Origin of the sequence: Amycolatopsis sp. ATCC 39116 (assembly GCF_000231075.2) — a bacterium.
Classification (GTDB): domain Bacteria; phylum Actinomycetota; class Actinomycetes; order Mycobacteriales; family Pseudonocardiaceae; genus Amycolatopsis_E; species Amycolatopsis_E tucumanensis.
Map to the genome: position 1 here is coordinate 1 of NZ_AFWY03000022.1, position 56,682 is coordinate 56,682.

General features: G+C 73.2%; 50 protein-coding genes and 1 pseudogene (1 of these 51 only partly in view). 29 read left to right on the plus strand and 22 right to left on the minus strand.

Features of this window, described 5'->3' with window-relative positions; genetic code table 11:
- Positions 1-42 precede the first annotated feature (42 nt).
- Positions 43-1,254, minus strand: coding sequence for an acetyl-CoA C-acetyltransferase (locus AMY39116_RS0322020; RefSeq protein WP_020419792.1), 1,212 nt, complete (start codon positions 1,252-1,254; stop codon positions 43-45).
- 101 nt (positions 1,255-1,355) lie between these two features.
- Entirely contained in the window at positions 1,356-1,949 is a 594-nt protein-coding gene (locus AMY39116_RS0322025; protein WP_020419793.1) for a TetR/AcrR family transcriptional regulator, read from the minus strand.
- Positions 1,950-2,032: 83 nt separating this feature from the next.
- Between AMY39116_RS0322025 and AMY39116_RS0322030 the strand changes: the two genes are divergently transcribed.
- Together AMY39116_RS0322030 and AMY39116_RS0322035 are read left to right on the plus strand one after the other, a co-directional pair.
- Positions 2,033-3,355, plus strand: coding sequence for an NAD(P)/FAD-dependent oxidoreductase (locus AMY39116_RS0322030; protein ID WP_020419794.1), 1,323 nt, complete (start codon positions 2,033-2,035; stop codon positions 3,353-3,355).
- The gene (locus AMY39116_RS0322035; RefSeq protein ID WP_020419795.1) at positions 3,352-4,440 is read left to right on the plus strand and encodes an EstA family serine hydrolase; all 1,089 of its coding nucleotides are present in this window, start codon (positions 3,352-3,354) and stop codon (positions 4,438-4,440) included. Before AMY39116_RS0322030 ends, AMY39116_RS0322035 begins: the two co-directional genes overlap by 4 nt.
- Here AMY39116_RS0322035 and AMY39116_RS0322040 read toward each other — a convergent pair.
- The 3 genes from AMY39116_RS0322040 to AMY39116_RS0322050 are packed head-to-tail and all read right to left on the minus strand — an operon-like array spanning position 4,437 to position 7,780.
- Complete coding sequence (locus AMY39116_RS0322040; protein ID WP_020419796.1) at positions 4,437-5,570, minus strand: GDSL-type esterase/lipase family protein; 1,134 nt, start codon at positions 5,568-5,570, stop codon at positions 4,437-4,439. The genes AMY39116_RS0322035 and AMY39116_RS0322040 overlap by 4 nt on opposite strands.
- Entirely contained in the window at positions 5,567-6,145 is a 579-nt protein-coding gene (locus AMY39116_RS0322045; protein WP_020419797.1) for a TetR/AcrR family transcriptional regulator, read from the minus strand. Before AMY39116_RS0322045 ends, AMY39116_RS0322040 begins: the two co-directional genes overlap by 4 nt.
- 12 nt (positions 6,146-6,157) lie before the next feature.
- On the minus strand, positions 6,158-7,780 hold the full coding sequence (locus tag AMY39116_RS0322050; RefSeq protein WP_020419798.1) for an AMP-binding protein: 1,623 nt from the start codon (positions 7,778-7,780) through the stop codon (positions 6,158-6,160).
- Between the two features lie 177 nt (positions 7,781-7,957).
- Between AMY39116_RS0322050 and AMY39116_RS0322055 the strand changes: the two genes are divergently transcribed.
- The 4 genes and pseudogenes from AMY39116_RS0322055 to AMY39116_RS47880 all read left to right on the plus strand — a co-directional run bounded on the left by AMY39116_RS0322055 (position 7,958) and on the right by AMY39116_RS47880 (position 11,044).
- Positions 7,958-8,851, plus strand: coding sequence for an SDR family NAD(P)-dependent oxidoreductase (locus AMY39116_RS0322055; protein ID WP_020419799.1), 894 nt, complete (start codon positions 7,958-7,960; stop codon positions 8,849-8,851).
- Between the two features lies 1 nt (position 8,852).
- Positions 8,853-9,310 (plus strand): annotated as a pseudogene (locus AMY39116_RS43380) (MaoC family dehydratase).
- A 151-nt stretch (positions 9,311-9,461) separates the two neighbouring features.
- Complete coding sequence (locus AMY39116_RS0322065) at positions 9,462-10,904, plus strand: DHA2 family efflux MFS transporter permease subunit (protein WP_020419801.1); 1,443 nt, start codon at positions 9,462-9,464, stop codon at positions 10,902-10,904.
- A gap of 17 nt (positions 10,905-10,921) precedes the next feature.
- A complete protein-coding gene (locus AMY39116_RS47880; RefSeq protein ID WP_020419802.1) occupies positions 10,922-11,044 on the plus strand; it encodes a hypothetical protein in 123 nt (40 codons plus the stop codon).
- Between the two features lie 111 nt (positions 11,045-11,155).
- On the opposite strand, the gene AMY39116_RS0322075 is transcribed toward AMY39116_RS47880, so the two are convergent.
- Both AMY39116_RS0322075 and AMY39116_RS0322080 read right to left on the minus strand, forming a co-directional pair.
- On the minus strand, positions 11,156-11,782 hold the full coding sequence (locus AMY39116_RS0322075; RefSeq protein WP_020419803.1) for an MBL fold metallo-hydrolase: 627 nt from the start codon (positions 11,780-11,782) through the stop codon (positions 11,156-11,158).
- The gene (locus AMY39116_RS0322080) at positions 11,779-12,864 is read right to left on the minus strand and encodes an S-(hydroxymethyl)mycothiol dehydrogenase (RefSeq protein ID WP_020419804.1); all 1,086 of its coding nucleotides are present in this window, start codon (positions 12,862-12,864) and stop codon (positions 11,779-11,781) included. The genes AMY39116_RS0322075 and AMY39116_RS0322080 overlap by 4 nt, the downstream gene beginning before the upstream one ends.
- Positions 12,865-12,991: 127 nt before the next feature.
- Between AMY39116_RS0322080 and AMY39116_RS0322085 the strand changes: the two genes are divergently transcribed.
- Positions 12,992-14,239: a LuxR C-terminal-related transcriptional regulator gene (locus tag AMY39116_RS0322085; RefSeq protein WP_020419805.1), complete on the plus strand. Its 1,248-nt coding sequence runs from the start codon at positions 12,992-12,994 to the stop codon at positions 14,237-14,239.
- Between the two features lie 230 nt (positions 14,240-14,469).
- On the opposite strand, the gene AMY39116_RS0322090 is transcribed toward AMY39116_RS0322085, so the two are convergent.
- Entirely contained in the window at positions 14,470-15,195 is a 726-nt protein-coding gene (locus AMY39116_RS0322090; protein WP_235716189.1) for a ferritin-like domain-containing protein, read from the minus strand.
- A 103-nt stretch (positions 15,196-15,298) separates the two neighbouring features.
- Between AMY39116_RS0322090 and AMY39116_RS0322095 the strand changes: the two genes are divergently transcribed.
- The 9 genes from AMY39116_RS0322095 (at position 15,299) to argG (ending at position 27,627) form a co-directional block, all read left to right on the plus strand.
- Positions 15,299-15,745, plus strand: a complete 447-nt coding sequence (locus tag AMY39116_RS0322095) for an SRPBCC family protein (RefSeq protein ID WP_020419807.1) — start codon at positions 15,299-15,301, stop codon at positions 15,743-15,745.
- A gap of 258 nt (positions 15,746-16,003) precedes the next feature.
- The gene (locus AMY39116_RS47605) at positions 16,004-17,686 is read left to right on the plus strand and encodes a hypothetical protein (protein ID WP_235716190.1); all 1,683 of its coding nucleotides are present in this window, start codon (positions 16,004-16,006) and stop codon (positions 17,684-17,686) included.
- Positions 17,687-17,790: 104 nt separating this feature from the next.
- Positions 17,791-18,408: an antibiotic biosynthesis monooxygenase gene (locus tag AMY39116_RS0322105; RefSeq protein WP_027936132.1), complete on the plus strand. Its 618-nt coding sequence runs from the start codon at positions 17,791-17,793 to the stop codon at positions 18,406-18,408.
- Positions 18,409-18,775: 367 nt separating this feature from the next.
- Positions 18,776-20,047 carry an SWIM zinc finger family protein gene (locus tag AMY39116_RS0322110; RefSeq protein ID WP_235716191.1) on the plus strand — a complete coding sequence of 424 codons (1,272 nt, stop codon included), beginning with the start codon at positions 18,776-18,778 and terminating at the stop codon, positions 20,045-20,047.
- On the plus strand, positions 20,044-21,453 hold the full coding sequence (locus tag AMY39116_RS0322115; RefSeq protein ID WP_020419810.1) for a DUF5691 domain-containing protein: 1,410 nt from the start codon (positions 20,044-20,046) through the stop codon (positions 21,451-21,453). The genes AMY39116_RS0322110 and AMY39116_RS0322115 overlap by 4 nt, the downstream gene beginning before the upstream one ends.
- The gene (locus tag AMY39116_RS0322120) at positions 21,450-22,529 is read left to right on the plus strand and encodes an AAA family ATPase (RefSeq protein WP_020419811.1); all 1,080 of its coding nucleotides are present in this window, start codon (positions 21,450-21,452) and stop codon (positions 22,527-22,529) included. The genes AMY39116_RS0322115 and AMY39116_RS0322120 overlap by 4 nt, the downstream gene beginning before the upstream one ends.
- Positions 22,526-24,712 (plus strand): DUF5682 family protein, encoded by a 2,187-nt coding sequence (locus tag AMY39116_RS0322125; RefSeq protein ID WP_020419812.1) that lies wholly within the window; start codon positions 22,526-22,528, stop codon positions 24,710-24,712. Before AMY39116_RS0322120 ends, AMY39116_RS0322125 begins: the two co-directional genes overlap by 4 nt.
- Entirely contained in the window at positions 24,709-25,860 is a 1,152-nt protein-coding gene (locus AMY39116_RS43395) for a VWA domain-containing protein (protein ID WP_020419813.1), read from the plus strand. The genes AMY39116_RS0322125 and AMY39116_RS43395 overlap by 4 nt, the downstream gene beginning before the upstream one ends.
- Positions 25,861-26,169: 309 nt before the next feature.
- Complete coding sequence (argG, locus tag AMY39116_RS0322135; RefSeq protein WP_020419814.1) at positions 26,170-27,627, plus strand: argininosuccinate synthase; 1,458 nt, start codon at positions 26,170-26,172, stop codon at positions 27,625-27,627.
- Positions 27,628-27,684: 57 nt separating this feature from the next.
- Here argG and AMY39116_RS0322140 read toward each other — a convergent pair whose 3' ends face one another.
- Positions 27,685-28,386 (minus strand): alpha/beta fold hydrolase, encoded by a 702-nt coding sequence (locus AMY39116_RS0322140; protein ID WP_020419815.1) that lies wholly within the window; start codon positions 28,384-28,386, stop codon positions 27,685-27,687.
- A 123-nt stretch (positions 28,387-28,509) separates the two neighbouring features.
- Between AMY39116_RS0322140 and AMY39116_RS0322145 the strand changes: the two genes are divergently transcribed.
- Both AMY39116_RS0322145 and AMY39116_RS0322150 read left to right on the plus strand, forming a co-directional pair.
- Positions 28,510-29,085 carry a TetR/AcrR family transcriptional regulator gene (locus AMY39116_RS0322145; protein WP_020419816.1) on the plus strand — a complete coding sequence of 192 codons (576 nt, stop codon included), beginning with the start codon at positions 28,510-28,512 and terminating at the stop codon, positions 29,083-29,085.
- Positions 29,082-30,677, plus strand: coding sequence for an MDR family MFS transporter (locus AMY39116_RS0322150; protein WP_020419817.1), 1,596 nt, complete (start codon positions 29,082-29,084; stop codon positions 30,675-30,677). Before AMY39116_RS0322145 ends, AMY39116_RS0322150 begins: the two co-directional genes overlap by 4 nt.
- A gap of 339 nt (positions 30,678-31,016) precedes the next feature.
- On the opposite strand, the gene AMY39116_RS0322155 is transcribed toward AMY39116_RS0322150, so the two are convergent.
- Positions 31,017-31,355: a hypothetical protein gene (locus AMY39116_RS0322155; protein WP_157358652.1), complete on the minus strand. Its 339-nt coding sequence runs from the start codon at positions 31,353-31,355 to the stop codon at positions 31,017-31,019.
- A gap of 7 nt (positions 31,356-31,362) precedes the next feature.
- On the opposite strand from AMY39116_RS0322155, the gene AMY39116_RS0322160 reads away from it, so the two are divergent.
- The 6 genes from AMY39116_RS0322160 to AMY39116_RS0322185 all read left to right on the plus strand — a co-directional run bounded on the left by AMY39116_RS0322160 (position 31,363) and on the right by AMY39116_RS0322185 (position 36,705).
- A complete protein-coding gene (locus AMY39116_RS0322160) occupies positions 31,363-31,995 on the plus strand; it encodes a hypothetical protein (RefSeq protein WP_020419819.1) in 633 nt (210 codons plus the stop codon).
- 40 nt (positions 31,996-32,035) lie between these two features.
- Complete coding sequence (locus tag AMY39116_RS0322165) at positions 32,036-33,631, plus strand: helix-turn-helix transcriptional regulator (RefSeq protein ID WP_020419820.1); 1,596 nt, start codon at positions 32,036-32,038, stop codon at positions 33,629-33,631.
- Positions 33,632-33,712: 81 nt separating this feature from the next.
- The gene (locus AMY39116_RS0322170) at positions 33,713-35,089 is read left to right on the plus strand and encodes an FAD-binding oxidoreductase (protein WP_020419821.1); all 1,377 of its coding nucleotides are present in this window, start codon (positions 33,713-33,715) and stop codon (positions 35,087-35,089) included.
- On the plus strand, positions 35,086-35,598 hold the full coding sequence (locus AMY39116_RS43400; RefSeq protein ID WP_020419822.1) for a GNAT family N-acetyltransferase: 513 nt from the start codon (positions 35,086-35,088) through the stop codon (positions 35,596-35,598). The genes AMY39116_RS0322170 and AMY39116_RS43400 overlap by 4 nt, the downstream gene beginning before the upstream one ends.
- On the plus strand, positions 35,595-36,410 hold the full coding sequence (locus AMY39116_RS0322180; protein ID WP_020419823.1) for a class I SAM-dependent methyltransferase: 816 nt from the start codon (positions 35,595-35,597) through the stop codon (positions 36,408-36,410). Before AMY39116_RS43400 ends, AMY39116_RS0322180 begins: the two co-directional genes overlap by 4 nt.
- Positions 36,411-36,447: 37 nt before the next feature.
- Positions 36,448-36,705 (plus strand): hypothetical protein, encoded by a 258-nt coding sequence (locus AMY39116_RS0322185; protein ID WP_020419824.1) that lies wholly within the window; start codon positions 36,448-36,450, stop codon positions 36,703-36,705.
- 1 nt (position 36,706) lies between these two features.
- Here AMY39116_RS0322185 and AMY39116_RS0322190 read toward each other — a convergent pair whose 3' ends face one another.
- On the minus strand, positions 36,707-37,813 hold the full coding sequence (locus tag AMY39116_RS0322190) for an epoxide hydrolase family protein (RefSeq protein WP_020419825.1): 1,107 nt from the start codon (positions 37,811-37,813) through the stop codon (positions 36,707-36,709).
- Positions 37,814-37,875: 62 nt separating this feature from the next.
- On the opposite strand from AMY39116_RS0322190, the gene AMY39116_RS0322195 reads away from it, so the two are divergent.
- Complete coding sequence (locus AMY39116_RS0322195; RefSeq protein WP_020419826.1) at positions 37,876-38,886, plus strand: YafY family protein; 1,011 nt, start codon at positions 37,876-37,878, stop codon at positions 38,884-38,886.
- On the opposite strand, the gene AMY39116_RS0322200 is transcribed toward AMY39116_RS0322195, so the two are convergent.
- The 3 genes from AMY39116_RS0322200 to AMY39116_RS43405 form a co-directional block, all read right to left on the minus strand.
- A complete protein-coding gene (locus AMY39116_RS0322200; RefSeq protein WP_020419827.1) occupies positions 38,825-43,198 on the minus strand; it encodes an AAA family ATPase in 4,374 nt (1,457 codons plus the stop codon). The genes AMY39116_RS0322195 and AMY39116_RS0322200 overlap by 62 nt on opposite strands.
- The gene (locus tag AMY39116_RS0322205; protein WP_235716192.1) at positions 43,195-43,566 is read right to left on the minus strand and encodes a hypothetical protein; all 372 of its coding nucleotides are present in this window, start codon (positions 43,564-43,566) and stop codon (positions 43,195-43,197) included. The genes AMY39116_RS0322200 and AMY39116_RS0322205 overlap by 4 nt, the downstream gene beginning before the upstream one ends.
- A gap of 79 nt (positions 43,567-43,645) precedes the next feature.
- The gene (locus AMY39116_RS43405) at positions 43,646-45,868 is read right to left on the minus strand and encodes a protein kinase (RefSeq protein ID WP_051123581.1); all 2,223 of its coding nucleotides are present in this window, start codon (positions 45,866-45,868) and stop codon (positions 43,646-43,648) included.
- Between the two features lie 174 nt (positions 45,869-46,042).
- Here AMY39116_RS43405 and AMY39116_RS43410 point away from each other — a divergent pair, with 174 nt between their 5' ends.
- Both AMY39116_RS43410 and AMY39116_RS0322220 read left to right on the plus strand, forming a co-directional pair.
- Positions 46,043-47,164 carry a PHB depolymerase family esterase gene (locus tag AMY39116_RS43410; protein WP_039791697.1) on the plus strand — a complete coding sequence of 374 codons (1,122 nt, stop codon included), beginning with the start codon at positions 46,043-46,045 and terminating at the stop codon, positions 47,162-47,164.
- A 23-nt stretch (positions 47,165-47,187) separates the two neighbouring features.
- Positions 47,188-47,982: an IclR family transcriptional regulator gene (locus AMY39116_RS0322220; protein WP_020419829.1), complete on the plus strand. Its 795-nt coding sequence runs from the start codon at positions 47,188-47,190 to the stop codon at positions 47,980-47,982.
- Here the strand turns inward: AMY39116_RS0322220 and AMY39116_RS0322225 are convergent.
- The 5 genes from AMY39116_RS0322225 to AMY39116_RS0322245 are packed head-to-tail and all read right to left on the minus strand — an operon-like array spanning position 47,948 to position 53,362.
- A complete protein-coding gene (locus tag AMY39116_RS0322225) occupies positions 47,948-48,934 on the minus strand; it encodes a glycerate kinase (RefSeq protein ID WP_020419830.1) in 987 nt (328 codons plus the stop codon). The genes AMY39116_RS0322220 and AMY39116_RS0322225 overlap by 35 nt on opposite strands.
- Positions 48,931-49,869: a D-glycerate dehydrogenase gene (locus tag AMY39116_RS0322230; RefSeq protein ID WP_020419831.1), complete on the minus strand. Its 939-nt coding sequence runs from the start codon at positions 49,867-49,869 to the stop codon at positions 48,931-48,933. The genes AMY39116_RS0322225 and AMY39116_RS0322230 overlap by 4 nt, the downstream gene beginning before the upstream one ends.
- Positions 49,866-50,786, minus strand: coding sequence for a hydroxymethylglutaryl-CoA lyase (locus AMY39116_RS0322235; RefSeq protein ID WP_020419832.1), 921 nt, complete (start codon positions 50,784-50,786; stop codon positions 49,866-49,868). Before AMY39116_RS0322235 ends, AMY39116_RS0322230 begins: the two co-directional genes overlap by 4 nt.
- Positions 50,779-51,984 (minus strand): CaiB/BaiF CoA-transferase family protein, encoded by a 1,206-nt coding sequence (locus tag AMY39116_RS0322240; RefSeq protein WP_020419833.1) that lies wholly within the window; start codon positions 51,982-51,984, stop codon positions 50,779-50,781. The genes AMY39116_RS0322235 and AMY39116_RS0322240 overlap by 8 nt, the downstream gene beginning before the upstream one ends.
- A gap of 16 nt (positions 51,985-52,000) precedes the next feature.
- Positions 52,001-53,362 (minus strand): GntP family permease, encoded by a 1,362-nt coding sequence (locus AMY39116_RS0322245; RefSeq protein ID WP_020419834.1) that lies wholly within the window; start codon positions 53,360-53,362, stop codon positions 52,001-52,003.
- A 154-nt stretch (positions 53,363-53,516) separates the two neighbouring features.
- On the opposite strand from AMY39116_RS0322245, the gene AMY39116_RS0322250 reads away from it, so the two are divergent.
- Together AMY39116_RS0322250 and AMY39116_RS0322255 are read left to right on the plus strand one after the other, a co-directional pair.
- The gene (locus tag AMY39116_RS0322250) at positions 53,517-53,996 is read left to right on the plus strand and encodes a DUF2975 domain-containing protein (protein WP_020419835.1); all 480 of its coding nucleotides are present in this window, start codon (positions 53,517-53,519) and stop codon (positions 53,994-53,996) included.
- Positions 53,997-54,242, plus strand: a complete 246-nt coding sequence (locus AMY39116_RS0322255) for a helix-turn-helix transcriptional regulator (protein WP_020419836.1) — start codon at positions 53,997-53,999, stop codon at positions 54,240-54,242.
- Here AMY39116_RS0322255 and AMY39116_RS0322260 read toward each other — a convergent pair.
- The 3 genes in view from AMY39116_RS0322260 to AMY39116_RS0322270 are tightly spaced (at most 4 nt apart) and all read right to left on the minus strand, a layout consistent with a single transcriptional unit that may run on beyond the window.
- Positions 54,204-55,133: a PDR/VanB family oxidoreductase gene (locus AMY39116_RS0322260; RefSeq protein ID WP_020419837.1), complete on the minus strand. Its 930-nt coding sequence runs from the start codon at positions 55,131-55,133 to the stop codon at positions 54,204-54,206. The genes AMY39116_RS0322255 and AMY39116_RS0322260 overlap by 39 nt on opposite strands.
- Entirely contained in the window at positions 55,126-55,923 is a 798-nt protein-coding gene (locus AMY39116_RS0322265; RefSeq protein ID WP_020419838.1) for an ABC transporter permease, read from the minus strand. Before AMY39116_RS0322265 ends, AMY39116_RS0322260 begins: the two co-directional genes overlap by 8 nt.
- Positions 55,924-55,927: 4 nt before the next feature.
- Positions 55,928-56,682 carry the 3' portion of an ABC transporter ATP-binding protein gene (locus AMY39116_RS0322270; RefSeq protein WP_020419839.1) on the minus strand. The gene runs 76 nt beyond the window's last position, so the window shows 755 of its 831 coding nt (coding positions 77-831); its start codon lies beyond the right edge, outside the window; it ends in the stop codon at positions 55,928-55,930.

Here is a 56,682-nt window from a genome sequence, read left to right on the forward strand (position 1 = left end):
ACGCGAGCTGCCTGCGCCTCAGGTCAGCCGACCGAGCCGGTGTCAGCCGATCCGCTCGAACACCGCCGCCAGGCCCTGGCCGCCGCCGATGCACATCGTCTCCAGGCCGTACCGCGCCTCGCGGCGGACCATCTCCCGCGCGAGCGTCGCCAGGATCCGCGCGCCCGTCGCCCCCACCGGATGGCCCAGCGACACCCCGGATCCGTTGACGTTGAACCGCTCGTCGGTGTCGCTCAGCCCGAGCGTGCGGGTGCAGGCCAGCACCTGCGCGGCGAAGGCCTCGTTCAGCTCGATCAGGTCCAGGTCGTCCAGCGACAGCCCGGCCTTCGCCAGCGCCGCGCGGGTCGCGGGCACCGGGCCGATGCCCATCGTCTCGGCGGGCACCCCGGCGCGCGCGAACGACACCAGCCGCACCAGCGGGCGCAGGCCGAGCTTCTCCGCGGTCTCCCGGCTGGTGACCAGGCAGGCCGCGGCCGCGTCGTTCTGCCCGCTCGCGTTGCCCGCGGTGACCGTGGCCTCCGGGTCGGTGCGGATCATCACCGGCTTCAGCTTCGCCAGGCCCTCCGCGGTGGTGTCCGGGCGCGGGTGCTCGTCGGCGTCGACCACCGTCTCGCCCTTCCGCGACTTCACGGTGACCGGGACGATCTCGTCCTTGAACAGCCCGCCCTCGATCGCCCGCGCCGCCCGCTGCTGGGACCGCAGGGCGAGCGCGTCCTGGTCCTCGCGGGAGATTCCGTGCTCGCGGCGCAGGTTCTCGGCGGTCTCGATCATCCCGCCGGGGATCGGGTGGTGCACGCCGCCCGCGGTGGCGCGGCCGCGCGCCAGCGAGTCGTGCAGCTGCAGGCCGGCGCCCTTGATGCCCCAGCGGCCCTCGTGCGTGTAGTACGGCGCGGCGCTCATCACCTCGGCGCCACCCGCCAGCACGACGTCGCTGAACCCGGCGCGGATCTGCATGGCGGCGTCGAGCACGGCCTGCAGGCCGGAACCGCAGCGGCGGTCGATCTGGATGCCGGTCACCGTGTCCGGCAGGCCGGCGTCGAGCGCGGCCACCCGCCCGAGCGCGGGCGCCTCGGACGTCGGGTAGGCGTGCCCCAGGATGACCTCGTCGACGCGCTCCGGGTCCACGCCGGTGCGCTCCACGACGGCGGACAACACGTGCGCGGCGAGCGCGGCGGGCGTCTGGCCGGCCAGCGCGCCGCCGAACCGGCCGATCGGCGTCCGCAGCGGCTCGCAGATGACGACATCGACGGACATCCGTTGTCCTTTCACGGCTGGGCAGGGCTACGTCCGACGATCGCACCCCGGGACCATGAAGTCCAATATCCGATTCCGGCTCCGCTGAGACGACGAGCGTCTCACCGGGGCGGCCGCAGCGCCGGGAACCAGATGTCGCTGAGCACCTCGGCCGCCTCGTCCGCCGTGGAGGTGATCGTGCCCTGCACCGCCCACCGGGTGAAGAACCGCTCCAGCTGGCTGACCAGCAGCTCGATCCGAAGGTGCGCCTCGGCCCGCCGCTGTGGGCCCCACCGTTCCAGGTACCGCGGCATCGCGGCGGGCAGCTCGTCGACCGCGCGCTTGGCGATCGCCCGGAACTCCGGTTCGAGCGCGACCGCCTCGTCCCACGCGGGCAGGATCGCCTGGTTCTCCTCGAACCACGCGACCGCGCGCCGCATCCAGCCGGTGAACCCCTCGCGCGAACCGGTGGCGAGCACCTCGTCCAGCTCCGCGTACACCGCGACCGCCCGCTGCGCCATCGTCTCCGCGCCGATCTTCTGCAGCACCTCGGGCTTGCCGGAGAAGTGCAGGTAGAACGTCGCGCGGCTGCAGCCGACCGCGGAGACGATGTCGTCGATCGTCACCGCCGCGTAGCCGCGCTCCACGAACAGCGCCTTGGCGTGCTCCAGCAGGTCGCGCCGGGTCTGCTGCTTCTGCCGCTCCCGCAGGGTCATGACGGTCAGCCTACTCACTGGACACACCGTCAGCGAACGTGCCAGAGTGGTCAGCGGCATCGTGGCCAGCGGAGGAGGCATCCGTGAGTTCACTCCCCACCGTCTGCATCATCGGCGCCGGCTGCTCCGGCTTCACCACGGCGAAGCGGTTGCGCGACCACGGCATCCCCTACGACTGCTTCGAAATGTCCGACGACGTCGGCGGCAACTGGTACTTCGGCAACCCCAACGGGCGCTCCGCCTGCTACGAATCGCTGCACATCGACACCTCGACCACGCGCCTGCAGTTCGAGGACTTCCCGGCCGGCGCGGACTGGCCGCACTTCCCGCACCACTCGCTGATCCACCAGTACTTCCGCGACTACGTCGACCACTTCGGGCTGCGCGAGACGATCACCTTCGACACCGCGGTCGAGCACGCGGCGCGGCGGGCCGACGGCACCTGGCGGATCACCCTGTCCACCGGAGGGACCCGCGACTACGACGCGCTCGTGGTCGCCAACGGCCACCACTGGAACCCCTACCTGCCGGACTACCCCGGCAAGTTCGACGGCCCGGTCCTGCACAGCCACGCCTACCGCAGCCCGTTCGACCCGGTCGACATGCGGGACAAGCGGATCGTGGTGGTGGGCATGGGGAACTCGGCGCTGGACATCGCCTCCGAGCTGTCCCACCGTTCCATCGCCCGGCACGTCTGGGTGTCCGCACGCCGCGGGGTGTGGGTGCTGTCCAAGTACCGCGGCGGGAAACCCGCGGACAAGATGATGATGCCGCCGTGGATGCCGAAGAAGCTCGGCCTGGCCCTGTCCCGGCGGGCCATCAAGAAGACGCTGGGCAACATGGAGGACTACGGGCTGCCCAAGCCCGACCACGAGCCGCTCTCGGCGCATCCGTCGGTGAGCGTGGACTTCCTCGCCAAGGCCGGCTCCGGCGATCTGACGTGCGTGCCCGCCATCGAGCGGCTGGACGGCGACGCCGTGGTGTGCGTGGACGGCACCCGTATCGAGGCGGACGTGATCGTGTGCGCGACCGGGTACCGGATGTCGTTCCCGTTCTTCGACGATCCGGCGCTGCTGCCGGACGCCGAGCACCGGCTGCCGCTGTTCAAGCGGATCGTCAAGCCCGGCATCGGCAACCTCTACTTCGCCGGGCTGGCGCAGGCGTCGCCGACGATCGTCAACCTCGCCGAGCAGCAGAGCAAGCTCATCGCGCGGCACCTGACCGGGGAGTACGAGCTGCCGGACGTCGCGGAGATGGAGGCCGCCATCGCACGGGACGAGGCCAAGCACCTCGGGCAGTACTACTCCGCGCCGCGGCACACCATCCAGCTCGACTTCGCCCGCTACGTGCGGGACCTGCACCGCGAGATCGAGGCGGGCCGGAAGCGGGCGGCGGCCGTCCGGTGAACGGCCACTGCGACGCGCGGTTCGCCGCACTCGGCGACCTGCTGGCGCGTCGGCTGCGCGACGGCGCCGAGGCGGGGGCCTCGGTCTGCGTGATCGCCGACGGCGAGGTGGCGGTGGACCTGTGGGGCGGCTCGGCCGCGCCGGGCGTGCCGTGGACGCGGGACACGCTGGTCACCACGTACTCGCTGACCAAGACGATGGTGGCGCTGGTGGCGCTCGCGCTGGTGGACCGGGGGCAGCTGGACCCGGACGCGCCGGTGGCGCGGTACTGGCCGGAGTTCGCCGCCGCGGGCAAGGACGGCGTGCTGGTGCGGCACGTCCTGGGCCACACCTCGGGCGTGTGCGGATGGGACTCGCCGGTCACTCTCGACGACATCTGCGACGTGGCACGAGCGGCGGCGTTGCTGGCGGCGCAGGAGCCGTGGTTCCCGCCGGGCGAGGGCTCCGGGTACCAGGCGGTCAGCCACGGCCACCTGGTCGGCGAGATCGTGCGGCGGGTGACCGGCCGGTCGCTGGGCACGGTGCTGCGGTCGGAGTTCGCGGAGCCGCTGGGGGCGGACTACTGGCTGGGCGCGCCGGCGGACGTGGACGCCCGGCTCGCCACGCTGGTGCCGCCCGAGTCGTCCGGAGTGGACTACGCGGCCCTCGACCCGATCGCGGTGCGCACGCTGACCAACCCGCTGATCCCGCCGTCGGTGACGACCACGCGTCCGTTCCTGGCGGCCGAGCTGGGTGGGCTGAACGGCCAGGGCAACGCCCGCTCGGTGGCGCGCCTGCAGTCGGTCGTCTCCCACGGCGGGACGATCGACGGCAGGCGGTTCCTTTCGGAGTCCACTGTGGAGCGCATCTTCGAGGTGCAGGCCGACGGGGTGGACCGGGTGCTCGGCGCGCCCGTCCGGTTCGGGCTCGGCTACGCGGTCGACGGCCGCACCTGCTGGTGGAGCGGTTTCGGCGGCGCGGTGGTGGTGAACGACCTCGACCGGCGGCTGACGTTCGCCTACGTGATGAACCGGATGGCGCCGGGGCTGCTGAACGCGCCGAACACCACCGCCTACCTCGCCGCGCTCCGCTCCTGCCTGGACTAGCGAGCCGCGAACGGGCCGCCGAACGCCAGCTTGGCGAACCGCTCCCCCATCAGCCGGTGGGTCGCCGCGTCGGGGTGGAGGTTGTCGGGCAGCGGACGGTCGTTCTCGCCGTGGAGGTCGCGGCCGTCGAGGTAGTGCAGGTTCTCGTCGGCGCGCTCCGCGACGATCCGCGCCAGCTCCTCCCGGATCACGCGCAGCGTCAGCTTCCCGGCAGCGCGCTCGGCCGGATCCCCCGTGGCCCGGAAGCGCACGACGCCCGACTGCAGCGCCTCGACGTCGAACGCGCCGGGGCCGGGCGTGTCCTCGTGGATCGGGCACCAGATCGGCGAGACCACCAGCAGCGGGGCGTCCGGGTGCCCGTCCCGGATCGTGTCGAGGAAACCGTGCACCGCGGGCGTGAACGCACGCAGCCGCATCACGTCGCCGTTCACCAGGTTGATCCCGATCTTGACGCTGATCAGGTCGGCCGGGGTGTCCCGCATGACCCGCGCGGTGAACGAGTCCAGCATCGCGCTGCCGCCGAAGCCCAGGTTCACCAGCTCGGCCCCGCCCAGCCCGGCGGCCACCGCGGGCCACGTGGTGACCGGGCTCGCCGCGTCCGAGCCGTGGCTGATCGAGCTGCCGTGGTGCAGCCAGACCCGCCCGCGCACGGGCGACGGCGAGACCGGCGCGTCCGTGCGCAGCGCGATCAGCTCGGTGATCTCGTTGTGCGGCAACCAGATCTCCACGTCCTTGTCGTGGCCGGGCAGCCCGTCGAACCGCACCATGCCGGGCGGCCCGGGCTCCATCCGGGCCGCGCCGGTGGACAGGTCGATGTGGACGGTGTTGCCGCCGCCGACCCCGCCCTGCGCGGTCAGCCGCCCATCGACCAGCAGGTCGTACACGCCGTCCGGGCGCGGCGGGGTGCCCACGTAGGACCGGGTGGTGCGCAGCGCGTCCAGCTCGATCACGGTCGCGCGGGTGCGGAAGACCAGCCGCACGCCGGACGGCTGCGACTCCGCCATGCGAAGCGGCGCGTCGGCACGGGCGCGCGCCCACCCAGGCAGCCGGTGCGGCACCAGGCCGTGCGCACCGGACTCGACGTCCAGGGCTCCGCGCAGCAGGTCCGCGGTCAGGGGTGTGGTGATCACGATCCGGTCCTCCCGGGCCAGTTCCGCAGGGTGACGTCGAGGACCTCGAGGATCCGCGACCAGGACTCGCCGGGCTCGGGCGCGCTGTGGCCGAACGCGCCGCCCGATTCGAGTTCGACGAAGCCGTGGACGACGCTGCCCAGCAGCCGGACGGCGTGCGGGTGGTCGGCCTCCGGCACGTCGTAGCCACGCAGGATCGCCTGCATCATCCGGGTGTGCCGCGGCCCGGCGCTCGCGGCCGCGTGCACCGGGTCGAGCCGGAACCGCGCCGCCGCCCAGCGGCCCGGGTGCTCGCGGGCGTAGTCGCGGTAGACGCCGGCGAAGGCGACCAGCGCGTCCCGGCCGGCTCGCCCGGCGAGCGCGTCGGCGGCCCGGTCGGCGAGTTCGCCCAGCGCCAGCAGCGCGACGCGGACCTTGAGGTCGTGGGCGCCCCGCACGTGCGAGTACAGGCTCGCGACCTGGACGCCGAACCGGCGGGCCACCGCCGACGGGGTGACCTCGTCGAACCCGGCCTCGTCGGCCAGCTCCGCCCCCGCCTGGACCACACGCTCGGTGGTCAGTCCCGCTCGCACCATGCCTAAACCATATCAGGAACTTCCTAAACGCTTTAGGAGGAGGTCGCGGGCCCAGGCCAGCTCGAGCTTCCCGGTGGGCGTGCGGCGCAGCTCGGGCAGCAGCGCGATCGTGCGCGGCACCTTGTACCCGGCCAGGCCACGGCGCACCCACTCCCGCAGCTCCCCGGCCGACAACGTCGCCGAAGCCGTCGCGACCACCGCCGCGACGCGCTCGCCCCACGTCTCGTCCGGCAGGCCCACCACGACCGCGTCGGTGACCTCCGGGTGGGTCAGCAACGCGTCCTCGACCTCCTGCGGGTGCACCTTCTCGCCGCCGGTGTTGATGACGCCGGACCTGCGGCCGAGGAACCGGATCGCGCCGTCGGCCTCGACAGCGGCCAGGTCGCCGGGGACGGCGTAGCGGACGCCGCCGATCGTGCGGAACGTCGTGGCCGTCTTCGCCGAGTCCTTGTAGTAGCCGAGCGGGATCGGGCCGCGGTAGGCGAGCACGCCGGTCTCGCCGCTGCCGGGCGTCACTTCGGCGTCGCCGGGGCCGAACACCTTCGTCGCGGGCACCGGGAAGAACCGCGACGGCAGATCGTCCACAGTGGAGGTGACCGCGAACGCGAACGGCCCGCCCTCGCTGGAGGCGATCGCGTCGAAGATCGTGACGCTCGCCCGCTCGTGCAGCGCGTGCTTGAGCCGGTCGGACAGCGCCGTGCCGGAACTGATCACCGACCGCAGCGAGCCGAGGTCGTGCGGGCTCCCCCGCCGCTCCGCCGCGACCAGCTCGTCGACGAGCGGACGGCAGACGGCGTTGCCGGCGACGATGATCGTGCGGGCCCGCTGCGCGGCGACCGTCGTCCAGACGTGGTGCGGGTCGAGCGCGCCGGGCCTGGTGGTGATCACCCGGCCGCCGGTGAGCAGGGCGCCCATCGAGTTGAACAGGCCGGTGCCGTGCATCAGCGGCACGACCGGCATCGTCGCGTGCGAGCGGCCCTCGGCGTGCGCGTCGATCGCGAGGTGGACGGCCTCGGTGAGGGTGGCGGGCAGTTCCCGCGCGCCCAGCGGGCGGAAGACCGGCACGAACAGCGAGTGCAGCAGGTCGGACTGCCGCCAGATGACGCCCTTCGGCTTGCCGGTGGTGCCGCCGGTGTACATGAAGATCTCGTCCGAGCCGAACCGGTGCTCCGGCGGGCGCGGCGGGGTGACGGCGAGCAGGTCCTCCAGTTCCGGCGCCGACGGCCCGGGCTCCACGGCGGGGCCGGCGCGGACCAGCAGCCGCAGGGTCGGCACGTGCTCCGCGGCGTGGCGCAGGTTCGGCGCGAGCACCCCGCTGAACACCACCGCGGCCGCGTCGGCGTCGGTGAGCAGCGCGGTCAGCTCGTCCGCGGTGTACCGGTAGTTCGCGTTGACCGGCACGGCGCCGATCTTGAATGCGGCGAACACGGTCTCCAGGTAGGCCGCGCCGTTGTGCAGGTAGCAGGCCACCTTGTCGCCGGCCCGCACCCCGGCCTCCTCGAGCGCGGTGGCCAGCCGGGCGGCGCGGTCGTCGAACTGGGCGTAGGTCAGATCGCGCCCGGGTTCGGAGATCGCGACCGCGTCCGGCAGGCCACGGGCCACGGCCTCCCAGACGGTGCCGAAGGAGACGTCCATCCGGTCCGCACCTCCTCGGCTCGGCGTCCAGCGTAGGAAGGCGCGGGGGCGGAGCGACACGGCCGGGAACCGCAGGACGGGCGGGACAAACGTCGCGCCACGGTGGCGACGCAAGGCCAGCGTGCCGGGCAGCCGCGGCTCATACCGTCGAGGAGATCCGCGATCGAAGGAGGGCACATGCTCGACGGCAGAGTCGCCGTGGTCACCGGGGCCGGCCGCGGCCTGGGCCGGTCCTACGCACGGGCGCTGGCCGCCGCGGGCGCCGCCGTGGTCGTCAACGACCTCGACGCCGACGTCGCCAAGGCGACGGTCGCGGAGATCACCGCCGCGGGCGGCCGGGCGGTCGCCGTGGTCGGTTCCGTCGGCGGCAGCTACCTGGCCGACGCGCTGGTGCGGCGGGCGGTCGGCGAGTTCGGCCGCCTCGACGTGATGGTCACCAACGCCGGCGCGCTGCGCGACCGGACGCTGCGCAACACCAGCGACGACGACTTCGACCTCGTGGTCACCAGCCACCTGCGCGGCACCTTCACCTGCGGCCGCGCGGCGGTGCGACGGTTCCGGGAGCAGGGCGAGGGCGGGCGGCTGATCCTCGTCGGCTCCCCCGCCGGGCAGCGCGCCAGCTTCGGGCAGACCGCGTACTCCGCGTCGAAGGGCGCCATCGTCGCGATGATGCGCACCTGGGCGGTGGAGCACGCGAAGATCGGCGTGACGGTCAACGCGATCGTGCCCACCGCGCTCACCCGGATGGTCGCGACGATGCCGGGACTGGGCGAGCTGGTGTCCAGGGTGGACGCAGGCGAGCCGGTGCCGGAGCCGCTGCGGCGCCAGGGCCTCGGCACCCCGGACGACGTGGCGCCGCTGGTGGTCTACCTCGCGTCGGCGGAGTCCGCGCACGTCACCGGCCAGGCCATCGCCGCCGGTGGCGACCGCATCGCGCTGTGGACGCACCCGGGCGAGGTGGCCGAGGAGCTGCGGCCCGGCGGCTGGACCGTGCCGGAGGTCGTGCGGCTGTTCGCCGGAGCGCCGCTGCAGGAGTTCGAACCCGCGCCGCTGATGTTCGAGGAGGTCTGACGTGGCGATCGTGGTGCACGGTGTCGACGGGGTGCGCGCCCTGCCGGTCGGGGAACCGCTCGGCAGCAGCGGGCTGGTCGAGGTCACCCAGGAGGCGGTGAACCGGTTCGCCGAGGCGACCGGGGACCACCAGTGGATCCACGTCGACGTCGAGAGGGCGAAGGCGGGGCCGTTCGGCGGTCCCATCGCGCACGGTTACCGACGCTGTCGCTGGTGCCGCGGCTGCTGCCGGAGATCGTGGAGTTCACCGGGTTCGGGCTGACCGTCAACTACGGCTGCGAGAAGGTCCGCTTCCCCTCCCCGGTGCCGGTGGGCAGCAAGGTGTGCGCGACCGCCACGCTCGAGGAAGTGACCGAGGTGCGGGGCGGGCTGCAGCTGGCGATCACGATGACGATCGCCGTCGAGGACGCGCCGAAACCGGCCTGCGTGGCGACGATCCTCATCCGCCAGATGACCTAGCGCCGCAGCGGGAATTCGATGGACGGGCGGTGCGTTCGCACCGTATAAGTGGTTCGGCTGTTTTCGCCTGCCCTGCTGGGGGATGGGTGCGGCCGTTCCGGCGGCGCCGAGGCCGCGATCCCGACCACTGAATTCCCTGTGAGGTGCTTCCATGGCCGCCCCCGCGACCACTCCCCCCGACGCCGCGCACGAGGCGCCGCCGCGGTCCGGGCTGCTCATCGGCGTGCTGGTCGTCTCCGCGTTCGTGATGATCCTGAACGAGACGATCCTGAGCGTCGCGCTGCGCGACCTCACCGCCGACCTGGCCGTCTCCACCACCACGGTGCAGTGGCTGACCAGCGGGTTCCTGCTGACGATGGCGGTGGTCATCCCGACCACCGGGTTCCTGCTCGAACGGTTCACCCCGCGCCAGGTGTTCCTCGCGTCGCTGACCCTGTTCAGCGCGGGCACCGCGATCAGCGGGCTCGCGCCCGGTTTCGGCATGCTGATGGCCGGGCGCGTGGTCCAGGCCTGCGGCACCGCCGTGATGCTGCCGCTGCTGATGACGTCGGTGATGCGCCTGGTGCCGGAGAACAAGCGCGGCGCGACGATGGGCACCATCACCATCGTGATCGCCGTGGCCCCCGCGGTGGGGCCGACGATCGGCGGCGCGGTGCTCGCGTCGCTGGGCTGGCGCTGGATGTTCTGGATCGTGCTCCCGCTGGCGCTGGCCGCGCTGGCGATCGGCGCGGCGTGGTTCCGGCTGGACAGCTCGACCCGCAAGGTGCCGCTGGACGTGCCGTCGGTGCTGCTGTCCGCGCTCGGTTTCGGCGGCGTGCTCTACGGCCTGGCCGGCATCGGCGAAGGCGGCGGGCACGCGCCGGTGCCGCCGTGGGCCACGATCGTCGGCGGGCTCGCCCTGCTGGCCGTGTTCACCTGGCGGCAGACGCGGCTGCAGCGCGAGGACAGGGCGCTGCTGGACCTGCGGCCGTTCACCCACCGCAGTTTCGTCGTCGCGCTGGTGCTGGCCGCGCTGCTGTTCGTGTGCCTGCTCGGGGTCGCCTCGATCATGCTGCCGCTGTACCTGCAGACCGTGCTGCACACCAGCACGTTCGTCAGCGGGCTGGCGGTGCTGCCCGGCGGCCTGACGCTCGGGTTGCTGGGCCGCCCGGTCGGGGCGCTGTTCGACCGGTTCGGCGCGCGGCCGCTGGTGATCCCCGGCGCGGTGGCGCTGGCGGTGTCGATGTGGCTGTTCGCGCTGCTCGGGCCGGGCTCGCCGCTGGCCGCGGTGATCGCCATCCACGTGCTGCTGATGGCCGGGCTCGGCTTCATGATGACGCCGCTGATGACGGAGTCGCTCGGCGTGCTGCCGGACCACCTGTACTCGCACGGCAGCGCGATCCTGGCGACGCTGCAGCAGGTCGCGGGCGCGTTCGGCACCGCGGTGTTCGTCAGCGTGGCCACGCTGGCCAGCAACGACCCGGCGGGCATCCCGGACGCCACGGGCCTGCGCACGGCGTTCGTGGTGGCCGGCGTCGTCGGGGTGCTCGCGCTGGTGACCGCGCTGTTCGTGCGCAAGCCCGCCGCCGCGACGCCCGCGCCTGCGGCGCACTGAGCGGGGGCACCCGGCGGGTGGCCGCGCTGCGGGACATCACCTGCCTGCACGTCGCCGACGCCTGCCGCGCACTGAGCGCGGACGCTGCCCCGCCGACGCACCACCTCGCCGTCATCGCTGCTGGGCAGCCCGCGCGCTGAGCGCGGGCTGCCCAGTTCTCGCTCACCGCGGCGGTGGCAGCATCGTGGCCGGGCAGCCCGCGCGGTAGCCAGGCGCGCTACGACGGCCACGGCGTGGGCGACCACGCCGGCTCAGTAGCCGCGCGCGATCCACTCCGCCAGGTGCGGCGCCTCGGTCCCGATGGTGGTCCCGTCGCCGTGACCCGTGTGCACCCGGGTGTCCTCCGGGAGCTTGAACAGCCGGTCCCGGATCGAGTCGATGATCGTCGGGAAGTCCGAGAACGACCGGCCCGTCGCGCCCGGCCCGCCGGCGAACAGCGTGTCGCCGGTGAAGAGCGCCTTCGCCTCGGGCAGGTGCAGGCACACCGAACCGGGCGAGTGGCCCGGGGTGTGGATCAGCTCGATCTCGGTGCCCGCGACGGCGATGCGCTGACCGTCGTCGGCCTTCCAGAACGCCTGCCCGGCGTGGGTCATGTCCCACAGCTCCTGGTCGCCCGGGTGCAGGAGCACCGGCGCGTAGAGCTGCTCGCCGAGCTGCGGCGCGTGGGTGACGTGGTCGTTGTGGCCGTGCGTGCAGACCACCGCGACGACCTTGCGCCCCGCGACGGCCTCGACGATCGGCTTGTCGTCGTGCGCGGCGTCGACCACCACCACCTCGTGGTCGTCGCCGATGAGCCAGACGTTGTTGTCGACCTCCCAGCTGCCGCCGTCGAGTTCGAACACGCCGGAGGTGACGACCCGGTCGATCCGGAAGCTCACCAGACCACCACCGAACGCAGCACCTCGCCGGCGTGCATGGTGTGGAAGGCCTTCTCGACGTCGTCCAGCCCGATGCGCTCGGTGACGAACTTGTCCAGCGGCAGCCTGCCCTGCAGGTACAGGTCGACCAGCACCGGGAAGTCCCGTTCCGGCAGGCAGTCGCCGTACCAGGACGACTTCAGCGCGCCGCCGCGGGAGAAGAAGTCGAGCAGCGGCATCTCCAGCCGCATGTCCGGGGTCGGGACGCCGACCAGCACGACCGTGCCGGCGAGGTCGCGGGCGTAGAACGCCTGCTTCCAGGTCTCCGGCCTGCCCACCGCGTCGATCACCACGTCCGCGCCGAACCCGCCGGTCAGGGCCTGGACGGCCTCGACGACGTCGGTCTCGGTCGCGTTGACCGTGTGGGTGGCGCCCAGTTCGGTAGCCCACTCGAGCTTCTTCGCGTCGCGGTCGACGGCGATGATCTTGTTCGCACCGGCCAGGCGGGCCCCGGCGATGGCCGCGTCGCCGACCCCACCGCAGCCGATCACCGCGACGGAATCGCCGCGGCTCACCGCGCCGGTGTTGACCGCCGCGCCCAGACCGGCCATCACGCCGCAGCCGAGCAGGCCGGCGACGGCGGGGTCGGCGGCCGGGTCGACCTTGGTGCACTGCCCGGCGTGCACGAGCGTCTTGTCCGCGAACGCGCCGATGCCCAGCGCCGGGGTCAGCTCGGTGCCGTCGGTCAGGGTCATCTTCTGGGTGGCGTTGAACGTGCTGAAGCAGTACTGCGGGCGGCCGCGCTTGCAGGCCCGGCACTGGCCGCACACCGCGCGCCAGTTGAGGACGACGTAGTCACCCGGCTGGACCGAGTCGACGCCTTCGCCGACGCTTTCGACGGTGCCGGCGGCTTCGTGCCCGAGCAGGAACGGGAACTCGTCGTTGATGCCGCCCTCGCGGTAGGTCAGGTCGGTGTGGCACACCCCGCACGCGGCGATCGCGACCACGACCTCACCGGGACCGGGGTCGGGGATCACGATGTCGGTGAGCTCGACCGGAGCTCCCTTCGTGCGGGCGATCACGCCGCGGACCGTCTGTGGCATCGGCTGTTCCTTTCGGTGGAGAAGCATGCGCGGTGACGCATACCGTTGGCGACGGTAGCCCTGAGTGGCGTTTCCGCGACCTGGTCGTCGGACCAGTAAAACCTCGACCTCCGGTTAGAGTGGCCGCATGGATCCGGTGTCCGATCTGGTGGCTCTGCGCGAGGTCGTGGACGGGCCGCTGCACGAAATCGCCCGCCGCCTCTCGCGGTTCCTCGGCGAGCGGTGGCCGCACACCGCGCTCGTCGTGTTCACCCGGGAGTGCACCGGGCGGCCGCGCAAGGTCGCCGGCGCCACCGAGATGATCAACAAGGTCACGATCGGCGAGCTGGAGGAGCTGAAGGCCGCGGTCGAGCCCGGCCGTCCGGTCAGCACGACCGCGTCGATCGCGGGCGCGGAGCGGACCGTGTGGGTGGTGCTCGATCCGACCGGCACGCTGCTCGTCCTGGTCCCCCGCGCGGCGCGGCGGCGGCTGCCCGAGCCGGAGCTGCTGGCCGCGATCTTCGGCCTGGTGGTGACCTCGATCAGCCAGCAGGTCGCCCAGGCCAGCCCCGACTACCTCGCCGAGTCGCGAGCCGCCTCCAGCGAGCGGGAGCGCACGATCGCCGAGCTGGCGGCCGCGCACGAGGCGGCGCTGGTGGCGATCCTGACCACATTGCGGTCCGCCGGTCTGGACGACCGCCGGGCGCGGCTGTCGGCGGCGGACTCGGCGTCGGCGGCGTTGCTGGCGCTGCGATCGGCGCGGAAGTCGGACCAGGCGCTGTCCGAGGAGGCCGCGCCGGAGGCGTTCGCCCGGCTGCGCGAGGACATCCGGCAGATGCTGCGCCACCACGAGGCGCCGATCGAGTTCGTCGCCCCGTCCGGCGGTTCCGTGCCCGGCGAAATCGCGCACGCCGCGCGGGCGATGACGCGGACGGCTGTGCTGGCGTTCACCGCCCAGCCGGGCCTGGCGCGCCTGCGGATCGCGTGGTCGAGCGACGGCGCGAGCCTGGTGGTCGACGTGCGGGACCAGGGGTCCGGCGAGCTGGACGTGGACGCGCTGCGCCGTGGCCTCCAGGGCCGGGCGCGCACGCTGGGCGCCGCGCTGGACATCGACGCCGCGCCGGGCTGGGGCAGCCGGGTGACGATCTCGCTGCCGCTGGACGCGCCCGAGCCCTCCGGCGAAACGCGGCTGACGAACCTCAACCGCCGCGAGCGGGAGGTGCTGGCGCTGCTCGCGCAGGGCAAGCGCAACAAGGCGATCGCGGCGGAGCTGGGCGTCACCGAGAGCACCGTGAAGTTCCACGTCACCGGCGTGCTGCAGAAGCTGGAAGTGAGCTCCCGCGGCGAGGCCGCGGCGCTGGCACTGGGCGCGGGGCTCGGCGTGGCGCACGCCTGAGGTCGCCCGCTCGGCGGATCCACGGCCGTTTCACCGTGCTGGTCGCGCGTCCACCAGCTCACCCACTTGCAACCGCTGATCGACTTCGGCGCGTTCACGTCATCCCCGGCGGCCCGGCTGTCCCCGATCGAGGCGGTCGCGCGGGCCTTCCACCGTCACCTCCTGCTCGATGCCGCCGGCAGGCGGTCTCCGGTTCGGTGATTTCGGCGCCGTGCACCCCATCGCCGGCCTCAGGTCCGGGCGTGCTCCGCTCGCAGCGTGGTCAGGAACCGGCTGAACAGGCGGACCTGTTCGGCCACGAACTCCCGCCGACCGGCACTGAGCACACGCAACGCGGCCCCGTGATCCCAGGCGACCACCACCGCGGTGGTGGCGTGCAGCAGCTGCCACGCGGTCCGCACCAGCCACCACACCGGGCGCGGCATCGACCCGCGCAGGCGGTCGCGGTGGAAGGGCACGTGCCGCTGCTCGTCATCCAGGATGCGGGCCGCCACGTCGCGCGTCAGAGCGTCACCGGAACCGTCGCGAAGGATGCGGTAGTAGCTGAGCGCCACGGTCTCCGCGATCAGCAGCACCGCAAGCTCCAGCCGCAGCCCCAGCCCGCGCCGGAGCGCGACGAACGCCCTGTCGGTCCAGTGGCTCGTGATCGTCGGCGCCCCGGCGGCCTCGAGCAGGCGGGCGAGCAGCCGCGCGTGGTTCTGCTCCTCGGCGACGAACAACCGCACCGCCGCGGCGTAGGCGCGATCGCCGGTCCGCTCGGCGGCGCGGTTGAGCCGCACGCCGTCGCCGGATTCGCCGACCTGGAACCGCTGCAGGCTGCGCACCATGGCCGGGTCGAGCCGGGCGGCCCGGGCCCAGTCCGGATCACCGCGGTCCTGCCTGGCACGCGCGGCCTCCTGGAACTCCCGCAGCCAACCGCCGGCATCCCGCACCAGAACCCCCTCGCGTCCGGACACTCCTTGACAGGACGGTTGAGCGCGGGCGAGGTTGCCGGACCGAGCTCCTTCCGGGCGCCGCATGACCGGCCTACCCTCGACGCACCACGAGAGGAGTCGCGTCATGTCCGGGAAGACCACCGCCACAGTGGACATCGCACGCAGCCCGCAGGAGGTGTTCGGCTTCCTCGCCGACGCCGCCCACCTGCCCGACTGGCAGCCCGACGTCCGCACCGCCGCCTTCGACGGCCCGGTCCCGGTCACCGTCGGCACCCGCGGGCACGAGGTCCGCCACGTCATGGGCGCCGACCGGACCATCACGTGGGAGGTGACGGCCTACGACCCGGGCCGGCGCTACGGCGTCCGCGGCGTGGACGGGCCGGTCCGGGCGCACGTGGACGTCACGTTCACCCCGGAGGGCGAGGGCACCCACGTCGAGTACGGCATCGGTTTCGAGGGGCACGGCGTGGGCAGATTCATCGCTCCCCTGGCGCGCCGCAACGCGCGCAAGGAAGTGCCCGCCACGCTCGGCCTGCTGAAACAGCACCTCGAAGCGCAGCCTCAGGTCTGAGCGGGCAACGCACCGCCGCAGTGCGGGCAGCACGCCGCCGACGAGCCCCGTGCCCGGCCCGCCTGATCGCGCTCACCAGCGCCTCCGCCGGCCGCAGGGCGTCCGCGGCCAGTCGCAGGCCGGTCAGGTTGCCGTGTCCGTCCACTTCGGCCTCGACGTTCCCGCGCGCGGCGGTGATCCGCCGGCGGTTGAGTTCGGCCAGCAGCTGATTCCGGAAAACGGCCACGCGCGTGGCGTCCGTTGCGTACAGTCCTCAAGATGCGCGTTTTGCTGGGGGTGGCCCTGCTGGCCATGACGCTGCTGACGGCCTGCCAGGACCACGATCCTGGGCCCAAGGAGCAGACCGCGCCCACACCGGCGCGTGTGGACGAGCCCACCGCGCTGCAGTTCGCGCCGCGGGTGTGGCTGGCCGGCGACGAGCGGTTCACCCCGATGGACGCGACCGCCTACATCCGGCAGTCGGTGCTGCGGTACGAGCACGACGACTGCGCCGACCCCGAGCCGGTGGCCGACCCGGTCGATCCCGGCAAGCTTCGCGGCACTGTCTACAAGCACCACAAGGACGCCGACCCCGCCGTGCCGTCCCCGGACAAGCCGCTGTTCCCCTGTGCCCGCCACTCGGGCGACGAGGTCTCGCCGAACTCCGACGGCGGGTTCTACCTGGATGCGCACGACAACGTCCAGCCCGACGACGCTCCCCCGCCGATGTACTGGGAGCACCACCGCGCCGACGACGAGCGCTCCGCGTACGTGTACTGGTTCTTCTACGGCCGCAACGAACTCCGCCCGGCCGGCACCCCCGTGGGCAACACGCACGAGGGCGACTGGGAGCGGGTCGCCGTCCAGCTGCGGAACGGCGAACCGGTCGCGGTGACCTTCTTCGGCCACGGCGCCGAGCCGTGTTCCGTGCCGTGGGCGGACCTGGACCACGACGACGGCCACCCGGTCGTGTACTCGGCGAAGGGGTCGCACGCGTCGTACCCGTCGAAGGGCTGGCACGTCTCCGGCGCCACCTTCGACTGGACCTCGCAGGGAAACCTGTGGCGCACGCAACCGCGCCCGCTCGACGGCGAGCCGTGGTACGGCTACCGCGGCGCGTGGGGCGCGCAGTCGCTCGTGCCCGGCTTCTCCGGCCCGGCCGGTCCCTACCCGGGGCGGCAACTCGCCGACGTGTTCACCGACCGCCGCTGCGCCATGCCCGCCCGGCTGCCGGACGGTTTCGCCGGGACGTGGGAGACCCGCGACCCGGTCGAGCAGTCCCCGGCGGCCCGCCCGTACCACATGCGGGTGGTCCTCGGCGGCGACAGCAACCCGGTCGAGTACCGCACGACCTGGACCGGCCCCGATCCGGACCTGGCGTGCCGCGGCCTCCTCCGGCTGGTCGACGCGACCACGCAGTGGCTGGAGCTGCGCGAGACGATCCTGGACAAGGACGCGGGCAACTGCGTCACCGAGGGCACCGTGACGCTCCACCGGGACGGCGAGTCGCTGAAGATGACCTACTCCGGCGGCAGTGTGACGGGATCCGCCACGCTGTACCGCAAGCAGGACGGCCCGCCACCGTCCGGATCGTCGACAGCGCCCACGTCGTCCGGCCCGTCGGCGTCCGACGGCATCCGGCGTTACGAGGAGTTCCTGCACGCGGTGGGCCGCGAGGACCTCGCGGTGGTCTGCGAGATCGCGGGCCCGGCCGCGAAGAAGGCCGAGGACCAGGGCTTCGGGCCGTGCGAGCAGACCATGCCGATCACCTTCCAGATGATCTCGCCGGCGCAGAAGCGGGCCCTGCGCACCGCGACGGTCGACCGGGCCGGGGTCACCGAAACCGCCGGGCGGATCGAGATCCCGGCCCGCGCGGTGCGTGCGGACACCCCGTTCACGGAGAGCGACCTGGGCGACGCGGTCCTCGAATACCGCGGCGGCCAGTGGTACGTCTTCGACTAGGGCGGCGCCGGCCGCGGTTGCGCCCGCTCGCCCCGCGGCGCAAGGTGGAGGGCTACCGGCGGCGCCGCCGGGACGCCGCCTCGACCGGAGAGGGGGTGGAAGGCGTGTTCGCGCGTTCCACCACGGTGCAAGCTCACCACGACACGATCGACGCCGGGATCGCCCACCTGCGCGACGAGGTCATGCCGGAGCTGATGGAGATGCCCGGCTGCGTCGGACTGTCGATGCTCGTCGACCGCGACTCCGGGCGCTGCATCGCCACCAGCTCGTGGGAGTCGATGGAGGCGATGCGGGACAGCGCGGACCGGGTGCGCCCGCTGCGCGACCACGCGGCGGAGGTGATGGGCGGCAACCGCGCCCAGGTCGACGAGTGGGAGATCGCGGTGCTGCACCGCACGCGGCCCGCGCCCGAGGGCGCCTGCTGCCGCGTCACCTGGACCCGCTTCGACCAGCTCGACCGCGCCATCGACACCTACCGCATGGGCCTGCTGCCCGAGCTGGAACGCCTCGACGGGTTCTGCAGCGCCAGCCTGATGATCGACCGCGAGGCGGGCATCGCGGTGTCCTCGGTGACCTACGACAACCACGCGAACATGGCGAGCACCCGCAACCGCGCCGACGCCCTCCGCTCGCGTGGCGCGGAGGAGGCCGGGGTGGAGATCCTGGAGGTGGCCGAGTTCGAGCTGGCACTGGCGCACCTGCGGGTGCCCGAAATGGCCTGACCGAACGACCGGGCCAGGGCGGACCGGGCCGGACCGAGCGGGGCGGGCCATCGAGCCTGCCCCGCCGATCGGGCCGGGACAGGAACCAAGCCGGACCACGCCACCGGGCCGAGGTGGGCCACCGGAATCCGACGAGGCACCAGCTTCACCGCAAGCCGGCCGCCGCCGGGGCACGCGGCGGCGGCCCCTGGTCGTCCAGCCGGAACCAGCGGTGGCCCGTACCGGGGCCATGGCCGCCGCGCCGGGCGAGCACCGCCGGACGCGGCTGCCGGCCACTGCCTCCCGCCGGGGCGGCTCCACATCCGGCCGGCGAACCGGCCCGCCCGGGTGCCCGGCCGCCGCCGAGGGTGGCGGATAGGCTGGCCGCGTGGGATCGCGGTGGACGGTGGCTCGGGTGCTCGCGCTGGCCCCGGACGCCGGGTCCGCGCGGGCCGCCCGCGGGCTCGCCAACCCGCGCACCTGGTCCGACCTCGGCAGCACCAGCTCACTCGTCTGGGGCAAGTGCCAGGGCAGCGCCCGCACCCCCTACCAGGTCACCGTCGACCTCACCGAACCGTCCTTCCGCTGCACCTGCCCGAGCCGCAAGTTCCCCTGCAAGCACGGCTTGGCGCTGCTGCTCATGTGGGCCGCGGGCGACGGCTCCGTGTCCGAGGACGCCAGGCCCGCCGACTGGGTCACCCCCGCCGCACCCCGCCGGGAAGCCGCCAAACCGGACCCCGAGGCGCAGGCCAAGCGCCTGGCCGAGCGCGAGTCGCTCATGTCGGCCGGCCTCGACGACTTCGAGCTGTGGCTGCACGACCTCGTCCGCCAGGGCCTGGCGGCCGCCCGCCGCCAGCCGCCCGGGTTCTGGGACACCGCCGCGGCCCGGCTCGTCGACGCCCAGCTGCCCGGGCTCGCCGACCGGGTCCGCGCCGCCGGCGCCGACATCCACGCCCGCGCCGACTGGGCGCCGCACCTGCTCGGCGAGCTCGGCCGCTGGTACCTCGCGGTCCGCGCGTGGCGGCGCCGCGCCGAGCTGGACGACGCCGCGATGGGCGACCTGCGCACGGTGCTGGGCTGGGCCCGCCGCCGCGACGAGATCGGCGACCGGGTCGCCGATCGGTGGTGGGTCGTCGGCCTGAGCCAGGAGGAGGACGAGCGCCTGCTGTCCCAGCGCACCTGGCTGCACGGCGAGCGCACCGGCGAAACCGTGGTGCTGCTGGACTTCGCCGCCGCCGGGCAGGCGCTGAAGGTCGCGCACGTGCTCGGGTCCGTTGTGGACGGCGAGGTGGCCCGCTACCCCGGCGGCCAGCCCCGCCGCGCGCTGCTCGCCGGTGACGAGCACAAGGTCACGCCCGGTTCCGGCCTCCCGCACGCCACCGACGTCCGCACCGCGCTCGGCCAGGCCGCCCGGTGGCTCGCCGGGAACCCGTGGCTGCGCCGCATCCCCCTGGCACTGGCCGGGATGACCGTCGTCCCCGGCGACCCGCCGCTGCTCGTCGACCCCGGCGGCGCCGCCCTCACCCTGGCCGCGGGCACCGACGTGTGGCAGCTGCTCGCCCTCTCCGGCGGGCACCCGGTGCCGGTGTTCGGCGAGTGGATCGACGAGCGCCTGCACCCCCTGAGCGTGCAGGTCGGCGACCGGCTGGTGGCGCTGTGACCGCATGGGAAGACCTGCTGGGCACGGCGCTGGTCGGCACCGGCCGCCGCCCCTTCGACCTGGCCGCCTCCGGCATCCCGGGCGCAGGCAGCGTCACCGCCGACTCGCCCGAGGCCGCGGTCCTGGCCGCGGCCGCCCTCGCCGCCGGGCACCGGCGCGCGGGCTGGACACCACCGGTCTGGCGCGGCACCCCGCGACAACCGGCCGGCCCCGACGACCGTCCCGAGTGCACCCCGGCCGCCGCCCAGCTGCTGGAACTGCTGCTCACCAAGGCCATCCGCCTCGAAGTCGGCACCGAGCTGCTCACCGGCGACTGGCTCACCGCCGCCCGCGACACCGGGCGGCGCCCGCCGTACCGGCTGCTGCCCGACCTGCTCCGCTTCGGCACGACCACCGCCACCGCCCGCCCGCTCGTCCGCGACGTCCTCGGCCCGCGCGGCGCCTGGCTGGCCGCGCACAACCCGGCGTGGAGCTGGGCCGCCACCGTCCCGCCCGCCGACGTGGCGGAGCGCTTCGCCACCGGCACCCGCGCCGAGCGGGTGGCGCTGCTGACCGACCTGCGCGCCACCGCGCCCGGCCGCGCGCGCGAACTGGTCGAGGAAACCTGGGCCGACGAGCCGGCCGCCACCCGCGCCGCGTTCCTCGACACCCTGCGCACCGGCCTGTCCGGCGACGACGAACCGCTGCTCGAACGCGCCCTCGACGACCGAGCCGCGACCGTCCGCGCCGCCGCCACTGCCCTGCTCGACCACCTGCCCGGCTCGGCCCGCGCCCAGCGCATGGCCGAGCGCGCCCGGCGGCTGCACCAGGGCCGCGGCGCCTTCGACCTGCCCGGCGAACCCGACGACGCGGCCCGCCGCGACGGCGTCACCGACCACCGCGAACCGGGTCTCGGCCGCGGCGCGTCCCGGCTGATCCAGATCCTCGCCGCCACCCCGCTGGCCGCCTGGGATCCGGACTGGATCCCCGAGGCCGGCCACGACGTCCTCCTCGGCTGGACGAAAGCCGCGCTGCGCCAGCGCGACCAGCAGTGGCTCACCGCGCTGGCCCGGCACCAGCCGACCCCCGAGCTGATCGCCGCGCTCACCCCCGCCGCCGCCGCGGAAATCCTCGGCAGCAGCCGGAAACTCGACGCCCGGTTCGGTGCGCTGCTCGCCGCCGCGCCCGGCCCGTGGCCCGCGGAGTTCTCCACCGAAATCGTCGCGCGGCTGCGCACCGCCAAGGCCGAGGCCGTGCTGCGGCTCGCCGCCTGCGCGATGGCCGAGCACCTGCACCCCGCCGCGCTCGCCGCCGTCGAGAACTGGCTGCTCGCCCTCGGCACCGACCACAAACCCACCGCGCGCACCCTGCGCGGCATCGCCCACGCGCTGACCATCCGAGCGACCATCCGGCAGGAGTTCACATGACCGACGTGCTGAGAGCACACGCCGAGCAGCAGCACGCCGACGAGCTGGCCGCCCTCGCGGCCTCCGACGACCGGCCCAAACCGCCCAACTGGAAGCTGTCGCCGTGGGCCGTCGCGACCTACGTGCTGGGCGGCGAGGCCCCGGACGGCACCCCGATAACCCCGAAGTACCTCGGCTCGCGCCGCCTCGTCGAGGTCGCGATCGCCACGCTCGCCACCGATCGCGCGCTGCTCCTGCTGGGCGTGCCCGGCACCGCGAAGACGTGGCTGTCCGAGCACCTCGCCGCGGCCATCTCCGGCGACTCCACGCAGCTGGTGCAGGGCACGTCCGGCACCGCCGAGGAGGCGATCCGCTACGGCTGGAACTACGCGCGCCTGCTCGCCGAGGGCCCCTCGCCCAAGGCGCTGGTCGCCAGCCCGGTACTGCGCGCGATGGAGACCGGCGGCATCGCGCGGATCGAGGAGCTGACCCGCATCCCGTCCGACGTGCAGGACGCGCTGATCACGATCCTCAGCGAGAAGACCCTGCCGATCCCGGAGCTGGACAGCGAGGTGCAGGCGCTCGCCGGGTTCAACGTGATCGCCACGGCCAACGACCGCGACCGCGGCGTGAACGACCTGTCCGCCGCCCTGAAACGCCGCTTCAACGTCGTGGTGCTGCCGCTGCCCGACGACGCCGAGTCCGAAGTGGAGATCGTCCGGCTGCGCGTCGAGCAGCTGGGCCGGTCGCTGCAGCTGCCGGCCGGCGCGGAGAACGTGGACGAGATCCGCCGCGTGGTGACCGTGTTCCGCGAGCTGCGCGACGGGGTCACCACCGACGGGCGGACGAAGATCAAGTCGCCGTCGGGGACGCTGTCCACCGCCGAGGCGATCTCGGTGATGACGAACGGGATCGCGCTCGCGACGCACTTCGGCGACGGCGTGGTGCGGGCCGACGACGTGGCGGCCGGCCTGCACGGCGCGGTGGTCAAGGACCCGGTGCAGGACCGGATCGTGTGGCAGGAGTACCTGGAGACCGTGGTGCGCGAGCGCAAGCCGTGGTCCGACCTCTACCGCGCGTGCCGGGAACTGGTGTGAGCGTTCACGTCCTCGGCATCCGGCACCACGGGCCCGGTTCGGCCCGCGCGGTCGCCGACGCCCTGGACCGGCTCGACCCCGAGGTCGTGCTGATCGAGGGACCGCCGGAGCTGGACTCCGTCGCCCCGCTCGCCGCGGCCGCGGGCATGCGCCCGCCGGTCGCCGGGCTGGTCTACGCCGCCGACCGCCCGGCGACGGCCGCGTTCTACCCGATGGCGGTGTTCTCCCCGGAGTGGGTGGCGCTGCGGTGGGCGCTGGAGCACGGCAGGCAGGTGCGGTTCCTCGACCTGCCCGCGAACGTCGCGCTGGTGCTGGAGGATGCCGAGGACCCGGACGCGGAACCGCCGATCGATCCCATCGCGACGCTGGCCGAAGCCGCCGGGTACGACGATCCGGAGCGCTGGTGGGAGGACGCGGTCGAACTGCGCTACCACGGGCTCGAGGTGTTCGACGCGCTGCTCGACGCCATGCGCGCGCTGCGCGAAGGGCACGTGCCGGACCTGCGCACGCAGCGGCGGGAAGCGGCGATGCGGAAGGTGCTGCGGGCGGTCATCCGCGGCGGGGCAGGCACGATCGCGGTGGTGTGCGGCGCCTGGCACGCGCCGGTGCTGGTGCCCGCGGAGTTCCCGTCGCAGGCCGCGGACAACCGGCTGCTCAAGGGACTGCGCACGACGAAGGTCGCGGCGACCTGGGTGCCGTGGACGTCGTCGCGGCTGGCCAGGGCCAGCGGCTACGGCGCGGGCATCTCCTCCCCCGGCTGGTACCACCACCTGTTCACCACCGCGCACGACGAGGCGGTGGGCCGGTGGATGGTGCGGGTGGCGCATCTGCTGCGCCGCGAGCAGCACGACGTGTCCCCGGCCGCGGTCATCGAGGCCGTCCGGCTCGCCGACGCGCTGGCCGTGCTGCGCAACCGCCCGCACCCCGGGTTGCCCGAGGTGCTGGAGGCCTGCCAGGCCGTCCTGTGTGGAGGGTCGGACATCCCGATGCGGCTGGTGGCCCGCAAGCTGCTGGTCGGCGACATCCTGGGCCGGGTGCCCGCCGAGACGCCGATGGTGCCACTGGCCAAGGACCTGGAGGCGACGCGGAAACGGTTGCGGCTCAAGCAGAGCGCGGCCGAGCAGCAGCTGGACCTGGACCTGCGCACGCCGACCCACCTGGAGCGCAGCAAGCTGCTGCACCGGCTGCTGCTGCTCGGCGTGCGGTGGGGCGAGCCCGCGGAGACCGCGCGCACGCGGGGCACGTTCCGGGAGTCGTGGGTGCTGGAGTGGCGGCCGGAGCTGGCGGTCGCGTTGATCGAGGCGAGCGGCTACGGCACGACGATCGAATCCGCGGCGACGGCGGTGGTGGCGCAGCGGGCCGCCGAGGCCGACATCGCCGAGCTGAGCGTCCTGGTCGAGGACACGCTCACCGCGGACCTGCCGGAAGCGCTGGCCGGGGTGCTCGCGGCGCTCGACGAGCGGGCCGCGCGCCAGCACGACACCACGCGGTTGATGGCGGCGGTGGAGCCGATGGCGCGCGTGCGCCGCTACGGCAACGTGCGCCGCGCGGACACCGAGCTGGTGCAGCGGGTGCTGAGCGGAGTGGTCACGCGCATCGCCGTCGGGCTGCCCGCCGCGTGCGCGGGTCTCGACGAGGACGCCGGCCGTGAGGTGCGGCAGCTGGTGGACGGTGTGCAGCGGGGCATCGGGCTGCTCGACCAGCAGGAGCTGCGGGAGGTCTGGTACGGCGCGCTGCGGACGGTGGCCGACCGGCTCGGCGTGCCGGGGCTGATCGCCGGGCGCGCGGTGCGGCTGCTGCTGGACGCCGGGCTGCTGGACGTGGCCGACGCCGCGGGCAGGCTGTCCCGGCAGCTGTCCGTCGCCGCGGACGCGACCCAGGCCGCGGGCTGGCTGGAGGGGTTCCTGTCCGGCGAGGCGGCGCTGCTGGTGCACGAGCCGGAGCTGCTGGAGATCGTCGACCGGTGGGCGACCGGGGTCGGCGAGGAGGTGTTCGACCACCTGCTTCCGTTGCTGCGCCGGACGTTCGCCGAGTTCAGCGCGCCGGAGCGGCGGGAGATCGGGCTGCGGGTGCGGCGGATCGACCGGGGCGAGGGCGCGGCCGGGGCGCGCGCGGCGGACGAGGACCTGGACCACGAGCGGGCGGCGCTGGTGGTGCCGCGGATCCTGGAGCTGCTGGGATGAGTGAACGGCTGCGGCGGTGGCGGATGATGCTCGGCGGGCAGGACGCCGACGGCACCGGCGTGTCGCTGTCCGGTGCGGACGCCCGGCGGGACGCCACGCTGGAAGCCTTGTACGACAAGGAAAAGGACCGCCGTGGCGGGCTCGGCGGGTCGTCCCCGCGGGTGGCGCGGTGGCTGGGCGACATCCGCGGCTACTTCCCCAGCTCGGTGGTGCAGGTGATGCAGCGCGACGCGATGGAGCGGCTGGGGCTGCGCCAGTTGCTGCTGGAGCCGGAGATGCTGGAGTCCGTGCAGCCGGACGTGCACCTGGTGGGCACGCTGCTGTCGCTCAACCGGGCCATTCCGGAGCGGTCGCGGGACACGGCGCGCGCGGTGGTGCGGAAGGTGGTCGAGGACCTGGAGAAGCGCCTGGCGCAGCCGACGCGGCAGGCGGTGGGCGGGGCGCTGCACCGGGCCAACCGCACGAACCGGCCCCGGCACGGCGACATCGACTGGAACCGCACGATCCTGGCGAACCTGAAGCACTACCAGCCCGAGCAGCGGACCGTCGTGCCGGAGCGGCTGGTGGGTTTCGGTCGGCGGCTGCCGAGCGTGTCCAGGCAGATCGTGCTGTGCCTGGACCAGAGCGGGTCGATGGCCGCCTCGGTGGTGTATGCGAGCGTGTTCGGGGCGGTGCTGGCGTCGATCCGGTCGCTGCGGACGCAGGTGATCGCGTTCGACACCGCGGTGGCGGACCTGACCGAGTCGGTGTCCGACCCGGTGGAGCTGCTGTTCGGGGTCCAGCTGGGCGGCGGCACCGACATCAACGCGGCGCTGGCGTACTGCCAGAGCCGGATCGACGCCCCGCGCGACACGGTGCTGGTGCTGATCAGCGACCTTTTCGAGGGCGGTGACGAGGAGGAGATGCTGCAGCGCGCGCAGGCCCTGAAGGCGGACGGCGTGCAGGTGGTGTGCCTGCTCGCCCTGAGCGACGACGGAGCGCCCGCCTACGACCACGAGAACGCGGCCGCGCTGGCGGCCTTGGGGATTCCCGCGTTCGCCTGCACGCCGGACCGTTTCCCGGACCTCATGGCGGCGGCCGTCCAGCGGCAGGACGTGGCCACCTGGGCGGCAGCGAACGACATCCCCACCGCGGCGGCGGAGGACTGACAAGGGGACGCGGCATTCTCCTCGCCCGCGCGGCGGGTGCCGGCGCGCCCGCGCTCCGGCTTCGTGTCCGGCGTAGTGCGGCAAGGACCACCGTCAGTACAAGGGCGCATTCGACCGGCGGCACTACTCCGAGTGGGACCACATCACGTGGCTGACTCCGGCGATAAGCCATCCACCAGCGAGGCTCCGGGAGACAGCCGAGGCCAGCAGGCGGACTAGGAAGACTCGCCACCCCGCCGACAGACGCTCGCGGAGACGCCAGCCACACCCGATTGCATGATCATGCATCGCCATGCATATACTGTTCCCGTGTCCAAGGTGCTCACCTCTCTGCCTGTCGGTGAACGTGTCGGGATCGCCTTCTCCGGAGGCCTCGACACGTCGGTAGCGGTCGCGTGGATGCGCGAGAAGGGGGCGGTCCCCTGCGCCTACACCGCTGACATCGGGCAGTACGACGAGCCCGACATCGCCTCCGTGCCGGGCCGCGCCAAGACCTACGGCGCGGAGATCGCCCGGCTCGTCGACTGCCGCGAGGCGCTCGTCGAGGAAGGGCTGGCCGCCCTGGCCTGCGGCGCCTTCCACATCCGCTCCGGCGGCCGCGTCTACTTCAACACCACTCCGCTGGGCCGCGCGGTCACCGGCACGCTGCTGGTGCGCGCGATGCTGGAGGACGACGTCCAGATCTGGGGCGACGGCTCCACCTTCAAGGGCAACGACATCGAGCGCTTCTACCGGTACGGCCTGCTCGCCAACCCGGCCCTGCGCATCTACAAGCCGTGGCTGGACGCCGACTTCGTCACCGAACTGGGCGGCCGCACCGAGATGTCGGAGTGGCTGACCGCCCGGAACCTGCCCTACCGCGCCAGCACCGAGAAGGCCTACTCGACCGACGCGAACATCTGGGGCGCGACCCACGAGGCCAAGGCCCTGGAGCACCTCGACGCCGGCATCGAGCTGGTCGAGCCGATCATGGGCGTCCGGTTCTGGGACCCCGAGGTCGAGATCCCCGCCGAGGACGTCACCATCGCCTTCGAGCAGGGCCGCCCGGTGCGCATCAACGGCAAGGAGTTCGCCACCGCCGTCGACCTGGTGCTCGAGGCCAACGCGATCGGCGGGCGGCACGGGCTGGGCATGTCCGACCAGATCGAGAACCGGATCATCGAGGCCAAGAGCCGCGGCATCTACGAGGCCCCGGGCATGGCGCTGCTGCACGCCGCCTACGAGCGGCTGCTCAACGCGATCCACAACGAGGACACGATCGCCAGCTACCACAACGAAGGCCGCCGCCTCGGCCGCCTCATGTACGAGGGCCGCTGGCTCGACCCGCAGTCGCTCATGCTGCGCGAGTCGCTGCAGCGGTGGGTCGGCACGGCGGTCACCGGCGAGGTCACGCTGCGGCTGCGGCGCGGCGAGGACTACTCGATCCTCGACACCACCGGCCCGTCGTTCAGCTACCACCCGGACAAGCTGTCGATGGAGCGCACCGAGGACGCGGCGTTCGGCCCGGTCGACCGCATCGGCCAGCTCACCATGCGCAACCTCGACATCGCCGACTCGCGCTCGCGGCTGGAGCAGTACGCCGGCCTCGGCCTGGTCGGCACCGGCGACGTTCAGCAGCCGAAGCTGGTGGGCGCCGCCCAGGCCGCCTCGACTGGCCTGATCGGCGCCATGACCGAGGGCGGCGCCGAGGTGATCGCCTCCCGCGGCGGCGCCGCGGAGGACGTCGAGCTGCTCGACCACGCCGCGCTGGAAGCCGGCAACGACTGACGCTCCTGGAACGACGGGGCCCGCGCACTCCGCGCGGGCCCCGTCTTCCGTTTCACGTCAGGCGGACTTCGCCGCTTCGAGGATCAGGTCCGCGACCGCCGCCGGCTCGGAGACCGCCACCGCGTGCGAGGCGCCGTCGAGTTCGACGACCTTCCGCGCGCCCGCCCGCTCGGCCATGAACCGCTGCGCCGCCGCCGGGATGTTCTTGTCCGCCAGCGGGATCAGGAACCACGACGGGATGTCGCGCCACGCCACGCTCGTCGCCTCCTGCGACAGGGCCACGTCACGCACCGGGCGCTGCGTCGCCGCCATCAGCGCGGCCTCGTCCGCCGGCACGTCGGCCGCGAACTGGCCGTGGAACTCGTCCGGTCTGATCGACAGGTCGTTGCTGCCGTCGCCGAGCGGGACCGAGTCGAGCGTCCCGCCGAGCGTGCTGCCGGGGTACTTCTCGGACAGCCCGAGCGCCGACTCCCCCGCCTCCGGCGCGAACGCCGCGACGTAGACCAGGGCCTTGACCTGCGGGTTCCCCGCCGCGGCCTCCGTGGCGACCATGCCGCCGTACGAGTGGCCGGCCAGGACCACCGGGCCGTCGATCCCGGACAGCACCCGCCGCAGGTACTCGGCGTCGCCCGCCAGGCCGCGCAGCGGGTTCGCCACCGCCACGACCCGGCGCCCCTGCTCCCGCAGCCGGGTGATGACCCCGTTCCAGCTGGCCGACTCGGCGAACGCGCCGTGCACCAGGACCACCGTCTCAGTCATGTTCAACCCTTCAGTTGCATCCAATTGAGTTGTGCACAACCGAACATAACAGAACCGGGTGGCGGACGACAGGGCTGGCGTGGAAGAATGCACTTTGAGATGAATAGTGCAATTACTCGGCGGATGGCCGCCACCGCAGCCCTGGTCACGACGGTGGCGCGGCAGCTCACCGCCGAGCGGGGGCTGACCGGCTTCACCGTCGAGGAGGTGTGCGAGCGGGCCGGCATCTCACGCCGCACCTTCTTCAACTACTTCGCCACCAAGGACGACGCCGTCCTCGGCCGGTCCGCGCACCGGGACGATCACGACCTGGTCGAGGAGTTCCTGGCCGGAGGCGGCGACCTGCTCGGCGACCTGGTGCGGCTCACCGCGGGACGGTGGGTGCGCGCCGACATGACGGTCGAGAAGTGCCGCGAGGTCCAGGCCGCCGTCGAGCGGGAACCCCGCCTGCTCGCCAAGTTCTTCGAGTACCTGCTGCGCGACGAACAGTCCGATGTGGAGCTGGTCGAGCGCCGCGAGGGACTGCCCGCGGGCGACCTGCGGGCCGCCGCCGCGGTGCAGATCGTCGGCGCCCTCGCCGGCGCCTCGGTGCGCGAGTTCCTCCGCGAGGGCAACACGACCAGCTTCGGCGACCTCCTCACGCGCCGGCTCGCCGCCGCGCGCACCCTCCTGTCCCCCGACACCGAACGGACGCCATGACGACCACCGCGCCCGCCCCGCTGCTGCTGACCCAGCGGCGGATCTGGATCATCTTCAGCGCCCTCATCGCGGGCATGCTGCTGTCCAGCCTCGACCAGACGATCGTGGCGACCGCGATGCCGACCATCGTCGGCGACCTCGGCGGCGTCGAGCACCAGGTGTGGATCACGACCGCCTACCTGCTCGCGACCACGATCGTCATGCCGATCTACGGCAAGTTCGGCGACGTCCTCGGCCGCCGGCGGCTGTTCCTCGTCGCGATCGCGTTGTTCACCCTCGCCTCCGTGGGGTGCGCGTTCGCCACCGACTTCTGGGTGTTCGTGGTGTTCCGCGCACTGCAGGGCTTCGGCGGCGGCGGGCTGATGATCCTGTCCCAGGCGATCATCGCGGACATCGTGCCGGCCAACGAGCGCGGCAAGTACCTGGGCCCGCTCGGCGGCGTGTTCGGGCTGTCGGCCGTCGGCGGCCCGCTGCTCGGCGGCTTCTTCGTCGACCACCTCACGTGGCAGTGGGCGTTCTACATCAACATCCCGGTCGGCGTCGCGGCGTTCGTCATCGCGCTGGTCGCGCTGACGCTGCCGAGCAAGAAGGCGGCCCAGCCCATCGACCTGGCCGGTGTGGTGTCCCTGTCGCTGGCCACCACCTGCCTGATCTTCTTCACCGACTTCGGGGGCGACAAGGACCATGGCTGGGCCGCGATGGAGACCTGGGCGTGGGGCCTGGGCCTGCTCGTGTCGGCGGTGGCCTTCGTCGTGGCCGAGAAGCGCGCCGCGGACCCGATCATCCCGCTGAGCCTGTTCCGCAACGGGATCTTCGTCAACGCCACCGCGATCGGGCTCGCGCTGGGCCTCGGCATGTTCGCCGCGATCGGGTTCGTGCCCACGTTCCTGCAGATGTCCTCGGGCACCTCGGCGGCCGCGTCCGGCCTGTTGCTCCTGCCGATGATGGTCGGCCTGATCGGCACCTCGATCGTGTCCGGGTCGGCGATCACGAAGACCGGGCGGTACCGGATCCACCCGATCCTCGGCACGGTGGTCACCGCCGTGGCGATGGTCCTGATGACCACGCTCGCCGCGGACACGCCGATCTGGCTGATCTGCGTGTACTTGTTCGTGTTCGGCGCCGGGCTCGGGCTGATCATGCAGGTCGTCGTGCTGGTGGTGCAGAACGCGGTGCCCGCGGCGATGATCGGCACCGCGACGAGCACGAACAACTACTTCCGCGAGGTCGGCGCGGCGCTCGGCACGGCGGTGTTCGGCACGATCTTCACCACGCGGCTGACGGAGAACCTCAACGGCGTCTTCACCGCGGCCGGCGCGTCAGCGGCGGACGCTTCGGCCGCCACCGCGACCCTCGACCCGGCCGTGCTGAACCAGCTGCCGGCACCGGTGCGCGACGGCGTGGTGACCGCCTACGCCGACGCACTCGCCCCGGTGTTCTGGTACCTGCTGCCGTTCATCGGGATCGCGTTCGCGTTGTCGCTGGTGCTGAAGCAGATCCCGCTCTCCGACGTGGCCGGGCTGGTCGCCCGCGGCGAAGCCATCGGCGGCGAGGAGGCCGAACGCCTGGAGGCCGAGCAGCGCCGCACCTGACCCCCTCACGAGCGGCCGTCGAACACCGCACACAGACGGCGCTGGACTCGCCGAGGGCCGGCGCGAGGCGGCGATCGCGGGCTGTTCCGGGCTTCCGGGGTCGCGACCCGGTAAACGCTGTCGGAGAAGTCGAAGGCGGTCGGGACACCGCTGACCCGATCCCGCCGGTGGACTTCGCGGGGTGGCTGTCCGAGGTGTACTGGGCCGCCTGCTCATGGACAGGAGGATCTCGTCGTGCGCGAGGTCTTCACGTGGCCCCGTGTTCACCGCGCTGCCGGGGAGGACGTGGCGCAGCGGACACTTTCCCGTGATGGTGATGTGATCTTCCCGTTATCTGTGCTAGCTTTCCGAACCGTTCGGCTGGGGGACCAACCGGAACACGGAAAGATCGCACATGAAACGCACATTGCCGGCGGTGCTGCTCGCCGCTCCCCTGGTCCTGCTCAGCGCCACCGCCTGCGAGCCCGGGAGTTCCTGGGCCGCGCAGGCCTCCCGCAGTAGCCAGGCCGCCTCGTCGAGCGCGAGCCCCGCGCCCAGTCCGACGAGCGCCGCGGCGAGCAGCACGACCAGCGCCCCGTCCAGCACACCCAGTTCGTCCAGCGAGTCCAGCAGCACGACGCCCCGGAGCACGTCCGCCACCTCCGCCGCGAGCACCCCGGCGCCGGAGGAGACCTGCACCGACCCGGTGTACACGACCAGCGACCCCGACGGCGGCTGGTCGAATGGCGGCTACTACGTGCACAACAACATGTGGAACCAGGACGAGGCGGGCCCGGAGACCCTGTACGCCTGCTCCTACGACAACTGGTACGTCGACTCCACCCAGCCCGACACCACGTCGGTGAAGACCTACCCGAACGTCCACAAGGACATCAACAACCTCGACGGCGCCCCGCTGTCGGACTACTCCACCATCACCTCCACGTTCGCCGGCCGCGGTCCCGCCACCGGGATCTACAACGTCGCCTACGACATCTGGCTCAACGGCGTCGGCCAGCAGCCCGGGGTCACCGAACTGATGGTGTGGACGGAGAACCACAACCAGGTGCCCTCCGGGGAGAAGGTCGCGACCTACACCGCGGGCGGCGTGACCTACGACGTCTGGTACGACGGCGACGACTACCTCGCCTTCGTCGCGCAGTCCACCCAGTACTCCGGCGCCATCGACATCAAGGCGATGATCGACTGGTCGGTCGGCCGCGGCTACATCCCGCCGAACCCGACCGTCAACCAGATCGGCTACGGCATCGAGTTCTGCTCCACCGGCGGCGTGCCTGCCCGCTTCACCGTCACCGACTTCTCCGTGACGATGAACTGATTCCGCTCTACGGTGGTCCCACCAACGCGGGGAGCACCGGATGAGTGCGGCAACCACGGACGCGCTGGCCGCGGGCCGGCTGGCGCTGGAACGCGCGGCGTGGGCCGAGGCGCACGCGCACTTCGCCACGGCGTCGGCGGCGGACACGCCCGAGGCCTGGGACGGTCTGAGCCGCGCGGCCTGGTGGCTGGGCGACGAGGCGGGCACGATCGCCGCCCGCGAACGCGCCTACCGCGGCTACCGGGCCCGCGGCGACGACCGCGCGGCGGCGCGGATGGCGATGTGGCTGGCCTCGGACCACCTCGACTTCCGCGGTGACGACGCGCTCGCCGCGGCGTGGATCCGGCGCGGCCGCGCACTGGTCACCGGCGCCTGTCCCGAGCTGGGTTTCCTGGTCGTGCTCGAGGCGGACATGGCGCTGCTGGCGCACTTCGACCCAGTGACCGGCGAGCGGCTCGCGCGGGAGGCGCTGCACCTGGCCCGGAGCATCGCCGACACCGGCGTGGAGGTCGTCGCGCTCGCGGTGCTCGGGTGCGCGCTCGTCGCGTCCGGATCGATCGCCGAGGGACTCGGCTTCCTCGACGAGTCAGCGGCGCTGGCCGTCGGCGAGGACTTCGCCGAGACCGTCGCCCCCGGCTGGGCGCTGTGCCACACAGTGTCGGCGTGCGCGGACGTCGGCGACTTCGCCCGCGCGGAGCAGTGGTGCCGGGCCCTGCACACCTGGTCGTCGGCGTGGCACGGCAGGCACTTCTTCGGCGCCTGCCGCACCGCCTACGGCGAGGTCCTCGCGACCGGCGGCGACTGGCGGTCGGCCGAGCAGGAACTCCTCGACGCGATGGCCGACCTGAGCACCACGCGGCCCGCGCTGGCCGGCCCGACCGCCGTCCGGCTGGGCCGCCTGCGGGTGCGGCAGGGCGACCTCACCGAGGCGCGGGCGCTGTTCGAGACCGCGTTGCCGCTGCCGCAGGCCATCGTCGCGCTCGGCGAACTGGACCTGGCCGCCGGCGACCCGACCGCGGCCGCCGACGCCGCCGACCGCGTGCTGCGGCGGCTCGACGAGGCCGGTGTCCTGGACCGCCTGCCCGCGCTCGAACTCCTCGCCCGCGCACTGGCGGCCGCGGGCGATCACGAGGGCGCCGCGGCGGCGGCCGGGCGGCTGGAACAGCAGATCGAGCCGCTCGCCACGCCGTACATGCGCGGGCGGGGACGGCTCGTCCGCGCGCAGGTGCTCGTCGCGGGCGGCGAGCACGATCCCGCGCGGCGCGCCGCCGAGGACGCCCTCGACCTGTTCACCGCGTGCTCGGCCCCCTTCGAGGCGGCGCAGGCCCGGCTCGTCCTGGCCGAGGCCCTCGGCGCGCTCGGCCGTGCCGGGCAGGCGGCCGCGGCGGCGAAGGCGGCACGGGACGCGCTCGCGCTCCTCGGTTCCCGGGCCGGCCGCGCGAGCGGCGACCTCAGTCCGCGCGAGACCGACATCCTGCGCCTGGTCGCGCAGGGCCTGAACGACGCCGCGATCGCGCGGCGGCTGTTCCTCAGCGCCCACACCGTGCACCGGCACATCGCCAACATCCGCACGAAACTCGGCGTGCCCTCCCGCGCGGCGGCGGTGGCGGCCGCGACCCGCGACGGACTGCTCTGAGCACTGGCCCGTTCCGGCCATTCGCCGGCATGGCCGGTCCGGGCGAAGCCGCGCGGGCACCACCGCGCCGATGCTGGGGCCATGACGACGACCCGTTCCGCCGGCATCGCGGAGTTCCGCTTCCGCCTCGACGGTGGCGTGCACGAACCCGGCGACCCCTACTTCGAGGACAGCTGCCGCCTGTTCAACACGATGGTGCGGCGGCGGCCGCGGCTGGTGGCTGAATGCGTCGCCGCCGAGGACGTGGTCGCCGCACTGGCCTTCGCCCGTGAGCACGACCTCCCGGTCGCGGTGCGCTCCGGCGGGCACTCCGTCGCCGGGCTCTCGCTGTGCGACGACGGTCTGGTGCTCGACCTGCGCAACCTCGCCGACATCGAGGTCGACCCGGACCGCCGCGTCGCCCGCGTCGGCGGCGGCGCGATCTGGGCGGACCTGGACCGGGAGACCCAGGTGCACGGCCTGGCGACCACCGGCGGGCGCGTGTCCACCACCGGCGTCGCCGGGCTGACGCTCGGCGGCGGCTCCGGCTGGCTCGAACGCAAGCACGGGCTGGCCTGCGACAACCTCCTGGCCGCCGAACTGGTCACCTGGGACGGCCGGATCGTCCGCGCCACCCCGGAGGAGAACCCGGGCCTGCTGTGGGCGCTGCGCGGTGGCGGCGGGGGTTTCGGCGTCGTCACGGCGCTGGAACTCGCGCTGCACCCGGTCGGCCCCGAGGTGTACGCCGGGGTGGCCCTGTTCGACGCAGGCCGGGCGCGCGAGGTGCTGCGTGCCTTCCGCGACGTGATGCGGACGGCCCCGGACGAGCTGTCGCTGGCGTGCGCGTTCGTCACCGGAGCGGACGACACTCCGTTGCGGGGACGGCCCGCGGTGGCGATCGCCGGGATGTGGGCGGGCGCGGCCGAGGCGGGCGCACGGGCGCTCGGTCCAATCCGGACACTGGGTCCCGACGCCGACTTCTTCGGCCCCACTCCGTACGCGGATTTCCAGTGCTCGCTGGACGATCCGCCCGGCTACCGCAACTACTGGACCGCCGAGAACGTCACCGACCTGCCCGATCCGGCGATCGACGCGCTCGTGCGGCGCACCGCCGAGCTGCCCGCCGGGCCGTCGCAGCTGTTCATCGTGGCGTGGGGCGGCGCGGTGGCGCGCACCGGGCCGGACCACTCGCCGCTGGCCGGGCGCGACGCGCGGTTCATCGTGCACCCGCTGCTGATGTGGGAGGACCCCGCCGACGACGACCGGTGCCGCGCGCTGGCCCACGCCTTCCGCGACGACCTGCGGCCCTGGTCGGCCGGCGCGACGTACCCGAACTTCCTCGGCGACGAGGGCGGCGCCCGGATGCGCCGCGCCTTCGGGTCCAGCGCCACCCGGCTGGCCCGGGTCAAGGCCGCGTGGGACCCGCACGACGTCTTCCGCACGCACCAGCGCATCCCCGCGGGCGAGGTCCAGCCGTGACCGCGACCCTCACCCACGCGCAAGCGGACCGCGACTGGCGCGACGCCCGGTCGCTGCTGCGCGAATACCTGGACTGGATCGGCACGCACGTCGGTCTCGACCTGACCGCCGCGCAGCCGGCGGCCGTCGCCGAGTTCGACGACCTGCCCGGCTTCTACCGGCCGCCCGCCGGCGCGCTCGTGCTGGCGCGGCTCGGTTCCCGGCCGGCCGGGATGGTCGCGGTCCACCGGCTCGCCGGCCGCACCGGCGAACTGAAGCGGATGTACGTGAACCCGCGGGTGCGCGGGCACGGCCTGGGCCGGGACCTGATCGCCGCGGCCGTCGCGGCCGCCACCGACCTCGGGTTCACCGCGCTGTGGCTGCAGACCAAACCGGACGCCATGCCAGGCGCGGAGTACCTGTACCGCTCGTACGGCTTCACCGAAATCGCGCCCTACGGCGGGCTCCACACCGAGGGCGTCACCACGCTCGCACTGCCCCTGTCACAACCGGAGAAAGGATCACGATGACCACCACCACCTTCGACGAGATCAAGGCCAGGCAGCACAAGACCTGGAGCAGCGGCGACTACGGGCGCGTCGCCTGGCTGACCGTCCCGCTCGCGGAGACCCTGTGCGCCGCGGCGGACCTGCGGCCCGGCGACAAGGTGCTCGACGTCGCCACCGGGACCGGGCACGTCGCGCTCGCCGCGGCCCGCCGGTTCTGCCGCGTCACCGGCATCGACTACGTGCCCGCGCTGCTCGACGTCGCCCGCAGGCGGGCCGAGGCGGAGGGGCTGGACGTGCGGTTCCGCGAGGCGGACGCCGAGAACCTGCCTTGCGCCGACGGCGAGTGGGACGTCGTGCTCTCCGCCATCGGCGTCATGTTCACCGCCGACCACCAGCGCGCCGCCGACGAACTGCTCCGCGTCTGCCGCCCCGGCGGCACGATCGCGATGGCCAGCTGGACGCCGGCCGGGTTCATCGGCAAGCTGCTCGCGACCGTCGGACGGCACGCGCCGCCACCGGCGGGCGCCCTGCCGCCCACCCGCTGGGGCACCGAGGAGACCGTGCGGGAACTGTTCGGCGACCGGGTCACCGGCCTGACGTGCACCACCGCGACGGTGCGGGAGAAGTTCGCGAACCCGGCGCACTTCGCCGACTTCTTCCTCACCCACTACGGCCCGACGCACATGGCCGCGCAACGCCTGTCCCCGGACGGGCGGGAGGCCTTCCGCGCCGATCTCATCGCCCTCGCCGAGGAGAACAACCTCGCCGACGACGGCACGTTCGCCGCGGACTGGGAGTACCTGGTCGCGGTCGCGACGAAGACCGTCGGGTGAGCGATAGTGAGAACCACGCAAGGCAGGAAGGACACGGATGGACGGCCTGACCGGGGACGAGACGGCGATCGTCGCGGACCTCGCGCACGCGATCGACCTGGGCTTCACCGGGAAGCTGTGCATCCACCCCCGGCAGGTCGGCCCCGTGCACGAGGCCTGCACCCCCACCGCCGCCGAAGTCGAGTGGGCGGAGGGGGTGCTGGCCTCGGTGGGTGACGGCTCCGTGGGTGTCCACCAGGGTCAGATGGTGGACCGGCCGGTTATCCTGCGCGCGATCCTGGCCCGCACCGGCTAGCTCACACCAGCTCCGCGAAGAACTCCCGCACATCCGCCACCAGCAACTCGGGCTCCTCCATCGACAGGAAATGCCCGCCCCGCGCGGTCTCGGTCCACCGCACCACGTTGTGGTCCCTCTCGGCCCACGGGCGGATCGTCTTGTCGTGCCGGGACACCAGCACCGCCGTCGGCACCGTGCCCCGCGCCACCGGCTCCCACTCCCCCGCGGTGATCTCCTCGTAGTAGACCTGCGCGGCCGGGCCGGCCGTGCCGGTGAGCCAGTACAGCGACACGTCGGTGAGGATGCGGTCCCGGTCGATGCTGTCCTCCGGCAGGCCCTCGGGCGGGTCGGTCAGCTCCTTGAACTTCTCCACGATCCACGCGAGCTGCCCCACGGGCGAGTCGTGCAGGCCGTAGGTCACCGTCTGCGGGCGCTTCGAGTTGCACTGCAAGTAGCCGTCGTTGAAGTCCTGCATCGCCGCCCATCGGGCCTGCTCGGCATCGGTCAGGCCGTCGAGCTCGCCCTCCTCGCCCGCCGGGAACGTCAGCAGCGCGTTGAGGTGGATCCCGGCGACGCGGTCCGGCGCCCGCCTGCCGATCGACGGCGCCACCCACGCCCCGAGGTCGTAACCCTGCACGCCGAACCGCCCGTACCCGAGGCGGGTCATCAGGTCCACGACCAGGGCGGCCATCTTCGACGGGCGCATGCCCGGCCCGTTCAACGGCGTGGAAAAGCCGTACCCGGGAAGCGACGGGACGACGAGGTGGAACTCCCGCGACAGGGGTTCGAGCACGTCGAGGAAGTCGGTCACGCCGCCCGGCCAGCCGTGCAGCAGCACCAGCGGCAGCGCGTCCGGATCGGCCGCCCGGACATGCAGGAAGTGCAGGTTCTGCCCGTCGATCGTGGTGGTGAACTGGGGGTGGCTGTTGATCTCCGCTTCCTGCTTGCGCCAGTCGAAGGAGGTGCGCCAGTACCCGGCCAGCTCGCGCAGGTAGCCGACCGGCACGCCGCGGCTCCAGCCGACGCCGGGCAGCTCGTCCGGCCACCGGGTGGCGTCCAGCCTGGCGTGCAGGTCGTCCAGCTGGTCCTGCGGGATGTCGATGCGGAAGGGTTGGATCTCGGTCATGGCGGCGACGGTAGGAACGGCTTAGGCCGGATCCGGTCCTAACCGTCCGCCACACTGGCCGGGTGTTGAAGACTTCGGCGCGGCTGCTCGAGTTGCTGTCCCTGCTGCAGACCCGGCGCGACTGGGCGGGCGCGGAACTCGCCGCGCGCCTCGGGGTCAGCACGCGCACCGTGCGCCGGGACGTGGACCGCTTGCGCGACCTCGGTTATCCGGTGCACGCGACGCGGGGCTCCGCCGGGTACCGGCTCGGCGCGGGCGCCGCGCTGCCGCCGCTGCTCCTCGACGACGAGGAGGCCGTGGCGGTGGCGGTCAGCCTCGGCACGGCGGCCGGCGGCTCGGTCGCGGGCATCGGGGAAACCGCGGTGCGGGCGCTCGCGAAACTGGAGCAGGTGCTGCCGTCGCGGCTGCGGCACCGGGTGCGCACCTTGCAGCAGGCGACGGTGCGGGCCGGGCTCGCCCCCGGGCCGCAGGTGCCCGCCGCGACGCTGGTGGCGATCGCCGAGGCGTGCCGGCGTCACGAGCGGCTCCGGTTCGACTACGCCGACCACACCGGCGCCGCGTCCCGCCGCGAGGTCGAGCCGCACTCGCTGGTCAGCTGGGGACGGCGGTGGTACGTGATCGCCTGGGACGCGGCCCGCGGCGACTGGCGGACCTTCCGCGTGGACCGCCTGACGCCGAAGTCCCCCGGCGGCGCCGGGTTCACGCCGCGGGAGCCGCCGTGCGGGGACGTGGCCGTGTACCTGGAGCGGCAGTTGTCGTCGCGGATGTGGCCGTACCGAGCGACGGTCCTGCTGCACGAATCCGCGACCGCCGTGGCCGGCCGGATCTGGCCGGGAACCGGCACGCTCGAACCGGTCGACGACACCAGCTGCCTGCTGCACGTCGGAGCGGACACCCTGCACGCGCTGGTGTGGATGATCACCTCCGTCGACGCGGCGTTCACGCTCGCCGACGGCCCGCCCGAACTCGCGGAAGCCCTGCGGCGGCAAGGCGAACGCTGCTTGCACGCGGTCACGGGCAGGTCTGCTGGTACGGCAGGTCCGGCACCTGCTGCCGCCACTCGTCCGGGTTGAGGCCTCGCCCGGCGCGCCGGCACGCCTGCTCCACCGCGTGCTCGCGGATGTCCACGACCTCCCCGGTGTCCCACAGGTATGCCCGGTTCTCGGCGTCGCCGGTGGCCAGGGTCCGCCCGTCCGGGCTGAACGCCACCGCGATGATCATCGCCTGCTGGCTGCTGAGCCGGACCATCGACACCGCCCGGGTCGGGTCGGTGACGTCCCAGACCCGGGTGCTCTGGTCCTCGCTGCCGGTGGCGAGCATCCGGCCGTCCGGGCTGAACGCGATCGACCGGACCCGGCCGGTGTGCCGCGCCAGCGGGGACCCCAGCACCCGCGGCGCGGCCGGATCGCGGACGTCCCACAGGATGACGGTGGTGTCCTCGCTCGCGGTCGCGAGGGTCCGGCCCGCGGGGTCGAACGCCAGCGCGTACCACCGGCCGGTGTGCGCGGTGAACTTCGACAGCTCGCGGGGCACGGCCGGATCCGACACGTCCCAGAGCGAGCCGGTCCCGTCGTAGCTGCCGGTGGCCAGGACGCGTCCCTGGTCGCCGAAGGCCACGGCCGACACCAGCGCCCGGTGCGCCGGCACGACGGCGACCCGGACCGGGTGATCGGGGTCGGCGACGTCGTACAGGCTGACCGAACCGTTCCCGGTCCCGACCGCGAGCAGTCGCCCGCCCGGGTCGAACTCCACTGTGGACGCCGGCGCCATCGCTTCGGTGACGCGGGCCCGTTCCCGCGGGTTCGCCGGATCACTGACGTCCCAGAGGATCACGAGGCCGTCTTCTCCCCCGCTGGCGACCGTGCGGCTGTCGGGTGCGAACGCGACCGAGTCGACCCAGTTCGCGTGCCCGGACAGACGGCGGATCCCGCGTGGCCGGTCGCGGTCGGTCACGTCCCACAGGCCCACGGTCCCGTCCCCGCTGCCGACCGCCGCGAGCCTGCCGTCCGGGCTGAACCGCACCGCGCGCACCGCGCCCTGCTGGACGCTGAGGTAGTGGTCGAGCGCGCCGATCCCGGCGTCCGCGTCCCGGCGCCACAGCAGCACGGTGTTCTCCGCGCTCGCCGCCGCGAGGATCTCGCCGTCGGGGCTGAGGGTGACCGCGTTGGTCCAGTTGGACTGCCCGCCGCTGAGCCTGCTCCGCGACGGGCCGGGTTTGGCCGGATCGGTGATGTCCCAGGCGGTCCAGGAGTGGTCGTAGCCCGCCGCCGCGACCCGCCGCGGCCCCTCGAACCGGATGGTCCGCACCGGGCTGACCTGGCCGGTCAGGTCGCCGAGCCGGCCCGGCCGGGCGGGATCGGCGACGTCCCACAGCCCGACCGTCGCGGCGGCGCCCACGGCCAGCACCCGGCCGTCCGGGCTGAACGCCATCGCCCCGGTCCCGCCGTCCTGGTCGGCGAGGCGGCCCGCCTCCCGCGGCGCGGCCGGGTTCCGCACGTCCCACAGGACCACGCCCGCGGCCTTTGGCTGCTCCGGGTTGTAGCCGCCCGCCGCCAGCACGCCGCCGTCCGGACTGAACGCCATCGCGCCGATCTGGTCCGGGTAGCCGCTGAGCGTGGTCAGCAGGCGCGGCCGGGTGCGGTCGGCGACGTCCCACAGCCGCACCGTGCCGTCGACGCTGCCGGTGGCGAACACCGTACCGCCGGGGTCGAGCGCGGCCGCGGTGATGTAACCGGCGCCGGCCGGGACCTCCCCCACCCGCACCGGCGCGGCGGCGACGTCCCACACGCTGACGCGGCCGGTGATCTCACCGACGAACAACGTGCGACCGTCCGGGCCGAACAGGAACCCGTTCGACGGTGTGGTGTCGGTGATCTCGCCGAGCGGGCGCGCGGGATCGGCGGTGTCCCACAGGAAGATGCGGTTGTCCATGCCGCTGGTCGCGAGCCGGCGCCCGTCGCCGCTGAACACCACGGCCGACACCGGGGCGGTGTGCGCCTCCAAGGTGCCCGCGTAGGGGTCCAGCAGACCGGTGACCAGGCTCGCGGTGCTGTCGGCGGTGCTGTCGAGCCGGTCGGCGGCGATGCCGAGCATGAGCGCGAGCTGCGGCGCGGTGTCGCGGGCGCTCTCCGCCCGGTCGATCAGGGCGCGCGCCGTCGCCGTCCGCTGCTGGGCCCTGGCTTCGTTGCGGCCCTGCACCGCGAGCAGGGCCGCGACCAGCGCGGCGACGAGGAGGACGACCAGCGCACCGCTCACCACGGCGCGAACCTGCCGCCGTCGCCGGTCGGCACGCACGCTCACGTCGAGGAACCGCCGGCTCAGCTCGTCCAGCTGTTCCGGGTGGTCGGCTGCCCAATCCCGCGCCAGCTGCAACTGGTTGCCGCGGTAAAGCGCGCTCGCGTCCCGGCCGTCCCTTTCCCACAGCCGGGCGGATTCGGCGAGCCGCTGGCGGATGACGAGACCGGCGCGGTCGGTGTCGATCCACTCCCGCAGGCGCCGCCAGGCGCGCAGCAGGGCCTCGTGCGAGATCTGGGCGGTGTCGCCGTCGACGGTGACCAGCCGTGCCGCCGCGAACCGGTCGCGCACGGCTCCGGTCCCGGAGTCCAGTTCGGACAGCTGGACCCGCCGCCGGGTGTCCTCGGTGCCCTCGCCGACGCTCACCATCCGCAGCAGCATCAGCCGGGCGGCGCGCTGACCGTCGGCGTCGAGTCCGTCGTAGATGGTCTCGGCCTGGCGGGTGATGGCGTCCCACACCCCGCCCGTGGCCTGGTAGCCGGTGAGCGTGAGCGTCCGGCCGTGCCGCGAACGCCAGGTCAGGAGCAGGGCGTACGACAGCAACGGCAAGGTGCCCGCGCCGAAGTCGCCCCCGGCCCGCACATCGCGCAGCAGCAGGTCGGTCAGGCCGGGTTCGAGCTCGAGGCCCGCCGCCTTGGCGGGTTTTTCGATGGCGTCACGCAGCTGGGCGGAGGTCATCGCCGGGACCGGCAGCTGGCGGTCCTTGAGCACCCCCGCCAGCTCCGGGTAGGCCAGGCAGTGGGCGTAGAAGTCCGCCCGCAGGCCGAGCACCACCAGCGCCGTCTCCTCGGCGGCCGCGGTGAGCGCGCGGACGAACGCCCGCCGCTGGTCCTCGTCGGCGCAGGTCGTGAACAGTTCCTCGAACTGGTCGACCACGAGCAGCAGCCGCCCGCCGGGCACGTCCCGTCCGCCGGCCTGCCGCCGCAGCGCGCGGCGCAGGACATCGGCCAGCCGGGCCGGATCGTCGGCGAGGTCGGCGCGGATCGCCCCGGGGGGCAGGCCGGCCGGTGCGGCCAGCCGGGCGGCGAGGTTGCTCAGCGGGTCCTCGCCCGGGGTGAGCAGCATGTGCGGCCAGGTGCGCGAGCCGGGCACGCGCAGTGCGCCGCGCTCGACGGCGGGCAGCAGGCCGGCGCGCAGCAGCGAGGACTTCCCCGCGCCGGACAGGCCGACCACGGCGACCGGGCCGGGTTCGGCGGACCACCCGGCCAGGTCGTCGAGCAGTTCCCGGGTGAGCTGTTCACGCCCGAAGAAGAACCGGGCGTCGTCGGCGGTGAACGGGTCCAGTCCGCGGTACGGACAGGGCTGGTCGGCCTGCGGCTGCCGGTCGGTGCGCGGGACCGAGAGCCGCGGCGGCGCGGCCGCGGGGTTCGGGGCCAGGACGAGGTCCCCGGCCTGGCCGCTCAGGTGGCGGACCGGCGCCGGGACGTTCCGCGACGGCAAGACGCGCCGGAGGTGCCGGTAGGCGGCTTCCACGGTCAGGTCCGGCAGCCCGGCGGGATCGCCCTCCTCCAGCAAGGTCAGCAGCGCGCCGCTGAACGCGGTGTGCCGCTCGCCCTCCGGCGCCAGCGCCTGCTCGTCGGACGCGGCGGAGGCCAGCACGTAGGCGCCGCCCAGCGAAGCCAGTTCGAACGCGTCACTCGCCGACGTGCCGAACGAGCCGTGCGCGCGGCCGGCGAAGCAGCAATCGAGGACGACGACGATCGTGCGGGCCCGGCATAGGGTGAGGGCGTCCTCGACCGCGGAGTACGGCAGGGCCTTGAACGCCAGGCCGGTGCTCAGATCGTCGGTTTCGCGGGTGGCCAGGTGCAGTTTGTTGCCCGGGCTGACCAGGCCGTGGCCGACGTAGTAGAGGACGAACACGTCCTCGGCCTCGGCCGCCGCCCTGGTGAGGGCGTTGCCGAACTCGATGGGGTCCGGATTCAGGACCGGGTCCGGCAGGCTCTCCGGCCGCACTCCGCAGCGGTCGCGGAAAGCGCTTTCCAGCGCGGTGAGCGTGGCTCCGACGGCGGGGACCGGCGGGAGCCGGGACCCCTCGGCGTGCGTGCCGGTGCCGACGAGCAGGACCCGGGTTCCGGCCGAGCCCAGGTTCATGCCGCGGTCTCGTCCCCGCCGTCCAGCTCGGCCGACACCCGCCGGGTGAGTTCGGCGAGTTCGCCGGCGTCGACGCCCTTCACGTTGGTGGCGGTGAGCTCGAAATCGCTGTCCGGCTTTCTGACGGTGATCGTCACGTCCGACGTGCGGCGGCGGAGCCAGGCGATCAGCACGGTCGCCGTGGCGGTCGCGACGCCACCCGGCCCGAGGGCTACGGCCAGGGTCTCCACGACGGAACCGAGCCGCCCTGGCTCCGGCGGGGAGTCCACGAGACGGACGCGACCGCGCAGCTCCTCCTGGCCCAGCAGCCACTCCCGCAGGGACCGCGCCTCGTCCCCGGCGCGGTCCGCCGCCACGGTCAGCGTCACTTCCACGGCAACCCCCAGTCGTCGATCAAGCACCCATGGTGCTGATTTCGTGACGGGTTGTCCAGAAGATCAAGGGTGATCAGTGCGGCCGGCTGAGGTCGCCTGCCCGGAAGGTCTTCACCGTGCGGCTCACCGGCCCGTCGAGCGCGTCCTTGTTCCCCCGCGGGTAGACCCACCGCAGGGTGGCCGTCGAGCCGGGTCCGACGAAACCGCGCTCGTAGAAGATGCGGCCGTCGCCGCGGTAGCCGGAGATCGTGTACAGCTCGCCTTCGACACGCTGGACCGTCACCTGCCCGCCCTCGGCGCGGATGTCGCCCGCCGTTGCCGCCAAGACGTCCGCGGTGGAGCGGCCGCCGGGGTTGTTGGCCCCCCACACCGTCATCGTCGCGCCGAGGGCCGGGTCGGTGAACTCCATGCCGTCGCCACCCGGCGGGCTGTAGGGCTGCCGCTGGTAGCCCTCGGGCACCAGCGCCGTGAAACCGAACCGCGCGTTGGTGTAGGCGCCGTCGTCGGCCGGCGGGGTGGACGGCGCGGACGACGGCGGAACACTGGCGCCCCGGCCGAGCATCGCCGGCAGCTCCGGCCGGAGCAGATCGGTGATCTCCGCGTACGGGATCGTGATCGTCTCCTGCCCGGAGGCGGTGTCGCACCCGAGGTCGTAGTACCGCACCAGGAAGTCCACACCGGAATTCGTGAACACCACGTCGGCGGCGGGCACGTGGTCGCCGCCGCCAGGAGTGTCCGCGGTGTCGATCGACGCGGGCGCCCCGGCCCCGCTGACGCTGACCCGGCGGCAGAACCCTTGCTCCGAATGCGCGGTGAGCCGTTCGGTCAGCGTGGCCATGCCCCGCGCGGTCAGCACGTCGTCGCGGAAGACGTCCCGCGGCCCGAGGACCCGCCCGGTGGTGAGATCGACGGTGACGCCCTCCGGGAACCGCCAGCTGGCGTGGGACAGGAAGTCCGAGTCGAGCGCGTGGTCGAAGCGCACGGACACCAGCCGGTCGGTGCGCAGGGTGACGACCGCGGTGGTGCGCACGCCCACGGTCTCGCCCCGGCCCCGGACGTCGGCGGCGATGTCCGGATCGGACAGCTGTTCCCGCACCGACCGCAGGCGCTCGTCGACCGGCGCCCGCAGCGCCGCGTTGATCCGCTCCTCGACGGCCGGGTCGGCGTGCCCGGTCACCCGCGGGTACTGCAGGTCGTAGGTGATCGGCAGCGCGGTGTCGGCGCCGGCCGTGGTCTCGATGGCGACGCTCAGCACCGGCGGTGGCGGGTCGCCGAACTGCTGGTAGACCAGGAATCCGCCGACGGCGAGCACCGCGGTCACCAGGACTCCCACCACGACCTTCCCGATGCCGGTCGCCGCGATCCCCGCGCCGGCAGGCGCGGCGGCGGCGAGCGGGGCGGCCGCCGTGCCTGCGGTAGCGAGCAATGCCAACGGGGTCAACGCCGTCAGGGCCGCGATCGGCGCCGCGAGCCGCTTCCAGCCGCGCTCCTCCCAGTCCGGGCCGTAGGCGGCCCGCGCGGTGGCTTCGAGCTCGGCCACGAACGCGTCCGCGGTCACCGGGCGGTGCCCGGGGTCCTTGGCCATGCCGCGCGCGATGAGCGCCCGCAGCGGCTCGGGCACGGTGGCGAGCGGCACCGGCGCGGACTGGTGCAGGGCCCGCAACCGCTCCGACGTGTCGGCCTCGAACGGCTTGTGCCCGGTGATGCACTGGAAGAACACGCAGGTGGCGGCGTAGACGTCGGTGGCGGGCATCCCCGGCAGGCCCGCCCACTGCTCCGGCGCCATGTAGGAGGGCGACCCGGCGGCGAGCCCGGCCTGCCCGTCCAGCGTGGCCAGGCCGAAGTCGACGAGCTTGGACTCCCCGGCCTGCGACACCAGCACGTTGCCCGGCTTGTAGTCGCGGTGCACGACGCCGACGGCGTGCGCGGCCGCGAGCCCGAGCAGCGAGCCCTTCAGGATCGCCAGCGCCGACTCCGGCGCCAGGAGCTTCTCGGCGTTGAGCAGCACCCGCAGCGACACCCCGGGCACTGCCTCCATGACCAGCGCCGCGCCCTCGGGGCGTTCGACGAACTCGTGCAGCCGCGCCACGTGCGGGCTGCGCACACCGTGCAACAGGTGGGCCTCACGGCGGAACCCGTCGAGGATCCCCGGGTCGCTCAGGAATTCGGAGTGCAGGTACTTGATCGCGACGAGCTGCCCGGAGGCCTCGTGCTTGGCCAGGACGACCTGGCCGAAACCGCCGGCGCCGAGCACCTCCACCTCGCTGTAGCCGGGCACCCGCCACCGCTGGTCCATGATCCGGTATCAGAGCACGAACGGCCCGGTCGCGCCACCGAAACCGCGGTATTCGCGATGGTGACCGCCACCATGATCGTCCTCGCGATTGTGTTGCCCGGCAACGCGGTCAGCGCGCTGACCGGTTCTTACCATCAGCGGCACCGGTTCCGGCCTCGACGTGGAGGTGTCCCGATGTTCCGACGTGCCGTCCTGCTCGCGATCGTGCTGGCCCTGATGGGCTTCTCCCCACCGGCGCAGGCCGCGAGCCTGCAGGAGGTGACCGGCTTCGGCTCCAACCCGGGCAACCTGCGCATGTTCCGCTACGCCCCGGACGGCCTGCCCGCCGGCCGCCCGGTCGTGGTGGCGCTGCACGGCTGCACCCAGAACGCCACCGGCTACGCCTCCGGCACCGGCTGGATGAAGCTGGCCGACCAGTGGCGCGTCGCGGTGGTGTTCCCGCAGCAGAGCTCCGCCAACAACGCCAACAGCTGCTTCAACTGGTTCGAGCCCGCCGACACCCGCCGCGGCTCGGGTGAGGCGCTGTCGGTCAAGCAGATGGTCGACCGCACCAAAGCCGACCTCGGCTCGTCGTCGGCGTACGTCACCGGGCTGTCCGCGGGTGGCGCGATGAGCGCGGTCATGCTCGCCGCCTACCCGGACGTGTTCGCAGGCGGCGGGATCGTCGCCGGGCTGCCCTACGGCTGCGCGACCTCCACCGTCACCGCCTTCAGCTGCATGAACCCGGGCACCGACCTGACCCCCGCCCAGTGGGGCGACAAGGTGCGCGCCGCCGCCGACCACACCGGCGCCCACCCGCTGGTGTCGATCTGGCACGGCACCGCGGACACGACCGTCGCCCCGCGCAACGCCACCGAGCTGGTCGAGCAGTGGACCAACGTGGCGGGCACCGACCAGACGCCGGACGTGACCGACACCGTCGCCGGCCAGCGGCACCGGGTCTACGGCGGCAAGGTCGAGTACTACGAGATCAGCGGAATGGGGCACGGCCAGCCCGTCGACCCGGGCACCGGGACCACGCAGTGCGGCGCCGCCGGCGCGTACCTGCTCGACGTGAACATCTGCGCGGCCTACTACATGGGCCGCTTCTGGGGCATCGCCGACGACAGCTCCGGCCCGGGCACGCCGACGTACAGCGACACCGCCGTCGGCACCGCCACCGACCACTACGTGGCCGGACGGGTGGACGTCACCGAGTACAACGCGCTCGGCGCGCGCTACGGCTACACCGCACCCATCACGCTGTACCTGTGCGGCGCGAACTGGACCGACAAGCCGGATTGCGCGCCGATCTGAGGCCCGTGCCGTACCTTTTCGGTATGAGCACCGCGGACGAGCGCAGGGCGGACGGTGAGGGCGGTCAGCGTCCGCTGCTCGTGCTGGGCAAGATCGTCGACATCCTGGACGCGTTCACGCTGCACCAGCCGTCGCTCACGCTGCGGGAGCTGCAGCACAAGACAGGGCTGCCGCAGTCGACGGTCCAGCGGCTGGTGACGAACCTGGTGGCGCACGGTTTCCTCGACCGCGCCGGAGACGGGTTCCGGCTCGGGGTGCGGATGGCGTACTGGGGCGCGGCGGCGGGCAAGGACCTCGACGTGCTGTCGGTGGTGAACCCGGTGCTGAAGGACCTGCGGGACGCCACCGGTGAGACGGCGTGCTTCTTCCGCGCCGAGGGGCGCCACCGGGTGTGCATCGCGGTCGCCGAGACGCGGCACGCGCTGCGGCGGGAGATGTCGGTCGGCAAGATCGCGCCGATCACGGTCGGCTCGTCCGGGCGCGTGCTGCTCGCCTGGTCGCCCGGCCTGGCCGACGAGGTGCTGCGGGAGGACCTGCCGCAGCTGACCGAGAGCACGGTGACCGACCGGGACGAGCTGCGGCGCCTGATCAAGCAGACCGCGGCCGACGGGTACGCCATCACGGTCGGCGAGCGCGTCGACGGCGCCTCGGGCCTGGCGGCTCCGGTGTTCGACTCGGCGGCGGACCTGGTGGGCGCGGTGATGGTGAGCGGCCCGACGATGCGCATGCCGTACGAGAAGTGCCTCGAGTGGGTCGACGTGCTGGTCGAGCACGCCGAACGGATCACGCGCGCCCTGGGCGGCCGCTACCCGGCCTGAGCCGCCCGGCGATCACCCGCCCCGCGGCGCGCATCTCCTCCGGGGTGCTCGCCACCAGCACGCCGGTGAACTCGTCGCGGATCGTTTCGGCGCCGAAGCCCAGGGACCCGACCACCGCGAAGCGGTTCACGCCGGGGCTGCGGGCGAGCACCGCGGACACGATCTTGCCCTGCGTGCTCTGCCCGTCCAGCCGCCCCTCCCCCACCACGACCGCCTGCGCGGACGCCACCTGCGCGTCGAAGTTCAGCGCGTCGAGCACGTATCCGGCGCCCGGCACGAGTGACGCGCCGAACGCCCACATCGCGCCCGCGAAACCACCGGCGGCGCCCGTTCCCGGCACGTCCCACGGGTCCCGCGGCAGGGCCGACGCCACCGCGCGCAACCGGGATGTCAGCACCTCGACCTGCGCGGGGTCCGCGCCCTTCTGCGGGCCGAACACCCGCGCGGCGTCGCGGTAGGGCGTGGTCACGTCGGTCAGCACCGTGACCGGCACCGGAAGCCCGCCGCCCGCTCGAATGGCCCGCAGCGCGCCCGCGCCGCCGTCGCTGGTGGCCGACCCGCCCGCCGCGACGACGACCTCCCGCGCACCGGCACGGGCCGCGGCGACCATCAGCATCCCGACGCCGTAGGTCGACGCGCTGACGGGGTCCCGCACCCCGTCGTGCGGGGTCGTGATTCCGCACACCGACGCCAGCTCCACGAAGGCGGCGCCGTCGCGGCTGAGCGCGATCGAGCCGGGACACTCGGCGCCCCAGGGGTTGCGGGACGCGGCAGCACGCGCGGACAGACCCAGCGGTCCACTGAGGACGTCCACGGTGCCCTCGCCGCCGTCGGCCACCGGCAGGGGCACCGCCTCGGCACCGGCCGACACGAGGCCGGCCGCGATCGCCGACGCCACCTCTCCCGCGCTGTAGGTGCCCTTGAAACTGTCCGGCGCGACCACCACCCTCACGCGGCGGCCTCCGGGTTCACGGCCCGCACCGCGTCCCCCGCGGCGAGTGCGATCGCGTTGCGGGCGCATGACTCCGCCATCTTCGCCCGCACCGAGCGCGTCGCGCTGCCCACGTGCGGCAGCAGCGTCGTGTTCGGCAGGTCGGCCAGGCCGGGCGCCAGCCGGGGCTCGTCCTCGTAGACGTCCAGCCCGGCGCCCGCGATCTCCCCGCTCCGCAACGCCTCCACCAGCGCACGCTCGTCCACGATCGAGCCGCGTGCGCTGTTGATCAGGATCGCCGAGCGCTTCATCCGCCGCAGCACGGAAGCGTCCACCAGGTGCCGGGTCTCCGCGGTCAGCGGCACGTGCAGCGACAGGAAATCCGATCGCTCGACCAGTTCGTCCCAGTCCACCCGCTCGACACCAGGCTCGTCGACGGGCCGTCGGCTGGTGCAGCGCACCGTCATCCCGAACGCGAGCGCCCGCCGCGCCACCGCGCGCGCGATGCGGCCGAACCCGGCCAGCCCCAGCGACGCGCCGCTGACGTCCCCACCCAGCAGCAGCGACGGCTCCCACCCGGTGAACCGCCCGGCGCGCACGAACGCATCGGCCTCCACGCACCGCCGCGCGGTCGCGAGGATCAGCAGCATGGCCACGTCGGCGGTCGCGTCGGTGAGCACGCTCGGCGTGTTGCACACCCGGATGCCGCGCCGGGTCGCGGCGGCCACGTCGATGTTGTCGTAGCCGACCGCGTAGTTGGAGATGCCGCGCAACCGGGCCCCCGCCAGCACGTCGGCGTCGAACACGTCGGTCAGCTGCGCGACGACCACGTCGTACTCCCCCGACGCGCACACCTCGCCCAGGTCCGGTGACCGTTCCGGCACCACCACCGTGCCGGCCTCGCGCAGCAGCGTCATCCCGGGTTCCGGCAGCGGCGTGGTGACGAAGAACCTCACCGGCAGCTCACCTCTTCGCCGAGCGCCCACGGGAAGGCCGTCGCGCTGGTGCGGGCGCCCTGCGCCGCGCGCGACCGGTTGGGTTCGCCGAGCTCGTCCAGCAGCGCACCGGACAACCGCACGATCCGCGCGAAGGACGACGGCGTGAGCCACGACGGCCGCAGCGCGAACAGCAGGTCCTCGGTGGACGCGTTGCCGCTGGCGCCGGGGGCGAACGGGCACCCGCCGAGCCCGCCGAGCGCACCATCCACTTCGGACGCTCCGGCCGCGATGGCGGCCAGGGTGTTCGCCACCCCCAGGCCCCACGTGTCGTGCCCGTGGTAGACGATGCGGCGCGGCGGCGTCTCGGCGGCCACCCGCGCGACCAGGTTGGTCACCTGCGCCGGCACGGCCTGCCCGAGGGTGTCGCACAGCACGATGTCCCCGGCGCCCTCGGCGCGCGGGTCCCGCGCGATCGCCAGCACCCGCTCCTCCGGCACCGCTCCCTCGAAGGGGCAGGTGAACGAGGTGGCGATGCACAGCTGGACACGGCCACCCGACGCCGCAGCCACCGCCCGCGGCATCGCCGCCAGACTGTCCTCTGTGGAGCGGCCGATGTTGGCGCGGTTGTGCGCGTCGGAGGCGGACAGGCAGTACTGGAAGTTGACCGCCCCGGCCTCCGCCGCGCGCTCGACGTGCCGGGGCGTGGCGACCCACACCCAGCAGCGCGCCAGCTCGTCCGGGTCCAGCGCGCGGATCACGTCGAGCGTGTCGGCCAGCGACGGCACCAGGTCCGGCCGCGCCATCGAGCCGATCTCGACGCTCGGCACCCCGGCGGCCAGGAGTTCCCGGACCACCGCGACCTTGCGCGCCGTGGGCAATGGTTTCCCGGTGAGCTGCAGGCCGTCCCGCAACGTCACGTCCCGCAGGTCAGTCATTTCCGGCGTCCTTCCGGCCGAGCAGGTTCAGGATTTCGTCGGTGTGCTCGCCGAGCCGCGGCCCGGGGGTGCGCAGGGGCAGCGACTCGGTGCCGATCACCGGGACCACCCCGGGGAACCCGATCGGCACCTCCTCTCCGGTGCCGGGATCGACCGGCAGCGGCTGGATCATCGCCCGCGCCCGGTACTGCTCGTCGGCGCAGATGTCGGCCGCCGTGTAGATCGGCCCGGCCGGCACCCCGGCCTCGTCGAGAATCTTCAGCACCTCGTCGCGGTCCAGGCCACGCGTCCACTCGCCGATCGCCTCGTCCAGTTCGTCACGTCGCGCCCAGCGGCCCGCGTTGTCCGCCAGCCCCGGGTCGTCGGCCAGGTCCGGGCGGCCGATCGCGAGCATGTACCGGCGGAAGATCGAGTCGCCGTTGCCCGCGATCACCACGCTCGCGCCGTCGCCGCACTCGTAGGCGTTGCTGGGCGCGATGCCCTCCATCCGCCCGCCCACGCGCCGCCGCTCGACGCCGTAGGCGAGGTGGTCCGGCACCAGCGACTCCATCATCGAGAACACGGCCTCGTGCAACGCCACGTCGACCACCCGTTCCCGCAGCGGCCGCCGCCGGGGCACCACGGCCCGCTCGTACAGCTCGACCATCACACCGAACGCGGCGTACAGCCCGGCGATCGAGTCCCCGATGGACACGCCGACCCGGGACGGCGGCCGGTCGGCCTCACCCACCAGGTTGCGCATCCCGCCCATCGCCTCGGCCACCGCGGCGAACCCGGGCCGGTCGGCCAGCGGTCCGGTCTGCCCGAACGCCGAGATCCGCGCGAGCACCACGTCCGGGTTGGCGCGTTCCAGCTCCGCCGGCCCCAGCCCCCACTTCTCCAGCGTGCCGGGCCGGAAGTTCTCGATCACCACGTCGCAGCGCCGGACGAGGTCGAGCACGATGTCCCGCCCCTCGCCGGTGCGCAGGTCGACCGCGATGGACTTCTTGTTGCGGTTGACGGTGTGGAACAGCATGGACACCGTGCCCGCGTAGAGCCGCCAGTTGCGCAGCTCGTCTCCGCGGCCGGGGCGCTCGACCTTGATCACCTCGGCGCCCAGGTCGGCGAGCAGCCGCGCGGCGGTGGGCCCGGCGATGTAGTTGCCGAGCTCCAGCACGCGGACGCCGCGCAGCGGCAGGTGTGCGTGTTCGGTGTCCATCTGTTCCTTCCCGTTCTCAGAGGACGAGGTTGAGCGCGAGGATCGGGCCGAGCGCCACCACGGAGGCGACCGAGACGCCCACCGAGACGGTCTTCAGCGCGCCACGCGTGGTCTGGCCGAGCAGCGACTGCAGCAGCCAGAAGGTGTTGCTGGTCAGGTGGACCATGAACAGCGATCCGGCGCCCGCGGACAACGCGATCAGCACCGGGTCCAGGCCCAGCGACGGCGCGATCGGGGCGAGCAGGCCCGCCGAGGTGATCGCGGAGATCGTCACCGACCCGACCGCGATGTGCAGCACCGCGGCCATCAGCCACACCAGCAGCAGCGGCGCCCAGGTGTTGGCGGAGAAGTACTTGCCGAGGATGTCGCCGAGCCCGGCCGCGGCCAGCACCGCCGCGAGACACCCGCCGACGCCGTTGAGCAGCAGGATCTGCCCGCTGTCCCGCAGGCCCGAACCGAGCGCCGATTCCACCGCGGGCTGCCCCATGTACCGCCGGCCGATCAGGCAGGTGCCGACCAGGCCGAGCAGCAGGGCGACCACCGGGCTGGACAGGAACGCCACCACCGGGTTGGACCACTCCAGCATCTCGGCCACCGCGCCCGTCGCGATCAGCACCAGCGCGCCCAGCAGCGGGCTGAACACCACCGGCAGGGCGGGCGGCTTGCGCAGGTCGGCCGCGGCCACGGTGCCCGGACCGCCCTGCGGCCGCGCTTCCGGGGCGACGATCTCGTCGGCCATCTCGTCCTTGGCCGGGTCCCACCAGCCGCGGGCGAACAGCACCGACATGATCGCGATCGCGATGGTCACCGTCGGGATGACCACGACGAGCCCGAAGAGCAGGTACTTGCCCAGCGGCACGTGCAGCAGCCCGGCCAGTGCCAGCGCGCCGACGCCGGGCACGGTGAACACGATGCCGCACTCCAGCGCGATCGCCAGCGCCGTCGCCATCCGCGCGACGCCGCGTGGCCCGAGCCGCTTGCCGATCCCCCTGGCCAGCGGCCCGGAGATCACCAGCAGCACGTCCAGGAAGATCGACTGCAACACGGTGGCAATGGTGAGCGCCATCGCGTAGGGGATCCGGCGTTCGCCGAACACCTTGAGCAGCTTGTCCACCAGGCGTTCGATGGCCCGCAGATCCCGCAGGATCGCGCCGATGAGCACGCCGAACGCGATGAGCAGGCCGATCTCGGCCATCACGTCGCCGAAGCCGGTGGTGATCTCCTCGACCGTCTTGCTCACGCCGAGACCGGTGGACAGCCCCAGGTAGCAGGAGCCGAGCACCAGCGCGATCACCGGGTTGAGCCGGAAGCGGACGATCAACACCACGATGGCCGCGACCGTGACCCCGGTGTTGATCAGTATTGCGGTGTCTGACATGCGGTTGTCCTGTCGCTCGTGCCTCGTTGCACTGTCGCCACATTATGAGCACAGACCCACAATGTGAGTCAACAGTGGGTGCCGATCATGCGTGACAGGCGCGAAACGACAGGAATGCATTGATTTTCGATAGATACCGCGCGATACTCGGCGCATGCTCGCCGAACGCTGGGTCGTCCCCCTCCTCCGGATCTTCCTCGTCGCGTTGTTCGGGATCCTGGTGCTGTTCCAGGTGATGTCCCTGCCGGGGCAGTTCGCCCACATGGCACGGGAAGACCCCGAAATGGCCTACCTCAGGTGGCCGGCCACCGCGATCACCGTGTTCTGGGTGCTGTGCGTCCAGGTCGTGATCGTCGCGATGTGGCAGCTGCTCACCATGGTCCGCAAGGACCGCATCTTCAGCGAAGCCTCGATGCGCTGGGTGAACGTGATCGTCGGGGCGATCGCCGCCGGGTGGGCCGTGCTCGTCGCGGTGTTCCTCTACGTCGGCGTCAACGCCGACGACCCCGGCCTCCCGCTCGTGCTGTTCCTGCTGGTGGTCGGGGTCGCCGTGGTGGGCCTGCTGATGGTCGTGATGCGTGCCCTGCTGCGCCAGGCCACCACGCTGCGCACCGACATGGAAGCGGTGATCTGAGTGCCGATCGTCGTGCGCATCGACGTCCAGCTCGCCAAGCGCAAGATGAGCGTCGGCGAGTTCGCCGAGCGTGTCGGGATCACCCCGGCCAACGTCGCGGTGCTGAAGAACGGCCGGGCGAAGGCGGTGCGCTTCTCCACACTGGAGGCGATGTGCCGGGTGCTCGGCTGCCAGCCCGGCGACCTGCTGGAATGGGTGCCCGACGAGTCAGAGGTCGAGGACCAGACGGGGGCCCTTCGCCCGTGACACGCAGATCATCATCACGTCACCGGCCGCGCGCTCGTCGTCGTCGAGGACCGAGTCGCGGTGGTCGATCTCGCCGTCCAGCACGGTCGTCTCGCAGGACCCGCAGATCCCCTCGGTGCACGAGGAGATCACCCGCACTCCGGCGTTCTCCACCGCTTCCAGGATCGACAGCTCCGCGGGCACGGTGACCGCCATCCCGCTGGCGCGCAGCTCGACCTCGAACTCGCGGGCCTCGCCGCCGTGCTCGACCGCGGTGAACCGTTCGACGTGCAGCGAACCGGGCGGCCAGGCCTGGCACCGGGTCTCGACCGCGTCGATCAGCCCGGCCGGACCGCAGCAGTAGACCACTGTGGACTCCCGTGGCGGGGCGAGGATCGCGTCCAGGTCGAGCATCCCCGCCTCGTCCTCGGGCGTCACCACGACGCGCGAGCCGTAGGACTCCAGGTCCTTGACGAACGCCATCGAGGCCCGGCTGCGGCCCCCGTAGTGCAGCGTCCAGTCGGCGCCCGCCGCCTCCGCCGCGGCCACCATCGGCAGGATCGGCGTGATGCCGACCCCGCCCGCGACAAACAGGTACCGCGGCGCGGCCAGCAGCGGGAAGTTGTTGCGTGGCCCGCGGATCCGCAGGCTCGTGCCCGGGTGTGCGTGGTCGTGGATCCACGCCGACCCGCCGCGGCCGTCCGGCTCGCGCAGCACCGCGATGCGCCAGCGGCCGTCCTCACCGCACAGCGAGTACTGCCGCACCAGGCCGCCGGGCAGCACGACGTCGATGTGCGCGCCCGGTTCCCACGCGGGCAGATTCACGCCGCCCAGCTCCAGCGACACCACCCGGTCGGACTCCACCCGGCGGGCCACGACCTCGGCGTCCGCCTCGAACACCGGCTCAGGCATTGGTCTCCTGCATGCTGTAGACCGACTCGTGCCACGGGATGAAGAACCGCTTCAGGCCGTTGACCACGAAGTAGAGCAGCAACCCGAGCACCGACAACAGGATGATCACCGCGAACAACGCGGGCGCGTCGAGCGCGTTGAGGGTGCGCACCACCAGGTAGCCCAGCCCCTCGCTGCCGCCCAGGTACTCCCCCACGATCGTGCCGATGATGGCCAGCACGATCCCGACCTCCATGCCGGCGAACACGTACGGCAGCGTGCTCTTGAACTCCAGGTGGTTGAACGTCTGCCACCGGTTCGCGTTGAGGCTGCGCATCACGTCCCGCTGCCCCGCCTCGACCGAGCGGACGCCCAGCTGCACGTTGAGCATGATCGGGAAGAACGCCAGCATCGCGGCCATGATCACCTTCGAGGTGATGCCGAAGCCGAACCAGATCACGAACAGCGGGATCAGCGCCACCTTCGGCACCACCTGCGAGGCCACGATCAGCGGCCGCAGGCTGCGCTCCATCCACCGGACCTTGCCCAGCACCACGCCGGCCGCGACGCCGGCGACGAGCGCGATCGCGAACCCGCTGATCGTCTCGATCGCGGTGACCCGCGCGTGGTACCAGGTGTCGCCGGTGGTGACCAGCTCGCCGAGGCTCGCGAACACGGTGCCCGGCCGCGGCAGCACCAGCTCCGACATGCCGTTGACGCGCACGAACACGTCCCACAGCAGGAAGAACACGACCAGGATGAGCGGCGTGCTCACCCACGGCAGCCACCTGCCGAACCGTTCCCTGTTCACCGGGTCACTCCTGCCTGTCGAGGGCGTGCCGCAGTTCGCGCACGACCCTGCCGAACTCCGGCTCGGTCTGGACGTCGAAGTCCCGCGGCTTGGGGAAGTCCACCGCGCGGATCTCGCTGATGCGGCCGGGCCGCGGGCTCAGCTGCACCACCCGGTCGCCGAGGAACACCGCCTCGGTGATGTCGTGGGTGACGAACACGACGGTCGCCTTGGTGGCGAGCGCGATCCGTTGCAACTCGGCGTTCATCCGCTCCCGCGTCAGCGCGTCCAGCGCGCCGAACGGCTCGTCCATCAGCAGCAGCTTCGGCCGGGTGGACAGCGCCCGCGCGATCGCCACGCGCTGCCGCATCCCGCCGGACAGCTCGCGGGGGTAGGACTTCTCGAACCCGGCCAGCCCCACCAGCTTGGCCAGTTCGTAGGCCCGTTCGCGGCGTTCACGCCTGCCCGCGCCACGCAGTTTCAGCGGCAGCGCGATGTTGTCCGCGACCGAGTACCACGGGAACAGGTTGGCATCCTGGAAGACCACACCGAGCTCGGACACCACGGAGGAGTCCACTCTGGACCCGTTCCACAGCGACCGGCCCTCGACGAGGATCCGCCCCTCGGACGGGCTCTGCAGCCCGGCGAGCGTGCGCAGGAGGGTCGTCTTGCCGCAGCCGGACCGGCCGATCACGGACACGAACTCGCCGTCGCTGATGGTCAGCGTGATGTCGTGCAGGGCGCGGGTGGTGGCGCGTTTGGACCGGAACTCCTTGCCGA

Excerpts from the sequence above, each read along its gene's own strand:
- AMY39116_RS0322220 (WP_020419829.1), top strand. The coding sequence starts at position 47,188 with ATGAGCACCGCGGACGAGCGCAGGGCGGACGGTGAGGGCGGTCAGCGT.
- AMY39116_RS0322170 (WP_020419821.1), top strand. The coding sequence starts at position 33,713 with ATGACGACGACCCGTTCCGCCGGCATCGCGGAGTTCCGCTTCCGCCTC.
- AMY39116_RS0322245 (WP_020419834.1), bottom strand. The coding sequence starts at position 53,362 with ATGTCAGACACCGCAATACTGATCAACACCGGGGTCACGGTCGCGGCC.
- AMY39116_RS0322185 (WP_020419824.1), top strand. The coding sequence starts at position 36,448 with ATGGACGGCCTGACCGGGGACGAGACGGCGATCGTCGCGGACCTCGCG.
- AMY39116_RS0322240 (WP_020419833.1), bottom strand. The coding sequence starts at position 51,984 with ATGGACACCGAACACGCACACCTGCCGCTGCGCGGCGTCCGCGTGCTG.
- AMY39116_RS0322165 (WP_020419820.1), top strand. The coding sequence starts at position 32,036 with ATGAGTGCGGCAACCACGGACGCGCTGGCCGCGGGCCGGCTGGCGCTG.
- AMY39116_RS0322085 (WP_020419805.1), top strand. The coding sequence starts at position 12,992 with ATGGATCCGGTGTCCGATCTGGTGGCTCTGCGCGAGGTCGTGGACGGG.
- AMY39116_RS0322150 (WP_020419817.1), top strand. The coding sequence starts at position 29,082 with ATGACGACCACCGCGCCCGCCCCGCTGCTGCTGACCCAGCGGCGGATC.
- AMY39116_RS0322080 (WP_020419804.1), bottom strand. The coding sequence starts at position 12,864 with ATGCCACAGACGGTCCGCGGCGTGATCGCCCGCACGAAGGGAGCTCCG.
- AMY39116_RS0322190 (WP_020419825.1), bottom strand. The coding sequence starts at position 37,813 with ATGACCGAGATCCAACCCTTCCGCATCGACATCCCGCAGGACCAGCTG.
- AMY39116_RS0322065 (WP_020419801.1), top strand. The coding sequence starts at position 9,462 with ATGGCCGCCCCCGCGACCACTCCCCCCGACGCCGCGCACGAGGCGCCG.
- AMY39116_RS0322180 (WP_020419823.1), top strand. The coding sequence starts at position 35,595 with ATGACCACCACCACCTTCGACGAGATCAAGGCCAGGCAGCACAAGACC.
- AMY39116_RS43410 (WP_039791697.1), top strand. The coding sequence starts at position 46,043 with ATGTTCCGACGTGCCGTCCTGCTCGCGATCGTGCTGGCCCTGATGGGC.
- AMY39116_RS43405 (WP_051123581.1), bottom strand. The coding sequence starts at position 45,868 with ATGGACCAGCGGTGGCGGGTGCCCGGCTACAGCGAGGTGGAGGTGCTC.
- AMY39116_RS0322095 (WP_020419807.1), top strand. The coding sequence starts at position 15,299 with ATGTCCGGGAAGACCACCGCCACAGTGGACATCGCACGCAGCCCGCAG.
- AMY39116_RS0322200 (WP_020419827.1), bottom strand. The coding sequence starts at position 43,198 with ATGAACCTGGGCTCGGCCGGAACCCGGGTCCTGCTCGTCGGCACCGGC.
- AMY39116_RS0322235 (WP_020419832.1), bottom strand. The coding sequence starts at position 50,786 with ATGACTGACCTGCGGGACGTGACGTTGCGGGACGGCCTGCAGCTCACC.
- AMY39116_RS0322145 (WP_020419816.1), top strand. The coding sequence starts at position 28,510 with ATGGCCGCCACCGCAGCCCTGGTCACGACGGTGGCGCGGCAGCTCACC.
- AMY39116_RS0322050 (WP_020419798.1), bottom strand. The coding sequence starts at position 7,780 with ATGGACGTCTCCTTCGGCACCGTCTGGGAGGCCGTGGCCCGTGGCCTG.
- AMY39116_RS0322260 (WP_020419837.1), bottom strand. The coding sequence starts at position 55,133 with ATGCCTGAGCCGGTGTTCGAGGCGGACGCCGAGGTCGTGGCCCGCCGG.
- AMY39116_RS0322140 (WP_020419815.1), bottom strand. The coding sequence starts at position 28,386 with ATGACTGAGACGGTGGTCCTGGTGCACGGCGCGTTCGCCGAGTCGGCC.
- AMY39116_RS0322055 (WP_020419799.1), top strand. The coding sequence starts at position 7,958 with ATGCTCGACGGCAGAGTCGCCGTGGTCACCGGGGCCGGCCGCGGCCTG.
- AMY39116_RS0322020 (WP_020419792.1), bottom strand. The coding sequence starts at position 1,254 with ATGTCCGTCGATGTCGTCATCTGCGAGCCGCTGCGGACGCCGATCGGC.
- AMY39116_RS0322045 (WP_020419797.1), bottom strand. The coding sequence starts at position 6,145 with ATGGTGCGAGCGGGACTGACCACCGAGCGTGTGGTCCAGGCGGGGGCG.
- AMY39116_RS47605 (WP_235716190.1), top strand. The coding sequence starts at position 16,004 with ATGCGCGTTTTGCTGGGGGTGGCCCTGCTGGCCATGACGCTGCTGACG.
- AMY39116_RS0322250 (WP_020419835.1), top strand. The coding sequence starts at position 53,517 with ATGCTCGCCGAACGCTGGGTCGTCCCCCTCCTCCGGATCTTCCTCGTC.
- AMY39116_RS0322025 (WP_020419793.1), bottom strand. The coding sequence starts at position 1,949 with ATGACCCTGCGGGAGCGGCAGAAGCAGCAGACCCGGCGCGACCTGCTG.
- AMY39116_RS43395 (WP_020419813.1), top strand. The coding sequence starts at position 24,709 with ATGAGTGAACGGCTGCGGCGGTGGCGGATGATGCTCGGCGGGCAGGAC.
- AMY39116_RS0322120 (WP_020419811.1), top strand. The coding sequence starts at position 21,450 with ATGACCGACGTGCTGAGAGCACACGCCGAGCAGCAGCACGCCGACGAG.